Consider the following 57,671-nt stretch of genomic DNA (forward strand, 5'->3'; position numbering starts at 1 on the left):
ATCTTTACGGCCAAAAGGAGTTGATAAAGTATGGGAAAGAAAAGCAGGCTTTTCCTGGTTTTATGCCTTCATCGTTCGGGATCTAGTGCAACAGCAGGTGTGATGCACCATTTAGGGATTCATATGGGAACTAACCTCATTGCATCTTCCCCCTATAATCGAAAGGGCCATTTTGAGAATATAGGGTTCAGAAATATCAATGATGAAATCCTTCAAACTGCCAAATCTTCATGGAATAATCCGCCCAGCAGCAAAAAAATCAAAGCTTCGAATTTTACAATTTCTAAAATGCGGACATTTCTTTCTGAAAATGTTAAACCTGTTTGGGGATTAAAAGATCCCAGGACATTATTAACTTTTGAAGTTTGGAAACCAGTCTTAGAAGAAGTGGCTGATATTACTTATGTATTTATACATCGGCCTTTTGAAGCTTCTGTCCGTTCAATGGCAAATCGGGATCGTAAGGGAATCGAAAATGCAGCACAAATATTAACTCCATATTTGAAAAGTCTCTATCATTATCGACACACCTATGGTCTTCCTGCGGAAAACATTATTGACATCCATTTTGAGGATATGTTAAAAAATCCCGAGCCGTTTGTTAGGAAGTTCAATGAAAAAATCGGAAATTCGCCAGGTTACAATCTTAAGGAAGCTGAGAAATTTTTAGATAAAGGTTTAAAAAAATTTTGATCATAAATTATGATTTTAAAGCCTTATTTTGCAGGTTAAAATTTTGTGACTCAATAAAACATTTTCAAAAAAAACACCGCTCCAAATTTCCCGGCGGTGTTTATTGTATTATGAGAACAAGCTATTCTTCCTGACGATTTCTGTAAGAAAGTGAAGCACTTCCTTTTCAAGGTCCTCCCTCTGTAATGCAAATTCAATCACAGTTTTAAGATATCCTAATTTATCGCCAATATCATAACTCTTGCCATTAAATACCTGAGCATAGACTGTTTCGTATTTAAGAAGTGCTGAAATGGCATCTGTTAACTGAATTTCATTTCCAACTCCAGGTTCTTGCTTATCCAACAGATCAAATATCTTTGGAGTAAGAATATACCTTCCGAAAATAGCCAAATTAGAAGGTGCTTGTTCTTTCGAAGGCTTTTCAATTAAACTTTGAATATTATAAACGGGTCCGTTGCCCATTCCAACATCGACAATACCGTACTTATGAACATCGTCAGCATCAACACGCTTAATCCCTATGATGGAATGATTATAGGTTTCATATAGCTCCATCATGTCCTTAAGACAGGATTTTTTTTCTTGAACAAGAGTATCTCCTAGTAAAACAGCAAAAGGTTCGTTTCCAATAAACTTTCTTGCACACCAAATTGCATGTCCTAATCCATTAGGCTCACTTTGGCGGATATAATGAATATTGGCTAACTGTGAAATCTTTTTTATTTCCTGCAGTTCCTCTAGTTTTCCTTTTTTATTTAATGTTTGTTCCAATAAAAAAGAAGAATCAAAATGATCCTCAATCGCCTTTTTCTCTTTCCCTGTTACAATTATAATGTCTCTTATTCCTGCCTCAACTGCTTCCTCAATTATATACTGGATTGTCGGCTTATCAATTATAGGCAGCATTTCTTTAGGCAAGGCCTTGGTTAATGGCAGCAGTCTGGTTCCAAGGCCAGCTGCGGGAATTACCGCCTTTCTTACTTTCACTATAGTATACACCTCCATTTGAAACAAACCTTAATTTAGATTATGGATTCATACATTCATTTGTCACGGCTTATTCACTACTTAATAATGCATTTGTGTAATGCAGGCAGTTACTATTCACCATCATTGTCCTTAATTAATGAAAGCTCTGAACTAAAGCCCTTTCCAATTTGGACAACTAACTTCAGTATGGGATGCAGAATAAAATAGCACAAAATGTATGTACTTTCTAAATACTGAACAAAACATACGTTCGTTAAAAAAGGGCTCTTTTATGTTCCTCATTTATGACAAATAAACGGTAATGTTCATATCCTATAAGGAAGTAGCATGTCTAAATGAAACTTTGTGTTTAGTATATAACCTAACTTATTTATGAAAGGAGAAGCTATGATATACGGTGACACTCAACTTAAGTCTCGGATTCCAGATAATAATCAATTGAATAAAGATCAAAATCATATAGCTTATAAAGAAACATTGGATTTTACACATTCCCTTGTCAGTAATTTAAGAGACAAAGATATATTGGCAATCAATTTCAGCGAAAATTTTAGTTCCCTGCTTTTGTCGTCAGGTGTTAAAAGTTGTCAAGCTGGATCGTTTGAAAATTTAGAATTAAAAGATCCGGACATTTTAATTGGCCAGTCCTGGGATGTAATTGTCATAAATAATGTAATTGATATAATCCCTAAATTGGAGGATGCCTTAGAAAATATCAAAAAACTTCTTAGGCCCCAAGGATATATTATATTAAACACCCCTATTGCCAGTAATACGAAAGAAACATTTTATAGTGCGTTTAGCTTTAATACAACATTTAAGGATTTTAACAAGAAAACTGCCGGCACCTTATTAAGTTTGTTCTTCAAACAAGATTTTATATGTGCAAAAGAAAAAAAGGGGTTTTTTGGATTTGTTCGAAGAAGTGATATTAAGCATTATGCACCTCCAAAAAAGAAGGCGTATATAGATAAGTATCTATCCTCTTTATCAAACCCAAACAAACACCAGGAACCTGTAAAAGAAACCGGAAAGCTGATGATTGGGTGTGTGACAGAAAACAACTCAAAATATCAGCGGCAGACTTTAAACCTTGTACAATCCATCCGCTGGTTTGGCGGGGATATTTCAAGAGCAGATATATATGTTTGTATAGTTGAAAAGGCAGATGATGATTTTCTAAAGGAGCTTAACAAATTTGGCGTATTTGTCCGAATTGTAAAACGATTCAATCAGAACCATCCTCAATCCAATAAATTAAGGTTTTTTGAACTTCCGGAAATTGACTTTTATGATACTATCATGTTTTTGGACTGTGACACTATTATTGTTCAAGACCCTCTAAGATATATAGACGGAAAAAGTTTCCAGGCTGAAATAGCAGCAGGTGCCACTGTGCCCCATGAAGTGTTTAAAGATCTTTTTAATTATTATGATTTAAAAATTCCAGATCGATCATATACAACGACTTTATCAAGAGCATCCACAATATGGTATTGCAATGCAGGTGTATTGATTTTCCCAAAAGAGATCCTGAAATCTTTTTTTCCGGTATGGCGGAATTACACGGAAGACCTTATTAAAAATAAACATCTTCTAAACAACTATTTTCAGTTCTGTGAACAGGCATCCTTGACTTTATCCTTTGTAAAAAACCCTGTCCCATTTAAGAAGCTTCCAATGAAAATGAACTTTCCCCTGGTTGGCCGCACATCGCTGGCAATCCAGCAATGTGATCCAGTCATCATTCATTATCATCACCGTTCTGATGAATCAGGACTGATTCATAATGTCACGAAAAGTCCATATGCAAAGTTAAGGATTCAAGAGTTTAACAACCTGTTAAAAAAATACAGCCACTAAATTTAGCTCTGGAAGCTCTATATCCTTTGTTATAAAAAATACTAAAACTAATAAGAGGTGAGTACTTTTGGAGAAGGTAAAAGAAATAATTATCCATACTCATATTCCAAAAACAGGGGGTATGACACTAAGGTCCATTGTAAACAAAAATTACGAGAAAGAAAAAATGTTAACGAATGTATTCCCTTCAAGTCTTCCGCAATTCAAGAAGGATATAGTAGAAAAGAAAGATATTGAATTTGTAACCGGCCACCACCCTTTTGGACTTCATATGTATACCAATAAACCCTGTGCGTATATCACAATGCTCAGGGATCCTGTTGATAGAGTAATTTCCATGTATTTTTATAACCTTCGCAAGGTAAACCATCCTCTTCATAAGAAAGTTAAAGAACTTACTTTTGAAGAGTTTATTAATGATAAGCAATTAACTCGCCGCACAGTGAATCGGCAGATTCAAAAAATAGTCGGAAATCTAAATCCAGAAGAAAATGATTTAAAGAAAGCAAAAAAAATTCTTGCTAAACATTACAAAGTGGTTGGCATTACGGAGATGTTCGATGAATCAATCTTCTTAATGAAAAAAGAACTTGGATGGCGTGATATCACCTATGAAAGGAAAAATTACACAGCTGATCGCCCGACGAAGGATCAATTTTCCGATGAAATCATTGAACAAATAAAAGAGCTTAATCACTTAGATATCCAATTATACAACTGGGCAAGGAGAAAGCTTCAGGAACGCCTGGATGCATTGGATAGCAGCACAAAGCAAGAATTAGAGGGATTTCTAAATAGAAATAATCAGTAATTGGTTTAGAATTCAATAGAATAAATTTTTAGCAAAGGAGAAGTGTTATGAAGAATGTTATACCTGCAGAAGACCGTATTCTTATATTTATGCATATTCCCAAAACAGGCGGAATGACTCTAAAAAGAATTATTAAGAGGCAGTATCCAGATATTAAAATTTTGAAGGATATTACTGATGGAAAAACATCTGAGTTTAAAAAGATCGTGAGTGAAAAAGAAATTCAATTTGTATTTGGACATTTATCATTTGGGCTGCACATGCATACCAGTAAGCCATGTACTTATGTAACAATGATGAGAGAACCTATAGATCGTGTAATTTCAATGTACTATTATGTAATTGGCAAAAAAGATCATCCTTTACACGATATTGTCAAGGATCTATTGATTGAAGAGTTTATTGATCATCCAGATTTAAAAGTTCACACAAACAACATGCAAACCAAAAGGGTCCTCGGCAAAAATTCTTTAAGTCCTTCAGATCTAAAACAAGCAAAGCAAAATCTCGAAGAACATTTCTCAGTGATTGGCATAACCGAAATGTTTGATGATTCTGTTGCACTAATGAAACAAAAGTTCAACTGGAATGATATTTCTTATGTGAGAAAAAACCAAACAAAAAAAAGGTTAAGCAAGGAAGAAATTGATCCTATTATTATAAACAAAATTAAAGCCAATAATGAATTGGATATTCAATTATATAATTGGGCGAAAAATAGGCTGGTGCAAGAATTAAATTCTATAAATGCAAGTCAGTAATAGCAGAAAGATTTTTATTTTTAATTATATAGACTGATCCTTTAAGTGGATGAACCCAGTGTCTGAATCACTATGTTTATCCACATTTTTTATATTAGTGCTTCTGTTCTCACTGAAATTTATTATTAGCAGATATTACTATACTAGAAATAACTTCTGCTTATAATGCTAACAAACTTTTAAAAAAATCCGTTTTTTTAAACCCTCCTCTCCTTACACTATATTACTCTCCATTATGATGATAAAGTAAAATTTCTTCCTTCGTTTCCAGATCCATAAGTATCTAATACCTTCAGGTTATGTCCCTAAAATCCCACTTAGCACTTTTTTCACTTTCAATTCCTTACTTTTCTAAAAAAGAGTCACCATCGTCAGGGGGAAACAGATTTTCCTGGAAATATTAAAAAACCTCTGTCAAAACAGAGGTGAAATCGCAAAGATTAAATTTATTAATTTTATATATCCCCTTATTCTCCTAAGCTCCTATAAAGCTGATCCTTATACGTATCGAATAAGTTATCTTCTGGAAAAATAAAATTAAGATTTTCACCTTTTTCCAGCACGAAATTATACAAACTGTTAAGTTCCTCTTTATTCAACCTTTTACTCCATAACTCATTGCGATTTGGATTTATTTCTTTTAATAAGGACATCGGAAGAACTGCAGGTAAACCAAGGAATTCAAGGCAGTTTGCGTAGATTTTCTCCGGTTGGGCAACTAATTCCTCCTCTTTTATTAAAAATATCCGGTCCGATGGGATGGACTTGGAGAAATTGGAAATCGCTTGGTTTGTTTCATACCAGTATTCTGCTATATATTTTATATCTCCACCAGGAAAACAACGCTCTGGATCTGCATGAATGGGGATACCGTTAAAAAAGCATTCCCAACATCGTACAGTTTCAGGATTTATTTTTTTCGGCCAATAATGGATCACATCTCTGTTTAGGATTCTTTTCAGGCTCGCTGTTACACTAGGCATATCACGGTATATCCAAATGAATTTTGCATCTGGAAATAATTCGTTGACAAATGGCAATTTGTTTCCCAAATGAGGATTTTTATTGAGAAATAAAGAATTATTAATTTTCTTATTTTCCTTATTTTTCCTCATTTCTTTTAGAAAAGCTCGTGCAAGTTTTTCCCGCTGCCCTGGTTTGACGTCCTTTTCGGTTAAATGTGGACATTTGTAATCGAAGGTCTTTGGTGCTGCCATAGGGACTCCTGCTTCCCTTGACCAAACCCTTCTTAACTCAAAAGGACAATGGATAATATTAGGATGCGATCCCAACAATCCAGCAAACATCGTAGTGCCGCTTCGCATACACCCTACAAGAAAAACAGGATTTTTAAATTTGTTTAAAGTCATGCTTGTTCCTCCCTTTTGTCATATTTAACCAGTCGGTCATTAAATTGCTTTACTCTATTTTTTGCCGATAAACTGGACGTTTTATCGATAATGAGTCCACCTTCATCAATCCTGTTATGGTAGTGAATAATAACAGGATCACAGTCTTTTATTTTAGGAAGCTTGCTTTCAAAAAGATGAAAATTCATTTCCAGCGGTAGTTTTCTAAACGGGATAGGGTGGTCTGCATAAGCTAATGTTAGAGAGGCCTGCTCACAAAAATTAAAATACTTTCCAAGCAGTTGTTTATTATCTATAAGGTTAAGTGTGTATTCCTTCCATATGGGATAAAATGTTTGAAGGATTTTCTTAGGGAAAATTAATACCCCAGCATTGCAATATATCATTGTTTTTGTATTTGTAACTGTTGTTTTGTATTCGAGAGGCAGCAGATTCAATCCGAAGTGAGAAAATAGATTCTTAAAAATATAATGAGGGACAGTAGGACCTGCGGCAATTTCAGCCTGAAAGCACTTCCCATCGATAAATGGAGAAGGATCCTGGACGACCACCGTATCACAATCCAGCAGCAAAATGGTGTCATAGAGCTCTATTTCAGCAAGTTCAAACAGTCTTAATTTATTTGATTGAGGATGATCCTTACTGAACCGTTTTACAATACGTACAAAAGCTCCCAGATTATTTAGTTCCTCTACAAATTTCGGCTCTGCCTCATCTACTATGCATACAAAAATATCAGCGCCTGAAATGCCTCCGCCAAACCAGCGAATAGATTGTACTAATCTTAAAGTCTGATCTCTATATTTCTTGGTATTCTCTGTAACACATCCGATTAAGAGACGACCAGGACCGGTAACAGCCTCTTCTGATTCCTCATCTTCATAGGAGTCTGTTAGCTCAAAACCTTTTTCGTTTAATATTTGTTTATAACTGTTCATGTAAATTTTCTGCAGGGACTTATCGAAAAATGGAAGATCCTTTTTTTTAACTAGTCCGAAACAATTATCCTTGTAACTAGCTAGAATAAATCCATGCTTCAGACATAATCTTAAAATGGTATCAAACGTTTGTTTGTGATGCCTTTTATCTATTATATTGTGCGTCGAATCGTATTCATTGGCAGCATTCGGATTTTCATATAAAAAAGTCTTTAATACGATATAGCCACCTGGACTTAATGCTTTTTTAATTTTTTCCCAAGTGATTTCCATGTCCAAAACTGGAGTACATTCGATTATATGGTTGAGAAATATCACTTCATATGGTTTGCATTCGTTAAGGTTTTCCGGTTCGCAGCATTCATAATTCATCATTAAAGTTTTAAAGCCATTATTTGAAGCTTCCCGACCATTTTTGCTATTATCCAATCCAGTATATTTATCCGCATGCCTTTCATCGTTATATCTAATCTCAAGTATATATTTACTTTTCAGGTCTGTAATAAAGGAATTCATAAAAGTATATAAGGCATGATAGGAATCAAGGAGGTCTTGCTCATCGAGGTTAACACCATCTATTCCAACCAAATCCTTCATCGAATTCATAAGATGAAACACTTCCATATCTAACTCCCCTCTTATGGAAACAGTTAATTTCACAAATTCCATTCCTCCTTTTAGAATATGTCATAAAACATTTATGGGGACTGGGTTATAGCTGATTATTGTCTTTAATATCCTGTCCTAACAAGATATCATCCCGGGATGTGGGTAATTATAAGTGTCAAACGTCTATTAAAAACATAAGTATATAAAAAGCTAAATGGAGCATTTTCAGATTTTGGAAATGAGGAGTGATCAAAGTGATCTTTTGTACTATTGCACAGCCTGAACAATTGGCTCCAGCATTAATATTAGCTAAATCAATTAAAAAGCATCATCCCAATGCGATTATGGCTTTATGTTTAACCAGCAAAAACGTTCCAGATGCAGCAAAGAATTCTCCGTATATTGATCATATTATTTCTGGAAAAGATTTAGGGAAGGGTTTTTATAAAGAGCTAAAGAAAAAGTTCTCAGCTGCAGATCATTCACGAGCATTAAAGGCACCTTTTCTTAACTATCTCTTCAACTCCTTTCCTAATGAAGATATTTATATCTATCTTGATTGTTTTACTAAGGTTTTTGGTACCTTCAATGAACTTTTTACAATACTAGATGAACATTGCATCATTTATTCACCTTACTGCCTCCAACCACCATCTGAAGATCATGTTTTGAATGAGTTTGATCTTCTTAAAAACGGTAATGTTAATGGAGGATTTCTTGCTTTTAGAAGATCGGAAGAATCAACAAAATTTTTAAAACGGTTCCTTCATCTTATCAAGAATGATGTAAAGCAAAACGAACGGAAATCGATTAAAGGTTTGTTCATTGACGAGAAATGGCTGTGTTTAATGATTGGCCTTTTTGATATCTATTTCTTTAAGGATCCCTCCTATCATCTAGCTGTTTGGAATTTACATGAAAAACAGCGAAAAATCGAAAAAACTGATGAACCTGGCTGGCGAATAAACGGACAACGAATAAAATCTATGTGTTTTGCTGATGTTCAAGGATCTTTAGATTGGTCACATAGTGAAAAGGCTATAAATTTAATTCAGGAACGGTACAAAAAACAACTAAAATCAGTAAAAGACAAAACCTTATAAATATGAAGCATCAATGTTGGGAGGGAAAATTCCACAATGATCTTTGCGACCGTATCCACTTTAAATTACTTGTACAAAGCAGAGATATTGGCAAAATCAATAAAGGAACAGCATCCTAAAGCAAGAGTAATTGTGTGTTTAATAGAAAAAGAAATACATCCTGATGTAAAAAAGGTTCAATATTTTGATGGAATAATACTAGCCAAGGATTTAGGAATTGATGATTTTAATCGGTATATATTTAAATATGATGCAGCCGAGGCGGCATGGGCACTTAAGAGTCAGATTTTAAAATATTTGCTTAAAAATGAGAAAGACCATAGCGAATTTGTTTATCTTGATTCAGATATTAGGCTCTATAGTCCTTTCGTAGAAATAGAGTCTATATTAAAAAACAATCCAATTGTATTGACACCACATGATATAGAGAACGGGCCCAGCCGAGTTTATTTATTGAATGGAATTTTCAATGCGGGATTTGTGGGTATAACCAGGAGCAAGGAGGCGAAAAAGTTTATTAGATGGTGGGCAAAAAAAGTCACACATTATTGTTATAGGGATCGGAACCTTTCCCTGTATGATGATCAAGGATGGTTAAAGCTTGTACCCACTTACTTTAAAACGTATATATTAAGACATCCAGGCTATAATATTGCTTTTTGGAATTTTCATGAGAGAAATTTGAAGTTATCAATTAACAATGAATATACGGTTAATGATATCTACCCTCTTCGTTTTTTTCATCACTCTCAGCACCTTACTTATCTTAAGGACTCTGTGGAAAAAGCAAATAACCAAATTCTTCAACACATCTATTTTCAATACACCGAAGAATTAAAGCAGGCTACGCTTCTCCCTCTTTCAAATGAACCATGGAGCTATGATTTTTTTAATGATGGCAGCCAAATAGAAAAAATATCCAGAAGAAATTTTTTAAAAAGTCCTCATTTACAAAAACAACACAACCCATTCACTTTAACTAATAATAAGCTAACTATAAAACAGTGAAAATTAACTATTTATAAAAGAATTTTATGGAATCCAAAAGGATAGACCTAGTTTTAGAGGAGTAGATAAACTGTGATTTTTGTTAGTGTATCAACTATAAATTATTTACACAGAACAGAAGTAATGGCTAAATCAATAAAGGAATTCCATCCTGATTCAAAAGTAATAATCTGTTTACTTGAGAAAGATCTACATCCTATAGCCATGAATATACAGTATACTGATGAAATTATTCTCGCTAAAAATTTAGGAATTCCAAATGTTGATCAATATATTTTTAAATATACAATTTCAGAAGCCTCGTGTGCATTTAAAAGTGAAATATTAAAGTATGTTTATAAAAAAGAACCACATGAACAATATTTCATTTACCTCGATTCTGATACAAGGCTCTACAGTCCTATAAGTGAAGTCCAAGCTCTTTTGTACGACTTTCCAATTGTATTAACTCCACACTGCATAAAAAAGCCAAAGGAAGAGTATTTAAAATTCGGAATTTTTAATGCGGGCTTTCTTGGAATCAAAAGGACAGAAGAAGCGGAACAATTTATCAAATGGTGGGCTGAAAAAGTTAAATGGAATTGCTATATTGATTGGGATCGATTTCTGTTTGTTGATCAAGGATGGTTAAATTTGGTTCCAACTTATTTTAATGCATTCATCTTAAGACACCCTGGATACAATGTTGCGTTTTGGAACTTCCACGAGCGGAAAATAGAACTCGATAGTAAAAAGCAATACACAATTAATAATCAGCCTCTTCGTTTTTTCCACCATTCTCAACTGCTCAATTCACTTAAGGAGGGTGTGGAAAATTCTAAAAATGAAGTACTTAAAAACTTATATGACGAATACATTGCAGAATTAAAGCAATCCCGAGTATATCACCTTTCAAATAATCCATGGAGCTACGATTTTTTTGATAATGGTGAACAAATCAAAAATAAGTCGCGCAAAGAATTTCAAAACAACGAATGTTTAAGACTATTTTCGTCAAATCCATTTAATTTAATGAATGATCATTTCAGGAAAAAATGCTAGCCTCAAGCAAGCTGTCTATAGAAAAGCAAATAAATACTAATAATCAATGACTAAAAGAAAGGAGTAATTTTGGTGTATTCAAAAGAATTTTTTAACAAATACGAAAAAGAGTCACGAAAATCTGCCGAGCAAATTGTTCCTATTGTAATGGATCTGATAAACCCGTTATCTGTAGTTGATATTGGATGTGGGGTTGGAAATTGGTTATCTGTTTTCAGAAAAAATGGGGTTGAGGAGATTTTGGGAATTGACGGTGATTATGTCGATAGCAGCCAATTAAAGATTCCTGAAAGCCATTTTTATCCCTTTAACTTAGAAAATCCGATTAAAATAGATAAAAAATTTGATCTAGTTATTTCTTTAGAGGTTGCAGAGCATTTGCCAAGTACATGTGCGGATACCTTTGTAGAATCTCTGGTAAATTTGGGACCGATCATATTATTTTCTGCCGCAGTCCCAAATCAGGGAGGGGTAAACCATGTGAATGAACAATGGCCGCAATATTGGGTAGATCGCTTTAAGAGCCACGGCTATAACGTAATTGATTGCATTAGATATAAAATTTGGGATAATCGAGATGTTGGCGGCTGTTATACTCAAAATACACTTATATTTATAAAACAAGATGTTTTAAAAGATTATCCTAAACTGTTAAAAGAACAAATAGATACAAGCCATTCTATGCTCTCAATTATACATCCCGTCATGTATGAATGGAAAGTAATTCAAATGAACATATTAGAAAATAAAATTAAAAAACTCCAAAAACGGTTAGACAAAAAAAAATTTAAGAAGAAGAATAACAAAAAAAAATAATGTCCTCCTAAAAAACTGATCCAATCCTTCTGCTCAAGCCAAACAAGCAAAACTATTTTTCCGCCTGACAGTTATCGATAACGATCACAAGACTTCTTAATTACGCAATTCACAGTAATTTAAAAAAGCGTACACTATTTGTACGCTTTTACTATGCTAAATTGTAAAATGTTTCTTAACGTTCGTTCTTTAACATTGCGAAATTCTTTGCCAATTCTTCACTATTTCCTAGAAAGTTAAGAAAGGCATCCACTTCATTTTTTTTCGTATATTTAAGGTTAATGGACTTACAGAAAGATAAATCAACAGGTTTATGAACAAATGTAACATCAGTTAACTCTTTTCTTAAAGGGTAATCTTTCGTTAATTGAATTAAGTCTTCCTCTGATCTGCATCTCCCCTCTTTAATGGCTTGAACGAACCTCTTTAAATATAATGCAACCCCTTCTTGTCTTGCTATTGTATTGATCCAAGCTACAAGCATCTTCGATTTGAATTGTTCTAAAGATCGAATTGGAAAATGAGCCAGTTTTAATTCTTTCAATGTATTTATCTTTAGTTTTCTTTTTCCGCGTTTTAACAAGAATTTGTGATTACCTCCAGAAAGAGTACCAGAAAATTTTTCTGCAATGATTGATGGGACAACTACTTTTTTATTAGTCTTATGATGATCTGCTCTAGCATAAGTAATCCTTTTTGGAATAAAAAGCTCGTTTTTGTTTTCTTCTCCAGTAAGAACATACGTTCTCCAATTGATATAGTGCAACTGATTTAAATCAATCTTATTCAGAATGTCACGAGGATGTTCAAGATGATTAGTTGATACCAGAAACTCATCTGCATCAAGAGGGAGAATGATATCGGGATGATACTGTTGAAATGAGCTGTACATTAATTGTGTTGTCTTTTTGCTCTGAGTGAATTCAGGATCTTTGTCATTGAAAATAAAGATTGGAAGCCCTTCCTCCCTTAACTTCTTAAGGATTTCAGGAGTTCTGTCAGAACTCATATTATCCAAAAAAATCATTCCATCGAGAATATGTTGATGATACCTTACGAAGGACTCAATAATATCCGCCTCATTTTTTACCATACTGATGGAGAAGATTTTCCTCCCTTCATATTTTCCCATTATTATTCACTCCTTTTACTCTTAGTTAGTTGAAAGGGTTCATAATAACTATATGTTTTCTTATGTGATTAGTGTCTGGAGAAAAAGCAAATCAAAGTACTTTACTCCTTTTCTGAAAATTATGATGTTCCCTGAAAAGATGATTTCTTTTTCGTTTTTTTGCTATATAACAACTGACTCTTTTCTTAGACCGTTGCTATAATTTTCTGGTAAATATTTAAGTTTACATAAATTCCCAACAAAAAAAGTCACAGATAAATTCTAATCAAATAGATGGGTATCTAGGTTTTAATTTTTGCAATAAACTTTGACCACTGGGTTAATGCTTGTTTTCTGTCTATACGGTTCCATTCATTTACTCTGCTCATAAACTGATATTATGATATTTACTACTGGAAAGGAGACCTTGGATGAACACCCCAAATGAGCCTCATGAAATAACATATGGATTCCTAAATGATCTCGTAATCTTAAAAATTAAAAAAGATATTCCCGGCAAAAACATTTCACTTCAGGGAGCAATTTTCTCATGACATGGGAAATAGGTTTTGTATTAACAGCCATATTATGTATGCTCGGCTGTTTAATTTTTGAGTTAGAGAGACCAGAAGTAATTGTTTTCATTACGTTAGTTATTTTTTTATTAACTGACATTGTTTCTGTAAAGGAAGCCTTAAACGGTTTTTCTAATGAAGGCATGTTAACTGTCGCCTTGCTCTTCATAATATCAGGTGCCATTCAGAAGAGTGACTTGGTGAAAATCTCTCTTTTTAAACTTTTAAATACCAGAGACAATGAGAAAATCAATTTATTGAAAATCGTCTTTCCTGTTTCTGCTTTATCGGCATTTTTGAATAACACACCAATAGTCACAACATTGACACCAATTATACGGAAATGGTGTGAAAAAAATCAGCTTTCTCCATCTAAGTTGCTGATTCCATTGTCGTATGCAACCATTCTTGGGGGAACAATCACTATTATTGGAACATCAACGAATTTGGTAGTCCACGGACTTCTTTTAGATTACAACCTTCCTGGTTTTTCTTTTTTTCAATTGGGAATAGTAGGGATTCCGATCACACTATTAGGTATCCTATACCTGTATACAGTTGGGTATCATTTACTCCCTAGTAATAAGGCGATGACCAACGTTGAAGAAATAAGTAAAGAATATATCGGGGAAGTTAAAATTACTGAAGAGTTTGAACATATTAATAAAACAATAAAGGATGCCAAATTAAGAAAACTGGCTGGACTTTACCTGTTGGGCATTATTCGTGATAATGAGATGATTACACCTGTTACAAGTTCTACCATAATAATTGCAAACGATCGTCTTATTTTTACGGGGTTAATCTCAACAGTTGCAGAATTACAGTCCATAAAGGGGGTTCATCTTGTAACAAATACAGGCCCATTGCTGGAAGGATTAAGGTCTGGAAAATCTAATCTTGTTGAAGCCGTAGTTTCCCATCATTCTTCTCTTTTGCATAAAAAAATAAATGAAACACAATTTCGCGGGAAATTTGATGCTGCCGTAATAGCAGTTCACCGAAAAAATGAGAAAATCAACAGTAAAATCGGAGAAATTATTTTAAAGCCAGGGGATACACTATTAATGGTTACGGGTCCGGATTTTCAAGATAGAAATCAGTTTCATGATTTTTATGTTGTGAACACAGTAAATGATGAAATCCTTCCTGCAACCATTTCTCGCCGTAAAGGTTGGTTTACCATATCAATAATGATTATTCTAATTTCTTTAGTTGCCTTTAATCTTACATCAATGTTAAAAGCAGCAGCGTTTGCTGCCGTTGCTCTTTTTATCTTCCGTATTATTACTCCTGAGGAAGCAAAAAGGTATATTAAATTTGACGTTTTGCTGATTATTGCCTCTTCATTTGGTGTTGGGACAGCGTTAATAAATTCGGGAAGCGCGGAGTGGATTGCTAATAACATATTAATACTAGCACAACCATTAGGAGTATTTTTTCTGCTGATCGTTCTTTATTTCATTACCAATCTCTTTACTGAAATTATTACAAATAATGCAGCAGCTGCCATGATGCTCCCTATTGCTATTGAAATTTCATCCCAAATTTCTGTCAATCCTATAGCACTAGCCGTGATTGTTGCGATTTCTGCTTCTGCAGGTTTCTCAACTCCAATAGGTTATCAGACAAATATGATTGTATACGGCCCTGGCGGATATTCCTTTAAAGATTATTTAAAGGTTGGTATTCCGCTAAATATAATTGTTATGGTAACAACGGTCATAATTGTCTATTTTGTTTGGATTAAGTAATTATGAGGATACAAAACGCCTTTATTATTATCGCTAATCATTACTTCAAATGTATAGCCGTGGATAAAGAAAAATGACAGAGAAGTCAACATAAATAACATTTTGCTGCCTATAATAGAAAAACCCCCGGTTGTCTTTCATAAAAATCAATCCGGGGGTTTTTATCGGTTTTCAGTCTCCCAATTAAATGCAATCTTAGAATCATTCCAAGGGATTCGCTTTTCATCTGGATCATGGATATTATAGGATTCAGTTGTGAAATAAATAATCTGGGCAGGTTTTTGGCCAAGTACTCTATACCCATGGGCGACACCTCTTGGGATTAAAAGCATCATAGGATTTTCTTCTCCCATATAATAAACATCAGTCGCTCCTTTAGTAGGTGAACTTTCTCTTAAGTCATATAATACGACTTGTGCATTGCCTGAGGGAAAGAACCATAAATCATCTTGTTTTTCATGATAATGAAATGCTTTTATTACACCCGGATAACTCATGGACCAGGATGCCTGGCCAAATCTGCATAATAAGTCAGGTTCATCATCACGGATAAGCTCTGCAAAGAAGCCCCGGTCGTCACAATGTTTTACCAGTTTTTTCACCTTCACTCCATCTATCATTGGCTAAGCTCCTTCCGCATAAATTCATTTAAAGCCTCTTTCCAATGCCTGAGAGGCTTAATCCCCTGTTTAAGCAGAGCGTTTTGTTCCATTACGGAATATGGCGGTCTTGGACAAATGGAACCATATTCTTTAGTCGTGACAGGTTTAACTAATCGGCTATCGTAACCGGCTTCTTCAAAAATTGTTTGGGCAAACGTATACCAAGAGCAAAAACCCGAATTGCTAACATGATAAATGCCATTTTCTTTCTCCAATAACTGTATTATCGCGTCGGCGAGATCACTAACATAAGTAGGACAGCCTATTTGATCATTTACGACCTTAACTTCTTTGCATTTCTTAGCTAATTGAAGCATTGTTTTGACAAAATTGGCTCCATCATGTCCATAGAGCCAAGATGTACGGATAATTGACACATTATTAAACAGCAGTACTAACCTTTCACCAAGTAACTTGCTCATACCATAAATAGATAGCGGATTTGGTTTATCCTCCTCTGTATATGGGGATTGTTTTTTTCCATCAAATACATAGTCAGTACTAATATAAAACATGCGTGCATCAACTTTATCAGCTGCTTGTGCTACAATGCCGACACCTAGAGCATTTACTTCAAATGCTTTTTTTCGCTCAATTTCACATTTTTCAACCGAAGTATATGCAGCAGTATGAATTATATATTGGGGTTTATGATGCAATATAACGCTCTCAACCTGTTCCTGTTTTGTAATATCTAATTCTCTTTTTCCTAAACTAATTAAAGAATGAGAATGGCATAATTTTCTAACCAACTCATTGCCCAATTGGCTATAAGCTCCAGTTATTAAAATTTTCGCCATCTCAGCCCTTTTCCTCCATTCTCACTTTAAACCATGCTATAGTTTTTATAATTCCCTCCTCGAAAGATACACTTGGTTTCCAGCCCAACTCCTTTAAAATTTTCGATATATCCATTGCGTACCTTCGGTCATGTCCTTTTCGATCCTCTATAAAATGAATAAGCTGGTGATCTTTTTTTAAATAATTAAGTATCATTTTTACAATATCCAAGTTCGTCTTTTCTTCCGTGCCTCCAACATTATAAACCTCTCCTGGTGCCCCTTTTTCAAGCACTAAATGAATAGCTTTGCAATGGTCCTCAACATAAATCCAATCCCGAATATTTAGTCCATCTCCGTATAAAGGGATATGCATGTTGTTATGGGCATGATAAATGGTTTTAGGAATTAACTTTTCCGGATGCTGCATAGGGCCAAAGTTATTGCTGCATCGTGTAATGATCAAAGGAAGCTGATGTGTTTTATAAAAGGATCTAACAAGTAAATCTGCGCTTGCTTTACTGGCAGAATAAGGGTTGTTTGGTGCAAGAGGACTTTCTTCAGTAAACGGAGGGTCATTTGGCTCGAGAGAGCCATATACTTCGTCAGTTGATATTTGTATCATCTTACGGGCTTTCCCCATTAAAACAGCCTGAAGCATATTAAAAGTGCCTTTAATATTTGTATGAATAAATGGAGCTGCATTTATAATACTTCGATCAACATGTGATTCTGCAGCAAAGTTTATAATAGCTTCATATTCTTGGTTAAATACTGAATTTACAATTGTATCTTTACCAATATCACAATGGATAAAATGATATCGGCCCGATTTTTCAAATTGCTGAATGAGTTCATTATTTGCAGCATACGTCAGGGAATCAATATTAGTAATATAATAATTTGTGTTGCGCAGTAAATATGAAATAAAATTCGAACCAATAAAACCTGAACCGCCAGTTATAAGGAGGTGTTTTTCCAAGTGGTATCATCCTCCACTGTTTTCTCGTCGTTTACAAATTGAGCTGCTTGGTACAATGATTCATGTGTACCAGCATCTGCCCACCATCCCTTTAAGATATCAAATTGGAGCTCATTTTTCTTTGCATATAAATTGTTTACTTCTGTAATTTCAAATTCATTCCGAATTGAAGGGTGAATTGTATTTATGAAGTTAAATACTTTTTTATCATACATATAAATTCCCGTTACACAAAAAGATGAAGGAGGATGAACTGGTTTTTCGATGATGGACTTTACTCTTTTTTTTTCGTCATCAAGCTGGGGAACACCGTATCTAGAAAGATCTTTAACTTCTTTTAAAAGAACTCTTGCCCCTTTCTCCTGTTTAAGAAATGCCTGAATATAGGGTGTTAAAGTATCTTTAAAAATATTATCACCCAGAATGGCAATAAATTTTTCTTCTCCTATAAAACTTTTCGCACACCTGAGGGAGTCGGCAATACCTGCTCCCTCATCTCTCTGGATTTCATAATAAAGGTTAACGCGGAGCTCCTTTCCATCTCCTAATACCTTAATAAATGAACTTAAGTCCTTTTTATTCGTAATGATTAAGATTTCCTGTATTCCAGCTTCCCTTAATTTAAAAATAGGCCAATAAATCATCGGATAGGGACCAACTGGCAAAAGGTGCTTATTGATAATTTGGGTAAACGGCTTTAAACGAGACCCGGTTCCACCAGCAAGAATAACTCCTTTCATCGCTTATAAAACCCCTTTTTCAGAAATTATTTCTTCATGGCATTTCTATATAATATATGTGTAACACCTTTATTTGACTTAAATTCACTTCTATAAATATCCCTCTAAAACAAATGAGAAATAAAAATCTTTTTTAATATAATAATTTGTTAAATTTAAAAGAATATCAGAGGTATTCTCTATCTGTTTTTCAAGTAACGCTTTTTAAATTTTATAGCGAAACCTTTGGATACTATTTTTAGTTATTCTCTCATTTTAAGAGTTAATATCCAGATTAACTCCAGCTTTCTTACCCAGTGTAGATAAAATCCCCAAAGCTTTTTTTCCTTAAAATTGATTTTAGGCAACTCTTTTAGTAATTTCTTTTTTTTGATCATAATCCCCCTTTTCCTTATTTTTATTCAATGGAGAAAGTATGTTCTTTAACTTATTTTCGGTCTGTATCTGCAGGAATAACACTCTTTTTCAAAACGCCAGCTGATACACGAAACATTGCAAGTATTTTCAAACTCCCGATTGGGCTGTTTATATTTTTACCTGTTAAAAAGATTAATGAAAAAAACACCTGCTTTCTATTAATATATGAAGATTACAATTGAATGGTATCGGACAAATATGGACAAGTCCTTAAAATGGACTAATTGTGGAATCCAAATAACCCGATTGATTAGTTTGTTCATTTGCACTTCAATTCTTTCAATAGTATGAAACAATAGATATTCCCAATATCCATCATCGTAATCAGTCTTGTACTGCCTTCGAAACAGTTTAAACCTAATGGTTTTTTTCCTGAAACGGGCAGTTGCCGGTGCCCTATTTTGTTCATAAGCATATTATAAAACACGTGAGAAAAACGGAGGATCACATATTAAGTGAGATAGGTGGTGAATGACTTGAAGGTACTGGTTACAGGAGGTTTGGGTTTTATAGGATCCCATCTTGTAGATCGCTATGTAGATCTCGGTTATGAAGTCATTATTTTAGATAATCTTTCGACCGGTACTCTTGCTAATCTGAATCCAAATGCCCGCTTTGTTTCAATGTCTCTGTTAGACAAAGAAGTTGCTGATTTAGTATATGGAGAAAAACCAGACATCATTAATCATCAGGCTGCACAAGTAAATGTTAGAAATTCTGTAGCTAATCCCTTATACGATCTTGAAACGAACTTACAAGGAACAGTTAGGCTGCTGGAGGCAGCAGGCAAGGCTGAGGTAAAGAGATTCATTTTCTCCTCGTCAGGTGGAACTGTATATGGTAAAACACCAAGCAGGGCCATACCAGAAAGTTATAAAACAAATCCTATCTCCCCTTATGGCATAAACAAACTAGCTTCCGAGTTTTATATTAGATTCTATGCTGAACTCTATGGCTTTCAAGCGGTTATTTTGCGTTATTCAAACGTATATGGATTGCGGCAAAACCCTCTATCAGAATCGGGAGTTATATCAATTTTTAGAAATAGGTTACAAAATCAATTGCAGCCCATTATTTACGGCGATGGAGAGCAAATCCGTGATTATATTCATGTCAGTGATGTTGTAAATGCCAATATTATGTTCAGTCAATTAGATTCCACATTACAAGGGACTTTTAACGTAGGAACAGGTAAAGGCACTTCTTTAAATAAACTTCTCACCTTCTTTTACGAGTTTTATCCATATGGAATAGATCCCGTATATAAAAAAGCTAAGGAAGGCGATTTGTTTTACAATGTTCTATCTATTGATAAGTTAGCTTCTTTAGGTTGGTCTCCCAAATTAAGCCTTGAAGAAGGAATTAAAGAACTTTGTCAGGGGGATATTTAATGAAAATTTGTATTATAGGGGCAGGCTATGTAGGATTGGTTACCGGCTCGTCCTTTGCTGAACTTGGATATGAAGTAGTGTGTGTGGATATTAACCCCGAAATAATAGAAAAGTTAAAGAACGGGATCATCCCTATATATGAACCGGGATTAGAGGAAATGGTTAAGAAAAATGCAAAAGAAGGCCGTTTAACTTTTACAACTGATATCCGTCAAGCTATACAATCAAGTTTATTTATTTTTATTGCTGTTGGAACTCCTTCAGCTGAGGATAATTCTGCTGATCTAACACATGTATTCAATGCAGCCGAGCAAATAGGATCTTATTTAAACAAGTACTCTATCATTATAAACAAGTCAACTGTTCCAATTGGCACATCCATAAAAGTTAAAGAAATCATGAGTCAAGCACTTTATAGAAGAGGTTTAGCAGATTTGAATTTTGACGTTGTATCCAACCCGGAGTTTTTAAGGGAAGGAAAAGCTATAAAAGACTTTTTAGATCCCGACCGCATTATTGTAGGCAGTGATAATCTTCAAGCAATAGATCATATGAAAAAATTATATAAACCTATTACCAGTAAGGGATTGCCGTTCCTGGTGATGGATCTTCCTTCAGCAGAGCTCACTAAATATGCAGCAAATGCAATGCTCGCAACCCGAATCAGTTTTATGAATGAAATTGCTGGAATAGCGGATGCCTACGGGGCTGATATCCAAATGGTTCAGGAAGGAATAGGAATGGATCATAGAATCGGCCATGCTTTTTTAACTCCCGGGATAGGATACGGAGGCTCTTGCTTTCCAAAAGATGTTAAATCATTAATTAAAACGGCATCTGATAAAAAAATTCCCACTCCCTTGCTGGAATCAGTTGAAAAAGTAAATCAGAGACAAAGAAAAAAACTATTTGAAATGATTATTGAACAATTCGGCAAATCAAATTTATCAATGTTCAAATTTGCTGTTTGGGGTTTGGCATTTAAGCCTGAAACTGATGACATTCGTGAAGCCCCTTCTATAGATATCATTCGTAAGATAGTTCAGCACGGAGGAAAAGTACATGCATGTGATCCCGCAGCAAATCATAAAGCACATAAAGTTTTTGGTGATGAAGGAGTAAAATACTTTCAAGACCCATATTCAGCCATTTCAGGAGCTGACGGATTAATCATATGCACTGAGTGGCCACAATTTCAATTAGCTGACTTAGAAAAAATAAAGAAGCTTCTTCGAAAACCAATCATTTTTGACGGGCGAAATATTTATGACCCTATGGTTATGAAAAAAGCTGGGTTCGTTTATAAATGTATAGGGAGGAACATATAAATGAAGCCAAAAAAAATTCTGATCACAGGGGGTTCCGGTTTTTTAGGTTCTCATTTATGCCGCCATCTGCTAAAGGAAGGTCACGAAGTATTTTGTATCGATAATCTATATACAGGACGCAAAGATAATATTGAGGATTTAACTGGAAATGATCGTTTTACTTTTATTCTCCATGATATCGTACAGCCAATTGATATTGAAGCCGACGAAATCTACCACCTGGCATGTCCAGCATCTCCTCCCCACTATCAGCTTGACCCAGTTAAAACATTAACCACTAATTTTATTGGATCTCTTAATTTGCTTGAATTAGCCAAAAAGTACAATTCAAAGATATTATTTGCCTCAACAAGTGAGGTATATGGTGACCCTCTTATTCATCCACAAAAAGAATCGTACAATGGGAATGTTAATTCCATTGGCCCAAGGGCTTGTTATGACGAAGGCAAAAGATGCGCCGAATCATTATTTTTTGAATATTATCGGCAGCATCATCTAAACATACGTGTAATCCGTATCTTTAATACGTATGGTCCCGGAATGGCACTGAATGATGGAAGAGTAGTTAGCAACTTTATCCTTCAAGCCCTCATGGGGAAAGATTTAACTGTTTACGGTGATGGGAGTCAAACGAGATCATTTTGCTTTGTTGACGATCTTATCTCCGGGATGGCTTCCATGATGAATACCAAAAAAGACTTTACAGGTCCGGTTAATCTTGGAAACCCTGCAGAGGTTACTGTTCTAGAATTAGCAAATAAAATAATTGACCTTATAGGAAGTTCTTCAAAAATTACGTTTTTACCAATTCCAAAGGACGATCCTTCCCGCCGAAAACCTGATATTTCACTTGCAAAGGAAAAACTAGGCTGGATGCCAGCTGTCACCCTTGATGAAGGACTTAAGAAAACAATTGAGTATTTTATAAAATATGGTAAAAGCGAAACATAATAAATATGCATAAGCTAATCATTGAATAAAACAATGAACGAATTTAAAAAAAAATTCCATTCAGCTGTGTAGAAAAAGTAAGGAGCTTTTTCAGTATAATAGTTGCCACTGTTTCATCTTTAAATTATTTATACAGGGCTGTAGTGCTGGCGAAATCTGTCAAAAAATAGCTTCCAGAGGCTAAAGTATCTTTATGTTTATTGGAAAAAAGATACATCCAGATGTAGGAAGTTTATTACTTTGATAAAGTAATACTAGCTAAAGATTTAGAAATACCCAATTTTAAAACTTTTATTTTTAAAAACAATGCTGTAGAAGCTTCGGGGGCGCTTAAAAGTAAAGTACTAAATTATTCGTATAAAACTAAGGCTGATCATTTTGGAATCTTTATGAGAGAAATATAGGAAGCTCAGAGCGGCTGCCAAAATGCATGCTAAATATTTGTGAATGGCTTAACATTTGTTGAAAGGAGCACATTTTTTTGAAAAATAAAGAAGAATCCGATAAAAACATTGTCTGGCATCAATCAGCCATTAATAAAGAAGATAGGCGAAAACTTAATGGCCACAAAAGTCTAATGATTTGGTTAACGGGATTATCCGGATCAGGAAAGTCCACTATAGCAAATGCTCTTCAGCATGAATTATATAAAAACAATGTATGTGTATATTTATTGGATGGAGATAATCTTAGGCACGGGATAAATAGCAATCTTTCTTTTTCACCAGAGGATCGGAAAGAAAATATAAGGAGGACTGCTGAGATCGGCAAGCTTTTTGTTGATGCAGGAATTGTTGTTCTTGCTGCTGTAATTTCGCCCTTTGAGGAAGATCGGCTGCATGCAAGAGCGATATTCCAAGAAGACGAATTTATTGAAGTTTATGTAAAATGTTCTCTGCTGGAATGTGAAAAGCGAGATCCTAAAGGCTTATATAAGAAAGCAAGAAATGGAGAGATTAAACAGTTCACAGGCATTGATCAGCCTTATGAAGAACCTGAAAATCCAGAGGTAGTCCTTGATACCACTGAATTATCTCTTGTTCAATCAGTAGAGCTGCTATCTTCATATATTTTCGAAAAGGTTGGACTCAAACAAAATGCAAAGGAGTGATTAATTTGCCATTAAGTGTTCCTCATGGCGGGAAATTAATCAATCAAATAAACTTAAACTTAGATGTTTCTGATATATGCGGAGAAATAGAAATAGACGCTATGGCGCTATCTGATTTAGAGCTAATTGCAAACGGGGCCTACAGTCCGATTACTGGCTTTCTTGGAAAAGAAGACTACGAATCTGTTATTGATAATATGAGGTTATCAAGCGGGTTAGTGTGGAGCATTCCTATTACTCTCCCTGTAAATGAAAAAGCAGCGGAGAATCTCAAGATTGGGGAAAGAATAAAGCTCAAACATAAAAATATCGTTTATGGTATATTAGATCTTCAAGAAATTTATACTCCTAATAAGACGAAAGAAGCAGAAAAAGTATTTCAAACAACAGATCAAAATCATCCTGGTGTACGCAAGCTTTTTGAACGTCCAAATGTCTATTTGGCTGGACCTGTCACTCTCACAAAGCTTCCGCTAAAAATAACTGATTTTAAAGATTATTATAAATCTCCTTTAGAAACAAGAAAAGAATTCGAAAAGCTCAACTGGAACACAGTTGTAGGTTTCCAAACCAGGAATCCAATACACCGTGCCCACGAGTATATTCAAAAATCAGCTCTGGAAATAGTGGATGGTCTTTTCTTAAATCCTTTAGTTGGAGAAACAAAATCGGATGATATTCCAGCGGATATTCGAATGAATAGCTATAAAGCATTACTAAAACACTATTATCCACAGAATAGGGTATATTTAGCTGTTTTCCCTGCTGCTATGAGGTATGCTGGTCCAAAAGAAGCTATTTTTCATGCGCTGGTCCGTAAAAATTTCGGCTGTACACATTTTATTGTTGGAAGGGATCATGCTGGAGTAGGTAATTATTATGGAACATATGATGCACAAAAAATCTTTGCGCAATTTAATGTAGAAGAAATCGGGATTGTCATTCTCTCCTTTGAACACAGCTTTTATTGTATTAAGTGTGAAAACATGGCCTCAAGCAAAACATGTCCTCACAAAAAAGAAGATCATTTGCACTTATCGGGTACAAAAGTTCGAGAGATGCTTCGCAAAGGGATTACTCCCCCAAAACAATTCAGCCGTTCAGAAGTAATTAAAATACTAATTGAGGGTTTAAAAAATTCATAAAAACAAAGAGCTGTTATAAAACAGCTCTTTGTTTTTTATATACCCCTCAAGCTTTAATTAAAGCTAGTAAGGGATGCATTATTTATGAATCAATTCCTTTGGCGTTATAATCGTTAACAAGCTGATAAAAATTAGTTTGGCGTCTCAGAATAGTCTCAATCATTTCACGGACCGCACCATTTCCGCCTTTATTTTTCGTTACATATTTCACACGCTCTTTTACAATCTCAGCAGCATTTGCAGGAGCAAAAGACATATCTATTATATTTATTATCGGGAGATCATTGATGTCATCTCCCATATAACAAACTTCATTCGTATTCAAACCCAGCGTCTTTAATAACTGATCAAATATATCAATTTTTTTTCTAATTCCCTGATAAATAAAGTTTATATTTAACTCCTCTGCCCTTTTAATGACGGACTCAGATGATCGTCCGCTTATAATGGCTGTAAGAATGCCTGCACAATGAGCTAAACTGATTCCCATGCCATCCTGTGCATTAAATTGCTTATATTCAGTTTCATCAGATCCAATATATAAACTGCCATCTGTCAGTACTCCATCAACGTCCAATACAATTAATTTGATTCTATTCATGTTAACGGAGTCCCATCTTAATGAGATCTTGTATATGGATCATACCTATAGGCTGATTATTATCATCAACAACAGGGAGAATATTTATTTTGCGGTTTTCCATAATTTTCAATGCCTCTGCAGCTAATACATCCTTCTTAATAGTTGTAGGCTTTGGATTAAATAAAGATTCAACCTTTTGGTTTAGTATATTTTCCTCTTTACCTAATGCCCGCCTTATGTCCCCATCTGTAAGAACCCCTTTGAGAACACCTGAATCATCAATTATATTAATTGCGCCTAAGCCAACATCTGTCATTTTGAAAAGCACTTCTTTCACCTGGCTATTAATATCAGCTATAGGATTTTTTCTATTAGCAGATATAACGTCATCGACTGTCAGCAAAAGTTTTATGCCTAAAGATCCGCCTGGATGAAATACAGCAAAATTTTCGGGCTTAAACTCTTTTGCCTCTAAAAGAGCAATTGCTAATGCATCTCCAATAACAAGAGTTAAAGTGGAACTTGTAGTTGGAGCTAATCCTAAAGGGCAAGCTTCTTCCACTTTGCCGTAACTTACTACAAGATCTGCTCTGCCTGCTATCGTTGAGCTTTCATCCCCAACAATTGCTATTAATTTTGCACCGATTCTTTTTATAGAAGGAATGATTTTTAGTATTTCCTCTGTTTCTCCACTATTTGATATAGCTATGACAATATCATCCTCTGTCACCATTCCTAAATCTCCGTGTAACCCTTCTGCAGGATGCAAAAAAAGGGAAGGTGTTCCTGTACTGGAAAGTGTTGCTGTTATTTTTTTGCCTATTATTCCTGATTTTCCTATACCCGTAATAACTACTCTCCCATTAGAGTTCAGGATATGGTTCACACACTCATTAATCTTAGAGCAAATAGAATCTTTTCTTGCTAAAATCTCATTAGCTTCCATTTCAATTACTTGAGAAATTGTCTTTCTAAAATCAAAATTAGGAAGGTTCAATTAGTATCCCCCTTTGTTCCCAAGCTTTTTACTAGATGGTCAATTTCTTTAATTGGTTTTAATACATTTTCCAGCTCATCAAGTTTAATCATGTTAGGCCCATCAGACAATGCATGATCCGGGTCTGGATGTACTTCTGTAAAAAGCGCATCAATACCGACAGAAGCAGCTGCCCTGGACAAATACGGAACAAATCTTCTATCCCCGCTTGTACTTGTTCCATTCCCACCTGGTAGTTGAACACTGTGAGTAGCATCAAATACAACCGGAACCCCAAATTCCCGCATTGTTGGCAGTGACCTCATATCAACAACCAGGTTATTATATCCGAAGGTGCTCCCTCTCTCCGTTAATAAAACCCTACCTGCTCCAAAAGGTCGCAACTTTTCTATCACATTCTTCATATCGCCTGGTGCTAAGAATTGCCCTTTTTTCACGTTAATGATTTTTCCTGTTTTGGCAGCTTCAACAAGCAGATCAGTTTGCCGGCAAAGAAAGGCAGGAATTTGGATAATATCTAATACTTCCCCTGCCATTTTCACTTGTGCGGTTTCATGGATATCAGAAGTAACCGGAATATCAAGCCGCTCTTTAATCTCAGATAATATCTCAAGCCCCTTTTGAATGCCAGGTCCTCTGTAGGATTTAATTGATGACCGATTTGCTTTATCAAAAGAAGCTTTAAATACAAAAGGTATATTTAATTTAGCTGTAATTTCTTTAAGTCTTTCGGCAATTTCAAAAACTGATGTTTCGCTTTCAATCACACATGGCCCTGCTATTAAAACGAAGGGTTTATGCCCGCCAAAAACAATTTCATCATTTAGCTTTACAAGGTTAGCCAATGGTATCATCCTTTAGAAATTTTTCCACTCTCTTAATATCTTCCTTTGTATCTACACCAATTGAATCGTAATTCGTTTCCACTACCTTAATATTTATGCCATTCTCTAGTAATCTTAATTGTTCCAACATTTCATTCTTCTCATATGCTGATAGTGGCAGGTTTACAAATTTTTCTAATAGATGAGCAGGATAACAATAAATACCCAGATGCTTATAGTATCTTATTTCAGTACCTGACCTATTGTATGGAATTGGTGACCTAGAAAAATATAAAGCATTATCATTCAAATCTGTGACTACTTTCACAACGTTTGGATTATCAATATCTTGCTTATCTAATATAAGGGTTTTGGCTGTAATAACACTATTAGGATTCCTCATCGCTTCTTCAACAAGCAATGTAATAAGCTCAGGTTGTATTAATGGTTCGTCTCCTTGGACATTTAAGATAATGTCACCCTCCACTTTCATTGCTGCTTCCGCCACACGATCTGTGCCAGACTTATGGGTAACACTGGTCATAATAGCTTTTCCTTTAAACGATTCTACCTTTCTATAAATTTCCTCGTGATCTGTAGCAACAATAACTTCATTTATCTTCGCTGATTTAGTTACTCTTTCATAAACATGCTGAACCATAGGCTTACCGCAAATATTAGCAAGAGGCTTGGCTGGGAATCTTGTCGATGAATATCTAGCAGGGATTATTGAAATAACTTTCATCTATGTCACCCCTAACCGTATAATCAATATTATCCTGCTTCTGAATTCTGTTTAAAGTAAATTCGTTTCCTTTTAACATAATATGCACCTTCAATTAAAAGGTATAGACTAAAGCCATTGTAAAAGTAAATGCGAAGGGAGATAAGCTTAATTTCTTGCAGCTGAATACAAAAAAGGGCCGTCTTCACGGGCCCCATGATAATCATGCTTTTAAGCTGTGCTCTTTTGAGAGATAATTCTGAAGCTCTTCAATAAATATGGAACAAACAGATTTCGGGTTCATACTATAGCTTACATTTGTTCCTTTTCTTTTACTTCCGTCATCAATTATATTCTTTATATATTTATTAGGGATTTTATAAATAAAGGGGTGTTCATGTTGGCCAGTACCCTTCAAAGTGTTCATATGTGCTACGCCATGCTTACCGCAGATATGGGCAACGAACATTGTATCAGTGGAATAACTTGTTAAGAAGAAGTCTACTTGTGAGGCATAGGCAATCTTCTTTGTTGAAGTACTTCCAATAAGATTAAAGGTAGGAATTTGCGGACCGATCCGTTTAATTATTTTTTTAGCAACTCTTTTATCATCAATGGCATACTCCCTTCTAAATTTTTTTTCACTTTGTGCTTCCGTAGAAGTTAATCCATCCAATACAACTCCAACGTTAGGATATAGCTTTTGGACTTCCCGAACAATTTTTGCTACTCCTTTAACTTTTTCATCCCATGATCTTCTTTCACCACATATTCCAAACCATAATATCGGAAAGCATTTTTTTAATTGATTGAATTTTTTTGCTTGCTTCGGGTCACTTAATAAGCTTTCAACAGAACTTTTAACCAGTAAATTATTTAGCTCTGATTTTTCCTGCTCAGGGTAATGTTTGTTTGAAGATGGCAGAACAATGAAGCCATTGTTCTCCAATACAATCTCGTTGACATCATTTACATCCACTACTTGTTCTTCACAAGGAAGTGAATACAGGGATTTTATCGAGTAGAACATCCCATCTTCCAAGGAAATAATCCTTGGAATTTTATTAAAAACCTCAGGTTTTTTTACTACATGATTCAAATAATAATGGAAACTGTGAAGGGAAGATAAAAAGTCATTAAAATAATGGTAGGGTCTAAAAAAAGAAACCAGCAGAGCATAAAGGGAAATGCTTTCTTTCTCAAGTGAAAAGTCCAATATCTTATCGAATAGGCGAACTATTTCTCTGTTTAACTTTTCTATATGCTTCTGTATATTGCTATTTCTCGAATGCCCACTCTTAAAATCAATAAAGATATTTCTTGTTGGAAAATACATCCCCGTAATATTGAATCGTTGAATGATATAAAAGGATTCATTTCCATCAATGAATCTAAGAAAGTTCTTACCTCCATGCAGGGGCAGATAAATGCTCTGTTTACAACCGGCTAAACCCTGTCCAAAAATACTATTTACTAAGATTTCATTTTTATTAACAGCCATTTCGAGCATCTTATTACTAAAATTTTGATCTTTTGTAGCAGTATATAGCTTCTTAATTTGGGTCCTTTCATGTTCATTGAATTCTTTAGAATCTTTTACTTCGTCAATATCGTTAAAGATAATAACCTTGCCAGTTACCCATCTATCAATATTTTTTCCAGAGAGGCTTTGGAGAGCATTCACATGTAAACCATTTATATTATTTAATAGGTTTTTATTATAATAATTCCAACACTCTATTGCTAATTTAATATTACTGTTTTGATCGACTACATTATCCTCCAATGTTTCATCACATCCTATTCTTATTCTAGAGCCCCAAGTTACACTCACTTTTTCCTAATTACTGTGTTAAACCCCGATGTTGAATTAGGCACACTGTTGATTTGGAGCGGAAAACAACAGGCAAGTTTAACACTGCCTATCTAATAATAAAAACATGGGGAAAGTTACCTTTTGCCACACAAAATATTCATTATATCTTATCAATTTCAATATATGGTTAGGCAAAATATCATGTATAGATTGATGTCCTATAATAGAAAAAAATAGGTGATGTCCTTATGGTTAAACGGAAAATTTTTCGCCACCAAGTTGTAACTGCAGATAAAAAGATTTTTTAAAAAAGGCCCTTACAAGAGAAGGTAATTTTGCATAAACTGTATCGTTAACACCTTTAGAAAATGTAAAGGGGTGAAGAATAATAAGTCTTTTTTTAACCGATCGTGAAATCCAATCCATAAACTTATGGTTTTCAAAGATGAAGACCTTTAAGCCTGAAAAAAGAAGACAAAAGCGGAAACGGGCTGAAGGTATCTTAAACTTAAATTACAATGTGATAGGAAGCGGGTCCCACCGGATAGTATATGATTTGCAAAATGGATATGTTTTAAAAATCCCCTTGCGTGAAAGGGGTTTTAAAAGTAATAAAGCTGAGTATAATTTATTCTTAAACTGTCCTCCAGAGCTGCAAAAGCATTTATGCCCAGTGGTTGAGTTGGGACAAGGCTGGATGATTATGAAAAAAATGGATGAAAAGCTTCCCAGAAATGCTGAGTATGAAGAAAAAATATCTAATTTAGGTAACTTATTTCTAAGTTATGGAATCAATCCATTGGATTTGAAAAGGAAGAATTTAATGCTAGCGAAAGATGGAAAAATTACAGTGATTGATTATGGTAATTTTAGAATGATTATGGAGAATTCAGACTAAAGGCATTTCCTCGGAAAATACCCTCTAAAGACCACTTTTTTTTAGAAGTTTCACCTTATCAATTTAATGTAGAAGAGCTGTTCAAATTGTAAACAGCTCTTTTTTACTATAAGTTAAAACCAAAATCGCCTATTGAGTGCTCATCATTATGATAATCTGACCCGCCTGTAACAAATTTTTTATACTTTTGGGCCTGCGTTTTGTAACGAGAGACATCTTCTGGCCGGTGTTTACGATGCCAAACTTCAATTCCATCAAAAGAAAGCTGCATTAGCTCCTCTACAATTAAATCATCCTGGATAAGTACAGGGTGGGCAAGGACTGCCACTCCGCCTGACTGGTGTATAAGCCTTATTCCCTCTTCAGGCGATAGAACCATTTTATCCACTGCACATGGTTTTCCATCAGCTAAATAATGGTCAAATACCTCCTGAACAGTTTTTGCATATCCTTTTTCAACAACAGCCTTGGCTATATGGGGGCGGGCAATAACGTCCCCTTTACTGTGTTTAAGGACATCTTCGTCTGTAATGTTAAATCCTAATTCACAAAATTTCTTTACAATTAATTGGGCCCGGTTTTCACGATGATCACGAATTTTCTTTAAAGTTTCCAGCAATGAATTAGATGCACTGATCCCGTACCCTAATATATCGATATTTTTCCCTTTATATTTGGTGCTTAGCTCGATGCCTGGAATCACATTAACCCCAAGCTTCTTTCCTGTTTCCATGGCTTCTTTAAGCCCATCTGTTGTATCATGATCAGTAATGGCAATGGTCTTGAGGCCTTTTGCAGCTGCCATTTCCACAACCTCTGATGGTGAAAAGCTGCCATCGGACGCGGTAGTGTGCAAATGAAGATCAAATTGGCCATTTTTTATTATATTTTTTAGTTCCATAACCTTTAGCTCCTTTCTATTTGTGGACTCCTTCTTCACTCCGGCTGACACTTTAGATTCTATAATATGTGTGGACTGAGATGTTGGCTGTCTTATTGCCTAATCAATTATGGATAATATTATATAATCAGTGGTACCTGCTTCCTTGCAAATCCAACACGGCAGCTAAAGGCAATTATATCCCTCTTCTCCACTGGTGTCCCCTTCACTTTTTTACAAATTTCCCCCGATTTATAATAACTCTTTAGTTAAAGATTCAAAGGATCATTAATACTGCAATCAAAATAAATAGGTATTTCCTCATATTTTTCCTCCTGCCCAATTTATTTTCAAATTTCTGACATAATCTCTGTTATAATGAAACTATAAGGCAAATTCTGCAAATTTTCCGAATTTAAATCCATGGATGGACGAGGCGATTCTATTGCTCCTTTTCTTTAAGATTGTGGTTTGGATGATTGTCGCTTGTCTCGGGTTTTATGTTTTTTCTGTGTGGAGATGGGAAAAGAAAGTTAAGGAAAGAATGTTTGCGATCCGGAAGACCTGGTATATCATCTATGTACTGGGGGCGGTTATTTATTGGACCAAAGTGCCGGAGTCCATTTTCACAGACTGGCTGAATTACCTGATTGTTGCGATTATTTTTGCGCTTGTTGATGCATTTATTTTCCTGGGCTCTTACCTGAAAAGAGTCGGCAATAATGAACTGGCAACGGATACGATGGAATTGCTCGAAGAAAATAACGACCTTTTGAACTCACAAATGAATAAACTGAAATCCTTTCAGTATTTGTTGAAAAATGAACCGATCGACGTTTATTATGGAGATATGGAAGCCTATATTGCAGGCATTGAAAAACTTTTGGCAGACTATGCAGAAAAAGTGGATATGAAAGCTTCTTTATGCAAATACACGACACAGGAAGATAAAGATTATTTGCTTGAGCACTATCCTGATAAAGCGTTAATTCACAGCCGGCTGGACCGCAAGGAAGTGTATTATGATGCCGATGAAAAATTGGCATTAATTCCTTTTTCCATCCTTGAAGACTATTATGTTATTAAATTGACCTCCGATGATTTTGTCACCGAATTCGACTACTTGTTATTCACTTCACTCATATCAATATACGACCTAATGCTCCCTGCTGAACAGGAGGACGAAGACCATGAAGGAACCAGCGGATAAAGAAAAGCACAAATTGAGTACAAAGAACAACATGAAAATCATGAAAAAGAAGTCGAGGATCAATCTTCCTGACTTTGAAGTCAGCCCGCATACCGAACGGATTATAAAAGAGAATAAAAGATTGATAAGCGTTTATACAAAAAGCAAAGCATGAGCATACTATAAGGCGTGGAAGGAATTTTCTTCCGCGCCTTTATTCATGTTCACTTTTCAGGGACATATAATAAAGAAATAAATCCTAATTAAAGGGCTGATCGAAATGAAAAAGCTGACTAAAAAAGTAAAAAATATAGACTTCCCCACCTTTTCTTTATCCCCTTACACGAAAAATCTTTCCAAAAAAACGGAAGCTGCGATAGAGAATTTAAACAAAGGGAAAAAGCTGCCTAAAAATAATGTATAAAAAACCGCCTTCCATGATGCGGCATTATTTTATAAAAAACTTCACTTTTTTTAATGCATCCTTTGTAGCCGGATATCGAAATGGCAAATCGAATCTGGTGGTTTGCTTCAGTATGCTTTTCTCATGCGAAAACACATCAAAGCTTCCCTTTCCATGATAAGCGCCAATCCCGCTCTCCCCTACTCCCCCGAAAGGCAGATATGGTGAACTAAGATGATAAACGGTATCATTAATGCATCCCCCTCCAAAGGAAATGCTGCTTAGTATCTGGTTTTGAACGCCTTCACTTTCTGTGAAGATATATAGCGCTAAAGGTTTCGGGCGTGCTGTAATCTCTGTAATCATCCCGGACAAGTCGTCATATTCGAGCACCGGCAGGATCGGTCCAAATATTTCATCCTGCATGATTTCATCAGCCCATGTAATATTACCGAGAACAGTTGGTTCGATGCCTAGAGAATTTAAATCATGCCGGCCCCCGTGAATAGTGGTGCCATTGGTTAAAAATTTGGTGAGACGGTTGAAGTGTTTTTCACTGACGATTCTCGTGAAATGACCGGATGTAATCGGTTGTTCTCCATAAAGCTCCTGTATGGCTTGTTTTAATTCTTTCAAGAATTCTTCTTTAATCCTGCTGTGAACATAAATATAATCTGGAGCCACACAAGTTTGGCCGGCATTAATATATTTTCCCCAGGCAATTCTCTTCGCAGCAAGCTTCAAGCTGGCATCTTCATGCACGATGCACGGACTCTTCCCTCCCAATTCAAGGGTAACGGGAGTAAGGTGCCTGGAGGCTGCTTCCATGATGATTTTTCCGACAGGGACACTGCCTGTGAAGAAAATATAATCGACCTTTTCATTTAATAGGGCTGTGCTTGTTTCTGCGTCGCCTTCAACAACTGAAATATACTCTTGCGGGAAATGATTGCTGATCATTTTTGACAGCAATGCCGAAGTTTGCGGTGTTAATTCCGAAGGCTTCAGAATAGCGCAATTCCCTGCGGCTATAGCTCCAATCAGCGGTGCAATCGCCAGCTGGAAAGGATAATTCCAGGGCGCTATGATTAGCGCAACTCCATATGGTTCAGGATATATATAGCTTTTCGAACCGAATTGGGCAATTGATGACTTCACTTTTCTGGGTTTGGCCCATTTTTTTAAATGTTTTAACGTAAAGCGGATTTCCTCCAGCAGAATTCCAATCTCCGTCAAGTACGCATCGAACTCACTTTTATTGAGATCCGCCTTTAACGCATCCATCAATTCCTGCTCATGCTGCTTAATGACCGAGCGAAGCTTGCCGAGCGCTTCCATTCGGAATGTGACATCCTTTGTTTTACCCTGGGTGAAGAAATTTCTTTGTTTTTGAATGAGATCCGCGTAGTTTTCCATGGAATACCTCCAGATGGGACTAAGTTTTAAGGATATATTATCATCTTGGCTGGAGGAAATACATAAATAGGTATACTCCCATTGCAAAAAAAGCCGGCCATAAGGTCCGGCTTTTGAAAATTTATCTCGGCAGCTTGAAGAATTCGCTGTTTTCACTATAGTTTCCTGCCAGCCTTCCAAGCGGCTGCAGTTTTTCTAAATTCACTTTATAATTACCGAGGTAGTAATCATCGTCAATATGATAATGTACCATTCTCCCAATAATAAGATGATCGCTTCCTAGCTTAATAATCTGTTCCAGCTTGCATTCCATATGGATTGGTGCTTCTTTTACCCTCTTAGGGGCGACCAAATGACTTTCAGCAGCGGAAAGCCCTGCCGCTTCAAACTCATCAGCCTCACTCGGGAGATTCTCTGCACTTTTTTGCATTTGGTTTCCCAATGGTGCAGGAACCACATTGATGACAAACTCTTTTGTCGCTCGGATGTTGACCAATGTATCTTTTTCTGTTCCTTCCCTGTCGCCAACCCCAGGTCCAATTGAAATACAGAGCATGGGTGGATTTCTTGAAGCAACACTGAAAAAACTGAAAGGTGCGAGATTCTGGCCGCCTTCCTCAGATTCAGTGGAAACCCAGGCAATCGGCCTTGGGACGACAGATCCGGATAATAATTTGTACACTTCTTTTTCTCCAAGTTCCGAGGGGTTAAATTCCAAACGGACCACTCCTTCCACCTTTAAATAACATAGTTATTCTTTTTATTCATAATCGATAATGCTGTCAGTAATGTAAAAACAATAAACATCATACCTGTGATTAAAAACCACCCGGAAGAAAATTGACCGGTCTTATCCACGATTAAACCGAACAAGGGCGGAATGATAATGGCCCCAGCTGATCCCAGTGTGATACTGATCCCGCTTGAAATGCCAGCTTGTTCTTTCGGCACCAATTCACTTGCAAGATTCATCCAGATGCCATTGAAGCCTGAAGCTGCAAACCCAAACAGAGCTGTAATGGGAGCCATTACCCAAAATGGGGCTGAAGTAATGACAGCAGCTGACGTACTGGCCAATGCGGTAATAATGGTAATAATCATAAGGATCACAACACGTTTTCCTTCAAACAGCCTGTCGCTTATGATTCCCCAGGCAACCCTGCCAATGGTTCCGAATATTTCAGATATAACCAGGAGAATACCTGATAAAAAGATTGAAATATTTAGCTGTTCATAGGCAAATAAAACAATATACGTATTTAAGCACATTTGCGTGCCATTCAAACCGAGAGCACTAAAGCTTATCAGCATCAAAGCTTTATTTTTAAACATTTTAAACATTGATTTGTAAAATTGGAGCAAACTCATTCTGCTGCCCTTCGCTTGCTCCAGTTCAGGCGGATCCCGGTAAAAATGATAGGAAACGAATCCGCCCGCCAATAAAAGAAGGCAGGCCGTAAGAAGTACAAATCTCCAGCCAAAAGTTACACTAAGCGGAAGCAGTATCAAACTGGCCAAGGCCGATCCTGCCGTGATGCCGGTTTGTTTTATTCCCATTGCTGTTCCCCGCTGTTTGAGCGGGAACCAATAAATGATGCCTCTATTTGTGATCGGGTGCATGGATCCATACCCAATTCCGCCAATAACAATCAATAACAGGACAAGCCAGAAATCATGAAGCAATGTCATGAACAGAAAGCCTAACCCCATTAAGGCCGACGCCAGAACCAATAATTTACGGGATCCTGCAAGGTCAGTCAGAAAGCCGGCAGGAACTGAAATGATCGCCTGGCCCAAAAAGAGAGCCGCTGGGAGCATGCCGATTTGCGACTTGGTCAAGGAAAGGTCCTCCCCGATTAAAACTCCCAGCGGTCCAATGCTTCTGCCGACAAATGCTACCATCAGCTGTGCGAGCAGAAGAAATAATAGCATTTTCCATGGATTTTCATTGATGGCAAATTGTTTTTCTGCCAGTGAATTACTCATAATTAATCATCTCTTTTTTTGGCTTTTATGCCTTTAAATTGATTGCAGTCAAATCTTCCTCCAGAACTTTGCTCTTTGAAACAGCTGGAGCTAATAGAGAACCTGCAATACAGATAAAGAAGTTCAGTCCCAGCCCAATGACGCCCCCGTGAATTCCATAGATTGTTTTATAGCCTGTAAGAGTAAGCACTCCTGCTAATATGGCGCCTGCAAGCATCCCCCAGAAGACAGCCTTACCTGATAAGCGCTTCCAATATAAGCCCAGTACAAAAGCCGGGAATACCTGAACAAGCAATTCAAATTTTAAGACGAAAATTTCATATAGCGTTCCCGGAGGATTCCAGGCAATCCACAGAAGAAAGATGATGGCAATGATTCCGCATACTTTCCCGACCATGACCTTCTTATGTTCAGATGCCTTAGGATTGATGAATTTTCCATATACGTCATTTGAAAGCATGGATGAAAAGCTGAGCAGAACAGAATCGGCTGTAGAAATAATGGCTGCAACAATCCCGCCAAAGAAGATGATCATAATCCAGTAATAAAATGGATTAATGGCGGCAATCTCATTGGCCATCAGACCTACAAGCTGTTCAGACCCCGTCTTATCCAGTCCTGGAAAAAGCATAATTCCAATAATACCTACCATAAATACAAGCCCTGTTGTAATTGGCGGCATCCATGCCATGCGGGCAAATGATTTTTTCAGTGTTTTCTCGCTTTGCGCAGAATATATTCTTTGAACAGCGTGCGGATAAATACTTGCTCCCAGTCCAACAAGCACGAGCATACTCAGCCAATTAATATTCACTTCCATTGGAGGGACTGCTGTTTTTGCAGGTTCCAGTTCTGCTACATACCTTGTAACATCAGAGAAATTTCCTCCGACGAGATACAAGCCGCCGATGAGGAAGACAATGATTCCAATCATAAGAACAATGCCTTGCATAACATCCGTAAAAGCAACTGCCTTCATTCCGCCCATCCACTCATAGGCAAGCATAACAGCTACAAAGACGATAACAGCTATTTGGTATGGGATAGTTCCGCCTGTCATCCCTGATACAGCCTGGCCAATCGCTACAAGCTGTTCTAAAAGATAGTTCCCAAGCCCCCAAAGCATAAGAAAAATACTAAGCAATGTAACTGCTTTCGATTTAAAGCGGTGATCGATCCAGTCAGTAGGTGTAACAAAGTTTCTTTTCTTTGCAATGACATATAATCTTGGTGCAAACAGTAAATAGATTCCGATAATGATTGTCATAAATGAAATCGACTGAATCCACGAGAAACCTGTCCTATATGCTGTTGGGGCATATCCGACAATGGTATTCCCGCTATATTGCGTCGCATATAAGGTGAAAAAGAGTGCGATAAAACCGAGATTCCTTCCGGCAAGGTAGTACCCTGAAAGACTGTGATGAAGGTTCTTCTCACCTCTGCCCGATAAGTATCCAATTACCAGCATGATTATGGCAAAGGCTGATAAAATAATGATCCCATCTGTGCCTGCAAATGCTAAATCATTCATGATTTATCCCCCTTTGCTTTTTCGGCTTCTTCCTGGTCCTCCACGATATTCCACTCATTCACACAAAGCCAGCTTAAATATCCGCACATAATAATGGAAAAAGCTGTCGAGATAAATGCCCATAACGGAAACCCGAGAATATAGGGCTCTGCTGCTGCATCCGGGAAATACCAGGGTACTACGCCAAGTGTTATGATGGCGAGGACTACCCAAATCCATTTTTTTCGAATAGGTTCTTTTATCGTTCTGTTTTCCATATGGCTTCCTCCCTTTTGCTGAAATTTAAACCTCCAGCTTATAGAAAATCTTATGTGCCGATTCATAGGAGTCTATTAATTCAGCTGATTGAAGGGTTGCTCCGATTTCGTCCAGCCCTTTTAACAGCTGATCTTTTCGATAAGAAACGATATCGAATTCGACCATGTACCCGAATGAGTCTTCAATTCTTTGATTCTCTAAATCTACCCGAAGCTGATAACCAGATGATTCATTGCTTTTTTGAAACAGAACTTCAATATCCTTTTCAGGCAAGACTACTGGCAGGATGCCATTTTTAAAACAATTATTATAGAAAATATCAGCGAATGATGGTGCCAGGATTACTCTAATCCCATATTCTGCAATTGCCCAGGGTGCATGCTCTCTGGATGAACCGCAGCCAAAGTTTTTCCTTGCCAGCAGAATTGGTGCATTCCGGTAAGGTTCTCGATTTAGAATGAAATCCGGTTTTTCCCTGCCATTTTCGTATCGCCATTCGTAGAAGAGGAATTCGCCAAATCCAGTCCTTTCAATTCTTTTTAAAAACTGTTTTGGAATGATGGCATCTGTGTCAACATTTGCAGCATCAAGCGGAGCAACTATGCCTGTAAATCTGGTAAAAGACTTCATTGTACACTGACCTCCTTGCTATATTTAACAGGCCACTCCCTTACATCTATAAACCGGCCGGCAATCGCTGCTGCTGCAGCCATTTCAGGACTGACCAAATGGGTCCTCGCATTTCTTCCCTGCCTGCCTTCAAAATTACGGTTGGAAGTGGATGCACAGCGTTCTTCAGGAAGAACCAAATCCTCATTCATACCGAGGCACATGCTGCAGCCCGCTTCTCTCCATTGAAAACCGGCATTGATAAAAATTTGGTCGAGCCCTTCAGCTTCTGCCTGCATTTTTACAAGCTGTGAACCAGGAACAACAAGCGCTTCCACCTGTTCAGCAACTTTGTAACCGTTTACGATTTTTGCCGCTTTTCGAAGATCTTCTATCCGGCTGTTTGTGCAGGAGCCGATAAAGACTTTATTGATAGCAATTTCTGTGATGGGTGTTCCTGGCTGAAGGTCCATGTACTTTAATGCTTTTTTAGCTGGTCCTATTTGATCTGCAGGTAAATCTTCCATTAACGGTATATCTTCTGTAATACCTGCTACCTGGCCCGGATTCGTCCCCCAGGTAACCTGTGGGATTACTTCAGCTGCATTAATGTCAGCAGTCAGATCAAATTCGGCATCTTCGTCAGTATAATATTTCTTCCATTCTGCAAGAGCCTCTTCCCACTCCATTCCATCAGGAACAGCTTGTTTCCCTTTCAAATAGTTAAAGGTTTTTTCGTCAGGCTGAATCAGTCCTGCCCTTGCTCCCATTTCAATGCTCATATTGCATACGGTCATTCGCTCTTCCATTGTTAAATTGCGTATGGCTTCACCGCGATACTCCACAACATAGCCTGTTGCAAAATCATGACCATACTTTCCAATGATTGAAAGAATCAGATCTTTGGCAGTCGTTCCTTGCGGCAAATTGCCGTGTATATTTATGGCTAATGTTTTGGATTTAAATTGCTTTAATGTCTGAGTGGCAAGGACATGTTCTACTTCACTTGTGCCAATGCCAAAGGCAAGTGCGCCGAATGCTCCATGTGTGGAGGTATGGCTGTCACCGCAGACGATGGTCATACCGGGCTGTGTTAACCCCAGCTCCGGAGCAATGACGTGTACAATTCCCTGATTTCGGCTTTCCAGGTCAAAAAGCTGTATGCCGAACTCCCTGCAGTTTATTGCCAGAGCGTCGACTTGCTTTTTGGCGATTGGGTCTTTAAAAGGAAGAGAACGGTCGGTCGTTGGAATGCTGTGATCCATGGTAGCCACAGTCAGATCCGGCCTTCTCACTTTGCGATTCTTACTTCTTAAGCCTTCAAATGCCTGAGGTGATGTGACCTCATGTACTAAATGAAGATCAATGTATAAAAGAGAAGGCTTATTCTGTTCCTCCACGACAGCATGCTTTTCCCAGATTTTCTCATATAAGGTCCGCCCCATTCTGAAGCCCTCCTAAATGATATTATTTTTCTTCAATTCTTCTAATCTCTCTTCATTGAACCCAAGAAGGCCTGTGTATATTTCATGATTATGCTTGCCCATTTCTTCCGGGCCGGCATGCTTCACTTCTCCTGGTGTCCTGCTTAATTTTGGGACAATGCCAGGCATCGGGAATTCTCCCAGCTGCGGATGATCTACTTTAATTATCATGTCGCGTTCCTTATAATGCGGATCTTCCAGAATATCTTTAGCCGTATAAATGAGCCCTGATGGAACGCCCTTATATTCAAGAATTTTAAGCGCTTCTTTAGCGGGGAGAGTCTTTGTCCATTCTTCGATCATGGAATCAAGAAGCTTCATGTTTTCCCCTCTTGCATGGTGGGTCGCGAATCTTGAGTCATCTGCCAATTCCGGCTGCTCCATGGCCTCGCATAACCTGCGGAACACTCCATCTGCATTGGCCCCTATAACGATGTAAGTTTTATCCTGTGTGAAGTAAATGTTGGATGGAGCTACACCTGGCAGGATATTGCCCATTCTTTCCCTTATGTATCCTGCTAAGAGATAATCCGGAATAATGCTTTCCATCACAGAAAAGACAGATTCATAGAGGGCCGTATCGACAACCTGTCCTTTTCCTGAGCGCTCCCTCTCGTGTAATGCAACCAGGCAGCCAATTGTAGCAAAAAGTGCAGCCAAAGTATCGCCCATTGAGACACCAATTCTTGAAGGCGGCCTGTCAGGGAAACCGGTTACATTTCTGAGCCCGCCCATTGCTTCACCGACGCTTCCAAAGCCTGCACGATGCTTATAGGGTCCTGTCTGTCCATAGCCCGAAGTCCGTACCATAATTAATTTAGGGTTGATTTCGGAAAGTGCTTCATAAGACAGATTCCATTTTTCCATTGTCCCTGGGCGGAAATTCTCAATGACAACATCAGCTTCTTTAATAAGCTCCCTTAAAACCTGCTGTCCTTCTTCCTCCCTGAGATTTAATGAAATCGATTTTTTATTCCGCGATTGAATAGGCCACCAAAGCCCTATACCATCTTTTGATTTTCCCCAATTTCTCATGGGATCTGATTTACCCGGAGGCTCGACCTTAATAATTTCAGCACCGAAGTCACCTAAAAGCCGCCCGGAGAATGGGCCTGCTAAAAGAGTGCCCAGCTCGATGACTCTGATATCTTCCAGTGGAAGCTGTTTTTCTGACATGGATTTCCCTCCCGATATTTCTTGAATGTGTTGTTAAATTTAAATTTTCTTAATCTTGTATACAAATTTAATTGTTTGTATACAATAAGTCAATGTAAATTTTATAATTTTTCTGATATTTTTAAAGAACCTTTATATAATCATGTTTCACAACAAATATTCAGAATATTTGTTGTAATAATACTACTGTTTGTATACAATACAATTGAGGTGTTGATATGGATGCATACGAATTTATTAGAGATGCCATTATTGAAGGGAAATTTGTCCCTGGCATGCGGCTTGCTGAGGAATCATTGGCTAAAGAGATGAACCTTAGCCGCACTCCTATTAGAGAGGCAATAAAACAGCTTGAAGCAGAAGGCCTCGTCATTCCATTAAAGCGCGGTGTCAGCGTAAGGCATTTTACAAAAGATGATATACGGCAAATCTATGACCTGCGCACACTTCTGGAAGGGTACGCTGCCAGTCAGGCGGCGATCCACCGGACAGAAAATGACCTACTGGAAATGAAAAAAGCCAATATTTTATATGAAGAAGCAATTAGCCGATATGTGGAATCTGATATGGAAAGCTTGAAAGATATTGTTCAGGTAAACCAGAAATTTCATGAAACGATAGTGAATGCTTCCAAAAATGAGCATATTCATTTCCACATATCAAAGGTTGTCGTAGTTCCAATCGTGTTCAGGTCCTTCTATTGGTATAACAGCTTTCAGCTTAAACAATCCCTTGAGGTACATAAAACCATTTTGGAAGCAATCAAAAATCGGGAACCCGAGCGTGCCCGCATTGCCATGCATGAGCATATTTATCAAGGCCGTGATCATGTTTTGAAGCACCTGGAACAAATTAAAAATATTCATCTGCTGAAGGAGGAAGTAAAATGATTGAAATTTGTGAAGTTGGTCCACGTGATGGTTTGCAAAATGAGTGCAAAATTGTTCCAACGGAAACAAAAGTTGAATTGATTACCAGATTAATTGATTCCGGCATCCGCAATATAGAAGCCGTATCTTTTGTCAATCCGAAGGTTGTTCCTCCCATGGCTGATGCAGAGGAAGTTTTGAAATCGCTTCCTAAAAGAAATGGCGTCCGGTACGGCGGTCTGGTTTTAAGCCGTTCAGGGCTTGAACGCGCACTTAAGACCGATGTGGATTTTCTTCATGTTGTAACAACAACAAGTGATTCATTCAATTTACGGAATGTGAAAAGGACTGTTGAGCAGGCCGTTGGTGAGCTCTCTTTAGTGATTAAGGAAGGCGCTGCATCTGGAAAGGGTGTGGCTGGGGTATTAGGAACAGCATTCGGCTGCCCTTTTGAAGGGGAAGTTCCTTTAGAAAACGTGCTGAAAGTGGCAGAGAGATTTGTGGAAGCCGGCTGTACGGAAATCACCCTGGCTGATACAACGGGCATGGCGAATCCCATTCAGGTCCAAAAGATGACAGATTCATTTTTCGATGCATTTGGAAGAGATTTTTCGCTTGGCCTTCACTTTCATAATACACGCGGTTTGGGACTGGCAAATGTTTTGGCGGGTTATCAGGCGGGTGTCCGTCGCTTTGATTCCTCCATTGCCGGGCTTGGCGGATGTCCATTTGCCCCGAAAGCAGTCGGGAATGTTTGTAGCGAAGATATGATCAATATGTTCCACGGAATGGGTGTGGATACAGGGACAGACCTTCCTTCTGTACTGGAAACAGCAAAGTGGATGGAAACAGTGATGGAACGGCCGCTGGATGGAATGTTAATGAAGGCGGGAATAGCTTAATTGCGGGAAAAGCCATCTGGGGGATGGCTTTTTTTAGTCGTTATGGCTGAAAACGAACAATTTTTATCTTTTGAATACATCTTTTCCCCAGTTTGCTAGTTCTGTTCCTCATATTCTTGACTTGTTTCCCCATTTTTTAAATTGCTTTCCCCTTTTTCTGTGATTCTTTCCCCGATTTTTCAATTGTTTTCCTATAGTCCACAATTGTAGAAATTTTAAACTTTAAAATAAACCCTTTGTGATCTTTCACCTTTATGTGGTATACCCATATTGGAAAGTAATCTCGTTGCTGAATTTAAGGAACCTACATGTGTGAATTCTCTAAACTCCTTACTAGTGATGACTGGCTTAATCAGCAGAAAATAATCCTGGACAGCTTGATGATGAGCTCTGTCGGATATGGATTTGCAGGTAGGGCAATGCCATTTTCCCCAATGAAAGATCATTGGGAGTGAGGAACATACAGGACAATATACACCAGTAAGAAGGGTATCGGGATAAATATCTAAATATTTCATTACATCAATTTCATGCTCGACATGTTTTTTCAAAAGTGTATGGCTAATTTTTTTTATTTGTTTTTCATTTAATCTCTCAATAGAATATGATTTTTTAATAGAGTTAAGGTTACTTAACAATCGGTGGGCATGCATAACTTTTTTTGAGGTTTGTTTAGATGGAGATTTGATGATGGTGGAAGGACTGCTAAAAATTACGGCAAATTCTATGGGGATATCCGGGAACCCATTTGCCGACAGCCACTATTTTAATTGCCTGCTTTGGTGTTCAGCTTGGGAAATGGGGTCGTGGAAAGCTTCCTCCTTTTCGTTATGGATTCGTATGAGCTGGTGGAATTCGGGTTCAAAGATGATGGTTCCGTTCCAGTTTTTCACCTCAAGGATCATGGCGAATTCTTTCGTTAGAAGCAAGGTATCAATCTGGAAAAATTGACTTCCATTCGAAAGCCGGAGGCCATGGTATATCCAATACTCTTTTTCGTCCAAAAAACTTAAATAATAATCCAGCTTTTGTTCCCCTATATATCCAGCTCTGCGTTTGTTCAATTCAGATACTGCCCTCTCCCTCCCCGGCTCCATTTCAGGCATGCGCCTTATTAATGCTTCAAGTTTTGTTATAAAATCGGATACCTTTCTTTCTTTTTTTATCAATTTAAATCACTCCTCTCCTTTTATTATAAAAGAGTTCAGGTTTTCACCTAAACTCCTTTTACTACAGTTTAAATCTGCTAATCAACCCTTTCAAATCCTCCGCCATGCTCGTAAGCTGGTCTGCAGAGAGTGATATTTCCTCCATTGATGCAGCCTGCTCTTCCGTTGAAGCCAGTACACTTTGTGTGGCCATGGCTGATTCATTTGCCACATGGGATATCTCGTCCATGGATTGAACCATTTGCTGAGAACCGACAGACATTTGCTGAATGGCTGATGCGACTTCCTCCATTTGATCCGTCACTGTGCTGACAGACTGCTGGATTTGTTTGAATGAATCGCCTGCATCCTTCATGACTTCCATTCCTTCTGTTACTTCATGATTAACTGTATCCATTGTTTGGACTACCTGATTGGTTTCTTCCTGGATTTTAGATATCAGCTGGCTGATTTGCAGAGTGGATTCCGCAGATTTTTCAGCGAGATTTCTAACCTCGTTTGCTACAACGGCAAAGCCTTTTCCCTGTTCTCCTGCGCGTGCCGCCTCAATAGCAGCATTTAAAGCCAGAAGATTTGTTTGAGCGGCAATGCCTGTAATCACTTCGATGATCTTTCCGATCTCCTGTGAACGCTGGCCAAGGCCTTTTACCACCTTGGATAAATCCTGTACATTTACATGAATGGAGTTCATTTGGCATCCTGCTGTTGAAATGGATGCAGACCCATGATTTGCTTTTTCCAGTGAATCGTTGATTTGCTCTGTAACCTGTTCTGAATTTGCCGCGACCTGTGTCAGGCTTTCGGACATCTGCATGATGACATTGGAAGCAGTTCCGACTCCCTTGACCTGATCATCGGCACCTGCTGCTACTTCTTCAATGACCTCAGCTATATGGCTTGTTGCCATATTGGTCTGCTGGGCACCTGATGATAGCTGCTGTGCATAATGTGTGACTTCGTTCGAAGCCAAAACCACTTTATTCAGCACTTCCTGCCAGGCAGATGCAGTATGATTCAGTGCTGAAGCAATCGATCCAAGCTGTCCCACTGATTTTTCGTCAAGCCTTGTGGACATATTTCCATCTGCAAGTTCATTAATAAAGGCATTAATTTTGCTGATGGGTGCAATAAACTTGCGATAGTTCATAAATGCGGATAATATTCCCGCAAGCGAACCAAGGATTACCATAAAAGCTATGGTGAACCAAAACGCACTGCCATCCAATCCATTACCAACACATACAGAAACGCCAATGACTAATACAGCCGGGATAATGACGATTAAAGTGCGGAGCATGTAGCTAAGTTGACTCATGAAACTTTCCCCTTTTTCTATCTTTTATTATTATAAAAAAATGATTTACAAGTTCCTCCTCAAATAACTTCTTTTACCACCAGACAATTTGATTATAGTGGATGAAAGGAAAATATATCAATATATTTCGAAGGATTATTTTTAAAATAATTGAAATAGTTCGTCACTTTTTACAAATAGAAATGCCAGCCTCCCAAGAAGCTGGCATTTTTAATCAAATCTATTCAGCTGCAGCGGTCCTTCTCTCTTTTTTAGCCATGGAAAGAACTGCAGTGCCAAGAGCAATAATAATAAAAACACTGCCTGCTGCTGCATTGTATTCTACAGAGGTTGTCTCGATCATGATGCCGCCGATCATGCTTCCGAATGCCATTCCCATGTGAACTGCGGAGTTGTTCAATGTTTGCTGGATATCAGAAGTTTCTGGTGTTACTTCAATTAAATAGCTGTGTATGGCCGGTGTGATCGCCCAGCTGAGCATACTCCAAATGACTACCGTGATCAGGAAAACGGGCAGAGAAAAAGCGGCGAATGGCAATGAGAAAAGGGTAATCCCAAACATGGCCAGAAGAGTCAAAATAACAGATTTTGCACCAAAACGGTCAGCCAGGAGACCGCCGATGCCCCCTCCGATTACGGCGGCAATTCCGAAAATCAGGTAAACAATGCTGACCCAGTTGCCATCAAGCCCCATTTTCATCTTCAGGAATGGAGTAAGGTAACCGTAAAAAGTTAAATGGCCAGTCATTAAAAGGAACGATGTTATCTGTGTTAGAGCGATTTTGCGGCTTTTCAGGGTTTTAAGCTGGACTCCTATTGGAACGGCGGGCTTTGGAGCAACTTTGCCCATAAAGAAATGAACGCCTGCCATTGATATGACTGTCAGTGCAGATATGAGTACAAACGGAGCGCGCCAGCCAAAAACATTTCCAAGCATCAATCCAATGGGGACACCTAGCACAAGGGATGCACTGATTCCCATAAAGACGATGCCGATGGCACGGGCACGATATTCTTCTGAGACGATGTAGGAAGCCATTGTCATACATAATGCGATGAGCAGTGAGCCGCTTGCTGCCGCTAAAATCCGGCCAACTAATAATATACTGTAAAGCGGGCTAAATACGGCAACAATATTTCCGGCCAAAAATACAGCCAATGATATCATCATTAAACGGCTACGTTCCATTTTAACCGTTATCGTGAGCAGGACAGGCGCAGCAATGGCAAAGGCGAGCGAAAATACTGTAATTAACAGACCCGCCTGACCCAAACTGACACCGAGATCTGAAGCTACAAGATCCAGCAGCCCGCCTATAATCAGTTCCACCATTCCAACAACAAACGATATGATTGCTAATAAATAGATGCGTTTATCCAAGCTGAACTTCCTCTCTAGTATTCATGCTGTTCTCTAAAATTTTTATAAAATAACATCTTAACATACCAAATAGCTTTAGCTCAAAGGAAAGAATAATCTAAAAATAATAAATGCTATTTTGTAAATATTATTTCTTTTTTGGGATAAAATATAAATACCTTACTAAAACAACTTCCATAAATTTCATGTTTGAATATAACAATTAAATAGGAATTTAAATAACAAATACTGTAAAGGAGTTGATTCATTTGTTGGACAATCAAGCAAAGAAAGAGCGCAGTTTATCCCCTCTAACATCATCTGTGATTGACGAAATACAGCCTGCCGGTACAACTCCTGCTGACACAACTGCCATAAATAGCATTGAACCTGAATTTGATCTTACTGGAACAGTTTTAAATGACTATAACTAAGTGATAATCCCTGCGGGTCTCCGGCAGGGATTATTTAATATTAAAATTATATTTTTGTACTTCGATAACTGTCTAGCTCCAGCGCCTACCCCCTCGAGGTGTCGGGGGTGGGCAAGGCGCTTCCGCTTTTCTTTTGGCAAGTTTGTCCGATGCCCAGCATATGCATGTAGTATTCCTTGTGTTTAACTTGGAAAATAACCAAATGGAGCAGGATTTATGATTTATTTGTTAGTGGTTATTTTCATTATTGTACTTGTCATGCCTTTTCTTTCTGAGTTTGTGGAAAAAAATCTGGAGATGTTTTTATTTGTGATGGGGCTTTTAGCTGCAATGGCAAGCGGAGTACTGAATAGCGGACTTTTTGTAAAAGCAGCACAGGAACCTTTAAAAATTACTCTTGCTGTCTTTATTGCAGGACTGCTGTTTAAATGGTTTCAGGCAAATTTGGAAAGAAGCATACTCTCAGTAAGCCGGATTATGCCTTTTCGTTTATTTGCAGCTTTGACTGTCATTTTTCTTGGGTTAATTTCAAGTGTTATTACAGCTATTATCGCTGCGTTAGTTCTTGTATTAATCGTCAGTGCTCTGCGGCTGGACAGAAGCTCTGAAATCAGGCTGACCGTACTCGCCTGTTTTTCGATTGGCCTGGGCGCAGCATTGACGCCGATTGGCGAACCGCTTTCCACCATTGCAATCAGTAAAATGAAAGAAGACTTCTTCTTTTTGATGGAATTGGTTGGACCGCAAATCACCATTGCCCTCCTATTTTTCGGAATTATTGCCGCACTGGCTGTTAAGCCTCCTGTTTCAGGGAAAGCATCCTTTACTAAAAAGCCTGCCAGAGAAAACTATGAAGAAATCTTTGTCAGGGCTTTAAAAATATATTTCTTTGTCATGGGCTTGACTATGCTTGGGGCTGGTTTTGAACCGTTAATCAACCACTTTTTAATAGGTTTAAATCCGCTTTTATTATATTGGATCAATATGATTTCGGCTGTATTGGACAATGCAACACTTGCAGCTGCTGAAATTAGCCCATCAATGGACCATTTTACCGTTCAATCCATTCTTCTTGGACTCCTGATCAGCGGCGGAATGCTCATTCCCGGGAATATTCCCAATATTATTGCTGCTGGTAAACTGCAGATTACGAGTAAAGAGTGGGCAGTATTCGGGGTTCCTTTTGGGTTGATTACGATGATTGGATATTTTGTACTTATTATAGTGTCGGGAAATTGAAAAGGGCTGCTGGCAGTCCTTTTTATTTTCACTCCGTCCAGGCCGCATTGCACGGACCTTTGTTTACATAACATTTTTATTATATCTTTAAAAACAAAAATAGAAGCTGCATGCCGCAGCCTCTCATAATAATTACCCATTCATTTTCATACTGGCAGCTATGTTCCTCGCTGTTCTTTCCATATAAATTTCTGCCTTCTCCAAAGCTTCCGGAAGGGTTACAATGCCTGGGACAATGCTGAATAGAGCATCGATTCCGTGTTCATGCACAATATCGCTGTCGTCAGATAAAGAACCTGCAAGACCGATTACTGGTATTCCATGTTTCTTTGCCGCTCTAGCCACACCGATAGGCGTTTTTCCATATATGGTTTGGCTGTCAATTTTTCCTTCTCCAGTAATGACAAGATCCGCATCCTTTACCTCATTTTCAAAGTCTACGGCATGAAGGACGATTTCGATCCCTTTTTTTAAGTCTGCATTTAAAAGGGCAAGCAGACTTCCGCCTATTCCTCCGGCAGCACCTGCCCCCTCAATATGGCGGAACGGTTTGCCGAGGGCGTCTTCGACCACATCTGCAAAATGTCCTAAATTCTGATCCAGTATCTGTACCATTTCGGGTGTCGCCCCTTTTTGCGGCCCAAATATAGCAGAGGCTCCTTTTGGACCAGTCAATGGGTTATCAACGTCACAGGCCACTTCGAAATGGACATTACGTAGCCTTGAATCAAGACCTGACATGTCTATTGCTGCAAGCTGTGCAAGCGATTCTCCGCCTGGTCGGATTTCGCTGCCAGTTTTGTCAAGAAGTTTTCCGCCTAGGGCCTGAATCATTCCTGCCCCTGCATCATTTGTAGCACTTCCGCCAATTCCAATAATGATGTGCTGAACACCTAAGTCCAATGCGGCTGCGATTAACTCTCCTGTTCCCCTGGTTGATGTAATTAAGGGGTTGCGTTTTTCTGAAGGAACCAAATGCAGGCCTGACGCAGCTGCCATCTCAATGACTGCTGTCTTTCCATCCCCCATTAATCCAAAGAATGCCTTAACAGGTTCCCCGAGAGGTCCTGTAACTGTTCGTTCTATGATCGAACCTTCCGTTGCATCAACAAGCGATTGGACCGTTCCCTCTCCGCCGTCAGCCATCGGCAATTTTCTGTAATCTGCTTCGGGAAAAATAGATTTAAAACCTCTTTCAATGGCATCAGCAGCCGCAAGTGCCGATAAACTTTCCTTAAATGAATCCGGGGCAATCACGATTTTCATATTTGATCCTCTCCCTTTCTATTAGCCAAAAAGCTTAAAGACTCCAAATATAAGTGTAGAAATGACTGCAAGAGTTAAACCGATAAGCGATTCATATGGCATCAGCTTCAAGCGCTCCTTAATATCCATATTGACACTTCCCGCAGTTGCATGGAAAAATCTTCCGTGCGGCAAATGAACCAGTACGGTAGCTCCCGCATGGATCATGGCAGCGCCTGCAAGCGCTGATTATTAAGGCACCTGCTACCATTCCATAAGCAGGCTGAACTTTTTTCAAGATTAATAGTATGGCAATGACTAAGGCTGTTATTGCTCCTAAAGCGCTTACAGTTACCTCCACATTTAGCCCTCCCATGATGATTTGCTTATAAATCTATTGTAAGCGGTTTGCCTTTTCTATTACATCGTGGATGATGATGAAAAAAACGACTAGAACTCTCTATTAATTGTGCAATTGCACAATTATCTTAAATCATTTACTAATTTCGCCACATAAAGTTCGAATAACATTTTCACATTGCGGGGGTCTTTTCCAGTAAATTCAGTTATCTTATCCAGACGGTATCTCAGGGTATTGCGGTGAATAAATAAGTGATCCGCTATTTTGCCAAGATCTCCTCCCTCTTTTATGAAAACATCAAGAGTATGTGCCAGCTCCCCTTTTTTATCCTGGACAAGGAGCCGGTCATAAAAAGAAAATGTATGTTCTTCCTTTTGGGCGAGCATGGATAGCTTTATTTCCAGCCAGTAATTTTCATAACTGTAATAAGCGGCGTCACGATGAATCTTTGGGCCAAGGACAGTCAGCTGCTGCGCATGCCGATAGGAGGACTTCAAGCCGCTTATGTTCTCCGATGTGTTTCCAATAGCAACTGCTGCTTTCCTCTTTGAAAGGCCGGCAATCCTCTTTAAAGCAGCGACTTGTTCTGAATGCTCCCCTGCTTTTAATATGACAATTTCATTATTGAACGTAACCCCTGTTAAATCCTGTTTTCCCAATTCAAAATGGATGTCATTGATAAGCTTTTGATTCATGGTTCCCAGTTCTTCGTGCAGCTTGAGCACAATCACGGTTCTCGGGATTTTCAGGTCATATCCCAGGAAGCCGGCCCTCTCTTCTAACCACGCTTCATTTATGGGTTCTTCAGAAATGAGCAGGTTCACAATCTCACTTTGGAGACGCTGCTTCCATTGTACTCTCTCCAGCAGAAACGATTGCTCCAAAACCAGTTCTGCTGCCATTTTAACAAGCTCTGCGAAATTCCTGATTTGCTCCGGTTCCCCCGTTATGCCGACTACACCAATAATTTGATTATGAAAACGGATGGGAAGATTGATTCCAGGCTTGGCCCCTTTAAGCTCGGCGGCACTTCTTTCATCAATTTCCACACTTTCACCTTTTTTCAGGACCAGCAGAGCTCCATCATGAACCTGATTGATCCTTTCCTTATCACCTGAACCGATAATAACGCCTTCTTCGTTCATAACATTTATGTTTTTGTTCAGGATTTTCATAGTCCGCTCCACTATTCCCTGAGCGAGTTCATAGGATAAAAAATGCACAATCCCCGCCGCCTTCCTGTTTCGTTACTATCAATGTACCATAGTAGATTTGCACAATAAACAAAATAAAAAACCGTGTGTCAGGACACGGTTGAGGAGTTGATTATTTTAATGAGTTCAGATATGCCCATTTACTTTCCCGCTCATCCTCCGACAGGCGATAGCGGTCATCAAGCAATTCGGCGAGAAGTCCATTTTTCTCAGCTGAATGGATAGAAAGTTTTTTAATATGTTCACGGCATTTTGCGAGAAATTCTGAATAACCCGTCCAGCTTTCATCAAATTGTTCATCCAGCTGTTTTTTTAGCTTTCGGGTCAGCTTTGGGCTTGCACCATTAGAGGTGACAGCGATTTGAAGCGGTCCGCGCCTTACAGCTGCCGGAAAGACTACATTTCCTTCTCCTGCTTCATCGACAACACAGACAAGCTGACATGGATCCAGCGACTTTGCCAGATGCTGGTTGGTATCACGATTATTTGTGGCCAGAATCGATAAAAAAGCATCTTTAAAATCCTCAGGCTGCGCTTCCCGCTGAATGAGCTCATATCCTCTTTGACGGGCGAAAGGAATGATTTCGTCTGAAAAAACAGGAGCAACAAACGTAATATGGGCTCGTTCTCCATCAAGGGTTTTCGCTTTTCGACAGGCAATTCTGCCGCCGCCTGCAATGACGATCTTCTGGCTGGTTAAATTAATGAATAACGGCTGCATTCACATTCTCCTCTCCATTCGCTTTTTCAGCGACTAGATTCTGAATAGCCCTATGCCGTCCTAATGTATCAGTTAGTTTCACAGAGCAGTCTGCTCTTATTTTCCTATTTACCTCTCTGATTACCTCACTCAATAAAAGCCCCGGGAATAATAAATATGGGATGACAATGACCCTCCCGCTGGCACCATTGCAAATGGAATCAAGTCCAGCCTTGAAGGACGGGGAAGCAGCTGCCAAATAGCAGACTTGCACATTCCTTACACCAAGCCGCTGGCTGATTCCCCTTTTGATTGAGTCAAAGGATTTAAGAATAGAAGGGTCACTGCTTCCTCTTCCCACAATTAAAAGCGAATCATCAGAACGGATTGGCTGAGCTTCATCTGCCGTAAGCTCTGCAATTGCGTCAAGAATACTGTTCTGGACTCCAAACGGATCCGCCATCCTAACAGTAATGGCCGGGTATTTTTTTATTAAAGGGGCAAGCGCTTCAGGGATATCCTGCTTAATATGACCCGCTGCCAGCAAAAACAGAGGCACAATTACAATTTCTGCTGCTCCCGCATGGACACAGTATTCAAATCCAGCCTCAATGTCTGGCTCTGCTAATTCAAGGAAACAAAGCTTTTGTATAGGAGCGTCTACCTTTTTCATGACACTCCCGATAAAAAGATTTGCTTCGGCAGCACCTTTTTTAGAACGCGTGCCATGGCCGATGTATAGGACAGCTTTCATTTGGCGGCTCCTTTCCTTGATGGACTTTCTTAATTCTGCTTAATCGTAACCTATCCCTATCCATGCACCACAGGGAGATGAGGCGCAATTTCATCTTCGAACCAATTGATTTTGTGATGCATTTTTACCACATCACCAATGACAATCATGCTTGGATTGGTGATGTTTGATTCTTTCACTTTGTTCTCAATATTAGCAAGCGTGCCCGTTACGGTCCGCTGTTCTGAAAGAGTTCCCCAGTGTACGAGTGCGATTGGTGTTTGAGTGGATTTTCCGTTATGAATGAGATTTTTTACAATATTAGGCAAGTGGGAAACACCCATATACACACAAATCGTGTCAACAGCATGCGCCAGGTGGGCCCACTGGTGTTCGGCTTCTTCGTTTCCGGCCTGATGTCCGGTGACAAAAGCGAAACTTTTGCTTAAGGTACGGTGTGTTACAGGAATCCCCGCATAAGCAGATGCCGCGATTCCTGCAGTGACTCCAGGCACAATTTCAAATGGCACATCATTATTGGCACACTCTTCTGCCTCTTCCCCGCCCCTGCCGAATACAAATGGATCCCCGCCTTTTAGCCGACAAACCAGCAAACCTTTTTTTGCATATTTTACAAGCAGATGATTGATGGTTTCCTGCTTCATGACATGATGATTGGGAAGCTTGCCGCAATACACCAGCTGTGCTTCTTTTTTTGCATGGTTTAACAGTTCCCGGTTCACGAGACGATCATATAGAACGACATCTGCCTCCTGCAGGCAGCGCATTCCCTTAACAGTCATAAGTTCCGGATCTCCCGGACCGGCACCTACTAAAAAAACTTTTCCCGTCATTCCCATGACCGCCCTTTCTGTAATGTCTTTTAATATATGCATTTTAACGCTTTTCCTAAGCTAATAATCTAATTGTTTTCTATAATACCATTTTTCAGGGTGAAATAGTAGGAATTATTTTTTCAGAAAAGGAGTCTCCTATTAGAAAGAGACTCCCGGTTTTTATCGCAGTCTAACGGGCAGTAAGATCCCCACTTCAAGACTCAGAAGAATCAATGGAGGATAAGTGGGGGTCCAACTGCCCGTAAAGGCCCGATTGGTTCAACTAACAATCAGCGGGAAAAACTCCCACTGATTGAAGTTTCACTTTATAGGATATTCTTTTCACGCAAATGTGTTAATATCTGCCCGACTGCTTCTTCTACTGTGTACTGGTCAGATCGGACCGTAATTTCAGGTTGTTCAGGCGCTTCATAGGGGGAATCGATTCCTGTAAAATCCTTAATTTCCCCGCGCCGGGCTTTGGCATATAATTGCTTCGGATCCCGCCGTTCACATTCTTCGAGCGGACAGTCAATGAAGACTTCAATAAATTCTCCTTCTTCAAACAGCGCCCTAACCGTTTCCCTGTCCGACCGGAATGGAGAGATAAAGGCAGTTGTGACGATCTTGCCGCTGTCCACAAACAGCTTCGCGACTTCCCCAATACGCCTGATATTTTCATTTCTGTCGGCTTCTGAAAAGCCAAGATCTTTATTTAAGCCGTGTCTGACATTGTCGCCGTCCAGTACATATTCATTGATGCCCTGGCGAAACAGTTCATGGGATACAGCATTTGCAATCGTTGATTTGCCTGAGCCTGATAGGCCGGTAAACCAGAGGACCACACTTCCGTGGCCGTTTTGTGCCCGTCTGTCTTCCTTCGTGATCGCAGCGTCATGCCAGGTGATATTTGTTGCTTTTGTCATTATATCCGCCCCTTATACCGTTTCTTTTTCTCTCATGCCTTCAATTAACACTTCGACTACCTCTTTGCGGCTGAAAGTGGATGGCGGCAGCTCCCCGTTCCGGAGCATTTCCCTTACCTTTGTGCCGGAAAGAATGACGCGGTCTTCTTTGCTGTGAGGGCAGGTTTTATCAGATGCCATGCCTTCGCACTTGTTGCAGTAAAAGCTGTGCTCAAAGAACAGCGGTTTGATGCCAAGCTCTTCTTCTGTGAAATGGCTGAAAATATGCTGCGCATCATATGTGCCATAATAATTGCCGACACCGGCATGGTCTCTTCCGACGATGAAGTGTGTGCAGCCGAAGTTTTTCCTTGCAATGGCATGGAAGATTGCTTCACGCGGCCCCGCATATCTCATTGCTGCGGGATAGACAGCCAGCTGTGTGCGCTCTTTTGGATAGTAATTTTCCAGAAGAACCCGGTAGCTCTTAAGACGGACATCAGCAGGGATATCATCTGATTTTGTTTCACCCACAAGCGGGTTCAAAAATAGCCCATCCACCGTTTCCAATGCTGCTTTCTGGATGTATTCATGTGCCCGGTGTACAGGGTTCCTTGTCTGGAAGCCAACCACTGTTTTCCAGCCTTTTTCTTCAAACAGTGCCCTTGTTGCTTTAGGCTCAAACCATACATCCTCTGCTACGCCTTTACCAGGTTTTTTAATCAGCGTTACCTCGCCGGCAACATAAACCGGACCGCGTTCAAAAAGCCTTTTCACTCCTGGGTGTGCCAGCTCTTCCGTCTTGTAGACTTCGCTCGCTTCCTTCCTTAAGTCAGGCTCATACCATTCTAATACAGTTATGACTCCGTACACTTCACCTTCGTTAACCAGCTTAAACTTCTCACCGGCTGTAAGCTCTTTGGCTTTTTCCGCTGAAACCGGCAGTGTAACCGGAATAGACCAAATGGTTCCGTCTGCTAATCTCATTTTTTCAACAACAGATTCATAGTCTGCTTTTCCAAGGAAACCTGTAAGAGGACTGAATAAGCCAACACCTATAAGTTCCAGATCACTCAGTGCAATGGCATCTATTAAAATTTCTTTTTCAATTCCTGTCAGGTCATAATTTGGATTGTAGCTTTGAATTAATTTTCCTCCATGAGGTTTCGGCAGAGCCATTTTTCATCAACCTTTCTTTTTCAGATTTACTTTTTTTCAGTTATCGGGCTTGCAGCGGCTGGTGCCTTATTCATTAAGAATTTCACTCCAAATACGGAGATTAGCACACCGGCCATGGCAATCACCGGATATACATTTTGTTCAATGAGCAGCTGGATGAGCGTATAGGATAGGACCATCGATAATACTGGTGAAACCACCCAAACGACTAGTAGCTGAATGACGATGTCCTTCTTGAAAACTGACCGTCCCTGCTTTACAAATCCGATTCCGATGATGGAGGAAGTAGTGATTTGCGTTAAAGGGACAGGAATTCCAAAAACGGAAGCAATCGTAACAATTCCTGCTCCTGTTCCTGAAATGACACAGCCTTCTTCAAGACGGATTTTTGTAATCTTTTTGCCATTCGTTTCGAGGACATTTTTCCCCAGTAAAATGGCTCCTAAAGCGACAAACAGCCCGCCCCAGAAGATTCCGCTGCCTGTGCTCATAATGCCTGCACCTACAAGCGGACCGACTGCATTGGCAACATTATTCATGCCTGCCGAGAATGCTTCAAACACGCCCATAAAAATGACGAGTATGGCTAAAATCGGAGTTGCCTTAGGCTTTTTAATCAGGTTCTGTATAAAGTTTCTCTTTAAAAAAGCGGCTGCCGCTATGGCAATTAAAAAAGCGGCAAATGGAGTGAGCAGCCAGAACATGACTATCCAGGCAAGCTTTCCGGCAAATACGGATTGGTAGACGATTCCTGCACCAACAACAGAACCGACAGTCACCTCACTGGTAGACAGCGGGATGCCGAATACATTTGCCAGAAACAGCGATAAAGCGGCAGATGCAATCACAATCAGCGCGATGGCTACTGTAAAGGTCTCTTTAGGAACAATACCGCTTCCCATTGTCTTTACCACTTCTCCTCCGCCAAGCCATGCTCCGAAGAAAACGGCCAATCCGCAAAGAACAAGAGCTAACATGCGGTTTTTTAGGACACCTGAACCATACGCGATCCCCATGGATGCTGCTGCTCCGCTTGCCCCGATATTCATGGCGAAAAATAAACCGACTGTGACCGCTATAATCGTAAGCATGGTATCATCCTCCCTCTAGCTGGTGTGAAGGCCGCATTCCGTTTTGCCTGTGCCAGACCATCGTCCGGCACGGGAATCGCCATTTTCATCGACTGCCTGTGTACAGGGAAAACAGCCGATGCTTGGATATCCATTGTCATGCAGGGTGTTGTATGGCAGGTCTTTTTCCCTGATATAGGCCCAAACTTCATCCCATGTCCAGTGAATCAGCGGGCAGATTTTGATATTCTTGAACTTTTCATCCTTGTTTAGGAATTGAGTATTCGCTCTTGTAGGCGATTGCTCCCGCCGAAGGCCAGAGATCCATGCCTGCTTTGGTGTTAATGCTTCTCTTAATGGAATCACCTTGCGGATCTCGCAGCATGAATTGGGTTCCCTTTTCCACAGTGC

General features: G+C 38.5%; 55 protein-coding genes and 1 pseudogene (1 of these 56 running past the window's edge). 21 read left to right on the forward strand and 35 right to left on the reverse strand.

What is annotated here, in order from left to right; all coding sequences use genetic code 11:
* The first annotated feature begins 30 nt into the window (after positions 1-30).
* The gene (locus IRB79_RS14265; RefSeq protein WP_243503134.1) at positions 31-693 is read left to right on the forward strand and encodes a sulfotransferase; all 663 of its coding nucleotides are present in this window, start codon (positions 31-33) and stop codon (positions 691-693) included.
* Positions 694-801: 108 nt separating this feature from the next.
* Here the strand turns inward: IRB79_RS14265 and galU are convergent, their stop codons facing one another.
* Complete coding sequence (gene galU, locus IRB79_RS14270) at positions 802-1,683, reverse strand: UTP--glucose-1-phosphate uridylyltransferase GalU (RefSeq protein WP_279401022.1); 882 nt, start codon at positions 1,681-1,683, stop codon at positions 802-804.
* 390 nt (positions 1,684-2,073) lie between these two features.
* On the opposite strand from galU, the gene IRB79_RS14275 reads away from it, so the two are divergent.
* The 3 genes from IRB79_RS14275 to IRB79_RS14285 all read left to right on the forward strand — a co-directional run bounded on the left by IRB79_RS14275 (position 2,074) and on the right by IRB79_RS14285 (position 5,121).
* On the forward strand, positions 2,074-3,549 hold the full coding sequence (locus tag IRB79_RS14275; RefSeq protein ID WP_243503135.1) for a methyltransferase: 1,476 nt from the start codon (positions 2,074-2,076) through the stop codon (positions 3,547-3,549).
* Between the two features lie 67 nt (positions 3,550-3,616).
* Positions 3,617-4,360 (forward strand): sulfotransferase family 2 domain-containing protein, encoded by a 744-nt coding sequence (locus IRB79_RS14280; protein ID WP_243503136.1) that lies wholly within the window; start codon positions 3,617-3,619, stop codon positions 4,358-4,360.
* Positions 4,361-4,407: 47 nt separating this feature from the next.
* Positions 4,408-5,121, forward strand: coding sequence for a sulfotransferase family 2 domain-containing protein (locus tag IRB79_RS14285; RefSeq protein ID WP_243503137.1), 714 nt, complete (start codon positions 4,408-4,410; stop codon positions 5,119-5,121).
* Positions 5,122-5,588: 467 nt separating this feature from the next.
* Here the strand turns inward: IRB79_RS14285 and IRB79_RS14290 are convergent, their stop codons facing one another.
* Positions 5,589-6,491: a sulfotransferase family protein gene (locus IRB79_RS14290; protein WP_243503138.1), complete on the reverse strand. Its 903-nt coding sequence runs from the start codon at positions 6,489-6,491 to the stop codon at positions 5,589-5,591.
* Complete coding sequence (locus IRB79_RS14295) at positions 6,488-8,098, reverse strand: hypothetical protein (protein WP_243503139.1); 1,611 nt, start codon at positions 8,096-8,098, stop codon at positions 6,488-6,490. The genes IRB79_RS14290 and IRB79_RS14295 overlap by 4 nt, the downstream gene beginning before the upstream one ends.
* A 194-nt stretch (positions 8,099-8,292) precedes the next feature.
* Here IRB79_RS14295 and IRB79_RS14300 point away from each other — a divergent pair, with 194 nt between their 5' ends.
* The 4 genes from IRB79_RS14300 to IRB79_RS14315 all read left to right on the forward strand — a co-directional run bounded on the left by IRB79_RS14300 (position 8,293) and on the right by IRB79_RS14315 (position 12,006).
* The gene (locus IRB79_RS14300) at positions 8,293-9,141 is read left to right on the forward strand and encodes a hypothetical protein (protein ID WP_243503140.1); all 849 of its coding nucleotides are present in this window, start codon (positions 8,293-8,295) and stop codon (positions 9,139-9,141) included.
* Between the two features lie 36 nt (positions 9,142-9,177).
* Positions 9,178-10,149, forward strand: coding sequence for a hypothetical protein (locus tag IRB79_RS14305; RefSeq protein WP_243503141.1), 972 nt, complete (start codon positions 9,178-9,180; stop codon positions 10,147-10,149).
* 72 nt (positions 10,150-10,221) lie between these two features.
* On the forward strand, positions 10,222-11,190 hold the full coding sequence (locus IRB79_RS14310) for a hypothetical protein (protein WP_243503142.1): 969 nt from the start codon (positions 10,222-10,224) through the stop codon (positions 11,188-11,190).
* Positions 11,191-11,262: 72 nt separating this feature from the next.
* Positions 11,263-12,006, forward strand: a complete 744-nt coding sequence (locus IRB79_RS14315) for a methyltransferase domain-containing protein (protein WP_243503143.1) — start codon at positions 11,263-11,265, stop codon at positions 12,004-12,006.
* 175 nt (positions 12,007-12,181) lie between these two features.
* Here IRB79_RS14315 and IRB79_RS14320 read toward each other — a convergent pair whose 3' ends face one another.
* Entirely contained in the window at positions 12,182-13,138 is a 957-nt protein-coding gene (locus IRB79_RS14320) for a glycosyltransferase family 2 protein (protein ID WP_243503144.1), read from the reverse strand.
* Between the two features lie 529 nt (positions 13,139-13,667).
* Here IRB79_RS14320 and IRB79_RS14325 point away from each other — a divergent pair.
* Positions 13,668-15,446, forward strand: a complete 1,779-nt coding sequence (locus IRB79_RS14325; protein ID WP_243503145.1) for an SLC13 family permease — start codon at positions 13,668-13,670, stop codon at positions 15,444-15,446.
* Positions 15,447-15,607: 161 nt separating this feature from the next.
* Here the strand turns inward: IRB79_RS14325 and IRB79_RS14330 are convergent, their stop codons facing one another.
* The 4 genes from IRB79_RS14330 to IRB79_RS14345 are packed head-to-tail and all read right to left on the reverse strand — an operon-like array spanning position 15,608 to position 18,609.
* Positions 15,608-16,066, reverse strand: a complete 459-nt coding sequence (locus IRB79_RS14330; protein WP_243503146.1) for a dTDP-4-dehydrorhamnose 3,5-epimerase family protein — start codon at positions 16,064-16,066, stop codon at positions 15,608-15,610.
* Entirely contained in the window at positions 16,063-16,908 is an 846-nt protein-coding gene (rfbD, locus tag IRB79_RS14335) for a dTDP-4-dehydrorhamnose reductase (protein ID WP_243503147.1), read from the reverse strand. The genes IRB79_RS14330 and rfbD overlap by 4 nt, the downstream gene beginning before the upstream one ends.
* 1 nt (position 16,909) lies before the next feature.
* A complete protein-coding gene (gene rfbB, locus IRB79_RS14340; RefSeq protein ID WP_243503148.1) occupies positions 16,910-17,869 on the reverse strand; it encodes a dTDP-glucose 4,6-dehydratase in 960 nt (319 codons plus the stop codon).
* Positions 17,848-18,609 (reverse strand): sugar phosphate nucleotidyltransferase, encoded by a 762-nt coding sequence (locus IRB79_RS14345; protein WP_243503149.1) that lies wholly within the window; start codon positions 18,607-18,609, stop codon positions 17,848-17,850. Before IRB79_RS14345 ends, rfbB begins: the two co-directional genes overlap by 22 nt.
* Positions 18,610-19,502: 893 nt before the next feature.
* On the opposite strand from IRB79_RS14345, the gene IRB79_RS14350 reads away from it, so the two are divergent.
* From IRB79_RS14350 to sat (IRB79_RS14370), 5 genes are all read left to right on the forward strand, one after another.
* On the forward strand, positions 19,503-20,417 hold the full coding sequence (locus IRB79_RS14350) for an NAD-dependent epimerase/dehydratase family protein (RefSeq protein WP_243503150.1): 915 nt from the start codon (positions 19,503-19,505) through the stop codon (positions 20,415-20,417).
* Positions 20,417-21,745 (forward strand): UDP-glucose dehydrogenase family protein, encoded by a 1,329-nt coding sequence (locus tag IRB79_RS14355; protein ID WP_243503151.1) that lies wholly within the window; start codon positions 20,417-20,419, stop codon positions 21,743-21,745. Before IRB79_RS14350 ends, IRB79_RS14355 begins: the two co-directional genes overlap by 1 nt.
* The gene (locus tag IRB79_RS14360; protein ID WP_243503152.1) at positions 21,746-22,696 is read left to right on the forward strand and encodes a UDP-glucuronic acid decarboxylase family protein; all 951 of its coding nucleotides are present in this window, start codon (positions 21,746-21,748) and stop codon (positions 22,694-22,696) included.
* Positions 22,697-23,177: 481 nt separating this feature from the next.
* Positions 23,178-23,807: an adenylyl-sulfate kinase gene (cysC, locus tag IRB79_RS14365; protein ID WP_243503153.1), complete on the forward strand. Its 630-nt coding sequence runs from the start codon at positions 23,178-23,180 to the stop codon at positions 23,805-23,807.
* Positions 23,808-23,812: 5 nt separating this feature from the next.
* Positions 23,813-24,952 (forward strand): sulfate adenylyltransferase, encoded by a 1,140-nt coding sequence (gene sat / locus IRB79_RS14370; protein ID WP_243503154.1) that lies wholly within the window; start codon positions 23,813-23,815, stop codon positions 24,950-24,952.
* Positions 24,953-25,034: 82 nt separating this feature from the next.
* On the opposite strand, the gene IRB79_RS14375 is transcribed toward sat (IRB79_RS14370), so the two are convergent.
* The 5 genes from IRB79_RS14375 to IRB79_RS14395 all read right to left on the reverse strand — a co-directional run bounded on the left by IRB79_RS14375 (position 25,035) and on the right by IRB79_RS14395 (position 29,866).
* Complete coding sequence (locus IRB79_RS14375; protein ID WP_243503155.1) at positions 25,035-25,553, reverse strand: KdsC family phosphatase; 519 nt, start codon at positions 25,551-25,553, stop codon at positions 25,035-25,037.
* Position 25,554: 1 nt separating this feature from the next.
* Positions 25,555-26,532: a KpsF/GutQ family sugar-phosphate isomerase gene (locus IRB79_RS14380; RefSeq protein WP_347815331.1), complete on the reverse strand. Its 978-nt coding sequence runs from the start codon at positions 26,530-26,532 to the stop codon at positions 25,555-25,557.
* A complete protein-coding gene (kdsA, locus tag IRB79_RS14385) occupies positions 26,529-27,377 on the reverse strand; it encodes a 3-deoxy-8-phosphooctulonate synthase (RefSeq protein ID WP_243503156.1) in 849 nt (282 codons plus the stop codon). The genes IRB79_RS14380 and kdsA overlap by 4 nt, the downstream gene beginning before the upstream one ends.
* Positions 27,370-28,101 (reverse strand): 3-deoxy-manno-octulosonate cytidylyltransferase, encoded by a 732-nt coding sequence (gene kdsB / locus IRB79_RS14390; protein ID WP_243503157.1) that lies wholly within the window; start codon positions 28,099-28,101, stop codon positions 27,370-27,372. The genes kdsA and kdsB overlap by 8 nt, the downstream gene beginning before the upstream one ends.
* A 202-nt stretch (positions 28,102-28,303) precedes the next feature.
* Entirely contained in the window at positions 28,304-29,866 is a 1,563-nt protein-coding gene (locus IRB79_RS14395) for a TetR family transcriptional regulator C-terminal domain-containing protein (protein WP_243503158.1), read from the reverse strand.
* A gap of 475 nt (positions 29,867-30,341) precedes the next feature.
* Here IRB79_RS14395 and IRB79_RS14400 point away from each other — a divergent pair, with 475 nt between their 5' ends.
* On the forward strand, positions 30,342-30,794 hold the full coding sequence (locus IRB79_RS14400) for a protein kinase family protein (protein WP_243503159.1): 453 nt from the start codon (positions 30,342-30,344) through the stop codon (positions 30,792-30,794).
* A gap of 106 nt (positions 30,795-30,900) precedes the next feature.
* Here the strand turns inward: IRB79_RS14400 and IRB79_RS14405 are convergent, their stop codons facing one another.
* Positions 30,901-31,695 carry a PHP domain-containing protein gene (locus tag IRB79_RS14405; RefSeq protein ID WP_243503160.1) on the reverse strand — a complete coding sequence of 265 codons (795 nt, stop codon included), beginning with the start codon at positions 31,693-31,695 and terminating at the stop codon, positions 30,901-30,903.
* Positions 31,696-32,119: 424 nt separating this feature from the next.
* On the opposite strand from IRB79_RS14405, the gene IRB79_RS14410 reads away from it, so the two are divergent.
* Entirely contained in the window at positions 32,120-32,884 is a 765-nt protein-coding gene (locus tag IRB79_RS14410) for a type II toxin-antitoxin system SpoIISA family toxin (RefSeq protein ID WP_243503161.1), read from the forward strand.
* Positions 32,865-33,038: a type II toxin-antitoxin system SpoIISB family antitoxin gene (locus IRB79_RS14415; RefSeq protein ID WP_243503162.1), complete on the forward strand. Its 174-nt coding sequence runs from the start codon at positions 32,865-32,867 to the stop codon at positions 33,036-33,038. Before IRB79_RS14410 ends, IRB79_RS14415 begins: the two co-directional genes overlap by 20 nt.
* Positions 33,039-33,311: 273 nt before the next feature.
* On the opposite strand, the gene IRB79_RS14420 is transcribed toward IRB79_RS14415, so the two are convergent.
* From IRB79_RS14420 to IRB79_RS14455, 8 genes are all read right to left on the reverse strand, one after another.
* Positions 33,312-34,682, reverse strand: a complete 1,371-nt coding sequence (locus tag IRB79_RS14420) for an aldehyde dehydrogenase (RefSeq protein ID WP_243503163.1) — start codon at positions 34,680-34,682, stop codon at positions 33,312-33,314.
* Positions 34,683-34,803: 121 nt separating this feature from the next.
* Positions 34,804-35,400 (reverse strand): flavin reductase family protein, encoded by a 597-nt coding sequence (locus IRB79_RS14425; RefSeq protein ID WP_243503164.1) that lies wholly within the window; start codon positions 35,398-35,400, stop codon positions 34,804-34,806.
* A gap of 20 nt (positions 35,401-35,420) precedes the next feature.
* Positions 35,421-36,668 (reverse strand): MFS transporter, encoded by a 1,248-nt coding sequence (locus IRB79_RS14430; protein ID WP_243503165.1) that lies wholly within the window; start codon positions 36,666-36,668, stop codon positions 35,421-35,423.
* 25 nt (positions 36,669-36,693) lie between these two features.
* Positions 36,694-38,202 carry a sodium:solute symporter family protein gene (locus IRB79_RS14435; RefSeq protein WP_243503166.1) on the reverse strand — a complete coding sequence of 503 codons (1,509 nt, stop codon included), beginning with the start codon at positions 38,200-38,202 and terminating at the stop codon, positions 36,694-36,696.
* Positions 38,199-38,459 carry a hypothetical protein gene (locus IRB79_RS14440; protein ID WP_243503167.1) on the reverse strand — a complete coding sequence of 87 codons (261 nt, stop codon included), beginning with the start codon at positions 38,457-38,459 and terminating at the stop codon, positions 38,199-38,201. Before IRB79_RS14440 ends, IRB79_RS14435 begins: the two co-directional genes overlap by 4 nt.
* A 25-nt stretch (positions 38,460-38,484) precedes the next feature.
* A complete protein-coding gene (gene leuD, locus IRB79_RS14445; RefSeq protein ID WP_243503168.1) occupies positions 38,485-39,090 on the reverse strand; it encodes a 3-isopropylmalate dehydratase small subunit in 606 nt (201 codons plus the stop codon).
* On the reverse strand, positions 39,087-40,514 hold the full coding sequence (gene leuC, locus IRB79_RS14450; RefSeq protein WP_243503169.1) for a 3-isopropylmalate dehydratase large subunit: 1,428 nt from the start codon (positions 40,512-40,514) through the stop codon (positions 39,087-39,089). Before leuC ends, leuD begins: the two co-directional genes overlap by 4 nt.
* A 12-nt stretch (positions 40,515-40,526) precedes the next feature.
* Positions 40,527-41,729 (reverse strand): CaiB/BaiF CoA transferase family protein, encoded by a 1,203-nt coding sequence (locus tag IRB79_RS14455; protein WP_243503170.1) that lies wholly within the window; start codon positions 41,727-41,729, stop codon positions 40,527-40,529.
* A 218-nt stretch (positions 41,730-41,947) separates the two neighbouring features.
* On the opposite strand from IRB79_RS14455, the gene IRB79_RS14460 reads away from it, so the two are divergent.
* Together IRB79_RS14460 and IRB79_RS14465 are read left to right on the forward strand one after the other, a co-directional pair.
* Positions 41,948-42,619, forward strand: a complete 672-nt coding sequence (locus IRB79_RS14460) for a GntR family transcriptional regulator (protein WP_243503171.1) — start codon at positions 41,948-41,950, stop codon at positions 42,617-42,619.
* A complete protein-coding gene (locus IRB79_RS14465) occupies positions 42,616-43,500 on the forward strand; it encodes a hydroxymethylglutaryl-CoA lyase (RefSeq protein WP_243503172.1) in 885 nt (294 codons plus the stop codon). Before IRB79_RS14460 ends, IRB79_RS14465 begins: the two co-directional genes overlap by 4 nt.
* Positions 43,501-44,261: 761 nt before the next feature.
* Here IRB79_RS14465 and IRB79_RS14470 read toward each other — a convergent pair.
* From IRB79_RS14470 to IRB79_RS14480, 3 genes are all read right to left on the reverse strand, one after another.
* Positions 44,262-44,669, reverse strand: coding sequence for a nuclease-related domain-containing protein (locus IRB79_RS14470; RefSeq protein WP_243503173.1), 408 nt, complete (start codon positions 44,667-44,669; stop codon positions 44,262-44,264).
* A gap of 61 nt (positions 44,670-44,730) precedes the next feature.
* Complete coding sequence (locus IRB79_RS14475) at positions 44,731-45,984, reverse strand: methyl-accepting chemotaxis protein (RefSeq protein ID WP_243503174.1); 1,254 nt, start codon at positions 45,982-45,984, stop codon at positions 44,731-44,733.
* 220 nt (positions 45,985-46,204) lie between these two features.
* Entirely contained in the window at positions 46,205-47,365 is a 1,161-nt protein-coding gene (locus IRB79_RS14480; RefSeq protein WP_243503175.1) for an MFS transporter, read from the reverse strand.
* Positions 47,366-47,613: 248 nt separating this feature from the next.
* Between IRB79_RS14480 and IRB79_RS14485 the strand changes: the two genes are divergently transcribed.
* Positions 47,614-47,778, forward strand: a complete 165-nt coding sequence (locus IRB79_RS14485) for a hypothetical protein (RefSeq protein WP_243503176.1) — start codon at positions 47,614-47,616, stop codon at positions 47,776-47,778.
* A 216-nt stretch (positions 47,779-47,994) separates the two neighbouring features.
* On the forward strand, positions 47,995-49,017 hold the full coding sequence (locus IRB79_RS14490; protein ID WP_243503177.1) for a DUF1646 family protein: 1,023 nt from the start codon (positions 47,995-47,997) through the stop codon (positions 49,015-49,017).
* Between the two features lie 132 nt (positions 49,018-49,149).
* Here the strand turns inward: IRB79_RS14490 and IRB79_RS14495 are convergent, their stop codons facing one another.
* From IRB79_RS14495 to IRB79_RS14540, 10 genes and pseudogenes are all read right to left on the reverse strand, one after another.
* A complete protein-coding gene (locus tag IRB79_RS14495; RefSeq protein WP_243503178.1) occupies positions 49,150-50,283 on the reverse strand; it encodes a glycerate kinase in 1,134 nt (377 codons plus the stop codon).
* Between the two features lie 21 nt (positions 50,284-50,304).
* Positions 50,305-50,511 (reverse strand): annotated as a pseudogene (locus tag IRB79_RS14500) (GntP family permease); the annotation flags it as partial.
* Between the two features lie 234 nt (positions 50,512-50,745).
* Positions 50,746-51,846: a sugar diacid recognition domain-containing protein gene (locus IRB79_RS14505; protein WP_243503179.1), complete on the reverse strand. Its 1,101-nt coding sequence runs from the start codon at positions 51,844-51,846 to the stop codon at positions 50,746-50,748.
* A 103-nt stretch (positions 51,847-51,949) separates the two neighbouring features.
* On the reverse strand, positions 51,950-52,558 hold the full coding sequence (locus IRB79_RS14510; protein ID WP_243503180.1) for an NAD(P)-dependent oxidoreductase: 609 nt from the start codon (positions 52,556-52,558) through the stop codon (positions 51,950-51,952).
* Complete coding sequence (locus tag IRB79_RS14515) at positions 52,539-53,291, reverse strand: sirohydrochlorin chelatase (RefSeq protein WP_243503181.1); 753 nt, start codon at positions 53,289-53,291, stop codon at positions 52,539-52,541. The genes IRB79_RS14510 and IRB79_RS14515 overlap by 20 nt, the downstream gene beginning before the upstream one ends.
* Before the next feature lie 56 nt (positions 53,292-53,347).
* Complete coding sequence (gene cobA, locus IRB79_RS14520) at positions 53,348-54,124, reverse strand: uroporphyrinogen-III C-methyltransferase (RefSeq protein ID WP_243509423.1); 777 nt, start codon at positions 54,122-54,124, stop codon at positions 53,348-53,350.
* 308 nt (positions 54,125-54,432) lie between these two features.
* Positions 54,433-55,032 (reverse strand): adenylyl-sulfate kinase, encoded by a 600-nt coding sequence (cysC, locus tag IRB79_RS14525; RefSeq protein WP_243503182.1) that lies wholly within the window; start codon positions 55,030-55,032, stop codon positions 54,433-54,435.
* Between the two features lie 12 nt (positions 55,033-55,044).
* Positions 55,045-56,190 (reverse strand): sulfate adenylyltransferase, encoded by a 1,146-nt coding sequence (gene sat / locus IRB79_RS14530; protein WP_243503183.1) that lies wholly within the window; start codon positions 56,188-56,190, stop codon positions 55,045-55,047.
* A 26-nt stretch (positions 56,191-56,216) separates the two neighbouring features.
* Positions 56,217-57,281 (reverse strand): sulfate permease, encoded by a 1,065-nt coding sequence (locus IRB79_RS14535; protein ID WP_243503184.1) that lies wholly within the window; start codon positions 57,279-57,281, stop codon positions 56,217-56,219.
* 15 nt (positions 57,282-57,296) lie between these two features.
* Positions 57,297-57,671 carry the 3' portion of a phosphoadenylyl-sulfate reductase gene (locus tag IRB79_RS14540; RefSeq protein WP_243503185.1) on the reverse strand. It continues 342 nt past the right edge of the window, so 375 of the gene's 717 nt are visible here — the last part of the coding sequence; its start codon lies off the right edge, out of view — the gene reads right to left on this strand; the stop codon is at positions 57,297-57,299.

It is taken from the genome of Cytobacillus oceanisediminis, assembly GCF_022811925.1.
In the GTDB taxonomy this organism is placed as follows: Bacteria; Bacillota; Bacilli; order Bacillales; family Cytobacillaceae; genus Cytobacillus; species Cytobacillus oceanisediminis_D.

Coding starts and splice junctions, on each gene's coding strand:
- IRB79_RS14265 (WP_243503134.1), top strand. CDS start 31: ATGGGAAAGAAAAGCAGGCTTTTCCTGGTTTTATGCCTTCATCGTTCG.
- IRB79_RS14275 (WP_243503135.1), top strand. CDS start 2,074: ATGATATACGGTGACACTCAACTTAAGTCTCGGATTCCAGATAATAAT.
- IRB79_RS14285 (WP_243503137.1), top strand. CDS start 4,408: ATGAAGAATGTTATACCTGCAGAAGACCGTATTCTTATATTTATGCAT.
- IRB79_RS14290 (WP_243503138.1), bottom strand. CDS start 6,491: ATGACTTTAAACAAATTTAAAAATCCTGTTTTTCTTGTAGGGTGTATG.
- IRB79_RS14295 (WP_243503139.1), bottom strand. CDS start 8,098: ATGGAATTTGTGAAATTAACTGTTTCCATAAGAGGGGAGTTAGATATG.
- IRB79_RS14305 (WP_243503141.1), top strand. CDS start 9,178: ATGATCTTTGCGACCGTATCCACTTTAAATTACTTGTACAAAGCAGAG.
- IRB79_RS14320 (WP_243503144.1), bottom strand. CDS start 13,138: ATGGGAAAATATGAAGGGAGGAAAATCTTCTCCATCAGTATGGTAAAA.
- IRB79_RS14325 (WP_243503145.1), top strand. CDS start 13,668: ATGACATGGGAAATAGGTTTTGTATTAACAGCCATATTATGTATGCTC.
- IRB79_RS14330 (WP_243503146.1), bottom strand. CDS start 16,066: ATGATAGATGGAGTGAAGGTGAAAAAACTGGTAAAACATTGTGACGAC.
- rfbD (WP_243503147.1), bottom strand. CDS start 16,908: ATGGCGAAAATTTTAATAACTGGAGCTTATAGCCAATTGGGCAATGAG.
- IRB79_RS14345 (WP_243503149.1), bottom strand. CDS start 18,609: ATGAAAGGAGTTATTCTTGCTGGTGGAACCGGGTCTCGTTTAAAGCCG.
- IRB79_RS14355 (WP_243503151.1), top strand. CDS start 20,417: ATGAAAATTTGTATTATAGGGGCAGGCTATGTAGGATTGGTTACCGGC.
- IRB79_RS14360 (WP_243503152.1), top strand. CDS start 21,746: ATGAAGCCAAAAAAAATTCTGATCACAGGGGGTTCCGGTTTTTTAGGT.
- IRB79_RS14375 (WP_243503155.1), bottom strand. CDS start 25,553: ATGAATAGAATCAAATTAATTGTATTGGACGTTGATGGAGTACTGACA.
- kdsB (WP_243503157.1), bottom strand. CDS start 28,101: ATGAAAGTTATTTCAATAATCCCTGCTAGATATTCATCGACAAGATTC.
- IRB79_RS14400 (WP_243503159.1), top strand. CDS start 30,342: ATGAAGACCTTTAAGCCTGAAAAAAGAAGACAAAAGCGGAAACGGGCT.
- IRB79_RS14405 (WP_243503160.1), bottom strand. CDS start 31,695: ATGGAACTAAAAAATATAATAAAAAATGGCCAATTTGATCTTCATTTG.
- IRB79_RS14415 (WP_243503162.1), top strand. CDS start 32,865: ATGAAGGAACCAGCGGATAAAGAAAAGCACAAATTGAGTACAAAGAAC.
- IRB79_RS14420 (WP_243503163.1), bottom strand. CDS start 34,682: ATGGAAAACTACGCGGATCTCATTCAAAAACAAAGAAATTTCTTCACC.
- IRB79_RS14430 (WP_243503165.1), bottom strand. CDS start 36,668: ATGAGTAATTCACTGGCAGAAAAACAATTTGCCATCAATGAAAATCCA.
- IRB79_RS14435 (WP_243503166.1), bottom strand. CDS start 38,202: ATGAATGATTTAGCATTTGCAGGCACAGATGGGATCATTATTTTATCA.
- IRB79_RS14440 (WP_243503167.1), bottom strand. CDS start 38,459: ATGGAAAACAGAACGATAAAAGAACCTATTCGAAAAAAATGGATTTGG.
- leuD (WP_243503168.1), bottom strand. CDS start 39,090: ATGAAGTCTTTTACCAGATTTACAGGCATAGTTGCTCCGCTTGATGCT.
- leuC (WP_243503169.1), bottom strand. CDS start 40,514: ATGGGGCGGACCTTATATGAGAAAATCTGGGAAAAGCATGCTGTCGTG.
- IRB79_RS14455 (WP_243503170.1), bottom strand. CDS start 41,729: ATGTCAGAAAAACAGCTTCCACTGGAAGATATCAGAGTCATCGAGCTG.
- IRB79_RS14460 (WP_243503171.1), top strand. CDS start 41,948: ATGGATGCATACGAATTTATTAGAGATGCCATTATTGAAGGGAAATTT.
- IRB79_RS14465 (WP_243503172.1), top strand. CDS start 42,616: ATGATTGAAATTTGTGAAGTTGGTCCACGTGATGGTTTGCAAAATGAG.
- IRB79_RS14475 (WP_243503174.1), bottom strand. CDS start 45,984: ATGAGTCAACTTAGCTACATGCTCCGCACTTTAATCGTCATTATCCCG.
- IRB79_RS14490 (WP_243503177.1), top strand. CDS start 47,995: ATGATTTATTTGTTAGTGGTTATTTTCATTATTGTACTTGTCATGCCT.
- IRB79_RS14495 (WP_243503178.1), bottom strand. CDS start 50,283: ATGAAAATCGTGATTGCCCCGGATTCATTTAAGGAAAGTTTATCGGCA.
- IRB79_RS14510 (WP_243503180.1), bottom strand. CDS start 52,558: ATGCAGCCGTTATTCATTAATTTAACCAGCCAGAAGATCGTCATTGCA.
- IRB79_RS14515 (WP_243503181.1), bottom strand. CDS start 53,291: ATGAAAGCTGTCCTATACATCGGCCATGGCACGCGTTCTAAAAAAGGT.
- cobA (WP_243509423.1), bottom strand. CDS start 54,124: ATGACGGGAAAAGTTTTTTTAGTAGGTGCCGGTCCGGGAGATCCGGAA.
- cysC (WP_243503182.1), bottom strand. CDS start 55,032: ATGACAAAAGCAACAAATATCACCTGGCATGACGCTGCGATCACGAAG.
- sat (WP_243503183.1), bottom strand. CDS start 56,190: ATGGCTCTGCCGAAACCTCATGGAGGAAAATTAATTCAAAGCTACAAT.
- IRB79_RS14535 (WP_243503184.1), bottom strand. CDS start 57,281: ATGCTTACGATTATAGCGGTCACAGTCGGTTTATTTTTCGCCATGAAT.